Genomic DNA, 57,671 nt, shown 5'->3' with positions numbered 1-57,671 from the left:
ATAAGGCTGGTTTGCAGGATGGCCGTCTACAGTGAACTTTATTCGCTCGCTGACCTTGCGACAGTTGCAGATATTCGTGATCGCTTGCCGGTATCCGAGCTTTGCGCGTGCCGCGGAGGAATTGCACCTGACGCAGCCGGCGATCTCCATGCAGATCCGGCAACTGGAGGAAGCTGTCGGGCTGCCGCTGTTCGAGCGCGTTGCCCGCAAGCTCACATTGACCGAAGCCGGCGAACGATTGTCGCACCATGCGAGCCGGATTCTCGGAGAAATCAAGGACGCCGAGGACGCCATGTCTTCGCTGTCGATGGCCGACAGTGGTTCGATCTCAGTGAGTATCGTAAGTTCTGCGACCTATTTCGCACCGAAACTACTTGCTGCCTATTCGCGGCAGTATCCGCGCGTGGACGTGCGCTTTTCGGTGGGAAATCGCGAGGTCCTGCTGCGCCAGCTACAGGATAATGCCACCGACCTCGCCATCATGGGCCGCCCGCCGCCCGAGCTCGGCACGACGGCGGAGCCATTGGCTTATCATCCCCACGTATTGATCGGGCCTGTCGATCATCCGCTGCGGGACGCGCGCCGGTTCGACCTGCAGGAGCTGGCGGGCGATACGTTCCTGCTGCGCGAACCGGGGTCGGGAACGCGGGCGGTGTCCGAGCAAATGTTCAAGCAACACTTGTTCACGCCGGCGCGCAGCGTGACGCTGGGCAGCAACGAATCGATCAAGCAGGCTGTGATGGCCGGCATGGGCGTGAGCCTGATCTCGTTGCATACGCTCGCGCTCGAGTTGCGTTCGCAGGAGCTTGCGTTGCTCGACGTCAATGGCACGCCAGTCGACCGCACGTGGCAAATCGTTCACCTTCGTTCGAAGCGGTTGTCGCCGACTTGCATCGCGTTCCGGCGCTTCCTGCTCGAACATGCCGCGCCGTTTCTCGAGCGCGAATACGCAGGATTCGCGTTGCGGGCGGGAGAGACGGCGGTCGGGGCGCGGCCGGAAAAATAATCTTGGGCCGCGCGTCAAAACGCGGTGGCTGACATGAAGCCCTCACTTGCCGGAATACGCTCTGTGGCCCGTACCGGCGCAGATAGATGCACAGAACAGCAGATCGGATGAAGGCCGTGAAGTGCGTGCGGTGAAGCGCGTGCTGTCAGCCGCGCCTGTGCAACATGTCGATTGCTTCATCCTTCAGCTTCAGGATATGCGCGCATGCGTATGTCGAGAACGTTTCGATCAGTGCGAACGGGCGCGCCGTCTTCGAGCGAATCAACCAGATGTCGAATTCCATCTTCGGCTCAAATGCGCATACCGCGAACTTGCCGCCGGCATTGTTGTACACGCTGATCGGGTCGACCACCGCCACGCCCACGCCGTTGGCGACGAAGGCGCAGGCGGTCTCTGACTGTCCGACCTCGATCTGGATACGGCGCTCCACGTCCGCCTCCTCGAAAATCTTGTCGATCAGGAAACGCGAATGGTCCTGCGGTCCGAGGGCGACGAATGCTTCGCCATCCAGATCTTTTGCGCGAATCAGCCGCCGCTTGGCAAGGCGGTGACCGGTCGGCAGAATGCACACGCCGCGCATGGTGCAGAGGTAGGTGCTTTCCACTTCCGGCCGGTCCCCTGGCAGCACGCTGAATCCCAAATCGACTTGTTGTGTTGCCACGGCGTCGACAAGCGAGCGGGAGCGCATGCTCTCGATGCTGAATTTCACGTCCGGCCGCTCCGCGCAAAAACGCGTGACCACGTCCGGCAGCACGCGCCGCGTCAGTACCGGAAACGAGGCGACACTCAGCGCGCCCCAGGTTTGATCGCGCAAGGCCTTGGCGATATTCGCGACGCGTCCCACTCCAATGAACATGCGCTGCACTTCAGCAAACAGCACGTCCGCTTCGCGCGTGGGCCGCATCTTCGTGCCGGCCCGGGTGAACAAGGAAAATCCGCAACTTCGCTCGAGCTGCGCGATCAGTTGACTGATTGCCGGCTGCGAAACGCTCAGCATGCCGGCAGCCGCGGTGAGGCTTCCAGCGGTCATCACGGCCTGAAACGACTCCAGTTGACGGACATTCACGGCGCCTTCTCCGGATAAGGTCAGCTTATAAGAAGTGAATTTTGTCCTATTTGACGCTGATAGTCACGCGATGAAAAATAGCAGCACGCTACATGCCGCCTGCCGCATGGGACGCCGAATACACCTCATCTGTCCGGGAGAAGTTAATGTCGAAGCCGTCGTGGTGGGTCCGTCTCGTGATGTTCGCGGTCATGTGCAGTTGCCTGGCGGGGGCGGCGCACGCCGACCAACTGGCGACGGTCAAGGCGCGCGGCAAGCTGATCGTCGGCATCCGTAACGATTACGTCCCGTTCGGCTATCTCGACAACAAGGGTCAGGAGATCGGCTTCGAGGTGGACCTCGCCAAATACGTCGCGAAGGATCTGTTCGGCTCGGACACCGCGATCGAATTCGTGCCGGTGGTGGCATCGAACCGGATCGAACTGCTGAACGCGGGGCGCATCGACGTGATCTTCGCGACGCTCGGGAAAAACCCCGACCGCGCGAAGGTGATCGACTTCACCGACCCGTACTACATGATGGCGGGCATGGTGCTGCTTGCGCCGAAGAACACCACCATCGCGAAGTGGGATGACCTGAAGGGCCGCAAGGTGTGCGGCAGTCAGGGCAACATGTACAACCGCGCGCTGCAGGAAAAGCTCGGTGCGGACACCGTGCTCTTCACGGGCACGGCGCAAATGTACAAGGCCTTCGAGGATGACCGCTGCGAGGCGATCGCTTACGACGGCCCGAACCTGACGCTGAAAGTGTCCGAACCGGGCTGGAAAGACAAGGACAAGATCGCGCTGGACGCTTACGACTTTGTGCCCATCGTCGGTGGTGTACGCAAGAATGAACCGGCCTTCCTCGCGGCGCTCAATGGCGCCATCAAGAAAGCGGAGGCCGCCGGTGTCCTCGTCAACGCCGAGAAGAGCTACAACATGGGCACGAGTAAATTCGTGGTCGAACAGCAGACGCAGGCATCGGCCAAATAAGCCGGTGAGCCCGATCAGAAGGCGTGCGACGGTAAATCCATGACGCTCGATTTAAGCTGGCTCGCAGATCCGCTCTACCAGACGTGGTTGTTGCGCGGCATCGGCACGACGGTGGCCATGTGCGTGTGCGCGATCGCGTTGATGTATGTCATTGGCATTGTGGGCGCGGCGATGATCTTCTTCCGCGTGCCGGTGCTGGAAACGCTAACGACGGTCGTCGTGGAGCTGTTGCGAAACACGCCGCCGCTCGTGCAGCTCTTCGTACTGTACTTCACGCTCTCCGAACTGGGACTCTCGGTGCACAACCTCGCGACCGGACAACAGATCCCGGTGTTCAGCGGCTTCACGTGCATGGTGCTGTCGCTTGCGCTCTATAACGGCGGCATTGCGGTCGAGATCGTGCGTTCGGGTCTGCACTCGGTGCCGCACGCGACCGTGGAAGCCGCACGCAGTCTCGGCTACACGCGCCTGCGGACCTTCTGGCATATCCAGTTGCCAATGGCGATGCGCCTGTCCACCGTCCCGATGACGAATAATATCGTCAGTCTCATCAAGACCTCATCGCAGGCGGCGTTCGTCGCGGTGGCCGACGTGATGTACTACGCAACACAGATCTCGCTCGAGAACTTCCGCAATCTCGAAGTGATGCTGACGGTATGGGTCATCTATCTGCTTCTGGCGTCGTTTGCGTCGATTGTGGCGGGGCGCATCGGCAACGCGCTGCGCATTCCGGGGTACGGAATATGAACACGATGAAGCCCGAGACCCGCGCGTTCGTCTACGGCATGGTCGGCGTGCCGTTATTGCTGCTGGCTGCGCTCGTCGCCTCGTACGGCCGGACGACAGGCGAAGCATTCGGCTTGCTGGCCGCGCGCAGCGGCATGCTGCTCACCGGCGCGCCCGGCTTTCATGGCTTCGGCGGCGGCTTCAGCGCCAACGTCCTGATGAGCGTGGCGGCGATCATGGTGTCTCTCATGACGGGGGTGCTTCTGTGCGCGGGCACGATCGCCAATGCGCGGTTCATGCGGGCGCTGTCGGTCGGCGTCGTCAATCTGCTACGCAATACGCCGTGGCTGATCGCACTCTACGCGATGCTGTATCTGCTGCCGTTCTACATACCGGTGTTCGGCATCGTCATTCCATTCTCGCCGTTCGTGAAAGCAGTGGTTGGCCTCTCCTTGCCAGTCACGGCGAACGTGGCCGAAGTGCTGAGGGGCGGTATCGACGCCATTCCGAGCGGGCAATGGGAGTCGGCGCGCGCCCTGGGTTACCGCAAGAACCAGATCCTGCGGTACGTGGTGGTGCCGCAGGCGATTCCGCTGATCCTGCCGAACATGATGACGGTGTTCGCGATGCTTTTCATCGGCAGCAGTCTCGCGGTCGTCACGGGTACGTCGGACGTGCTCTCGGTGGCCAATACCATCACGGCGAGCGACGGTTCGCGCTATGCCACGGCGGTACAACTGTATGTACTGCTACTGTTCTTCCTGTTCGCCTTTCCGATTGCGACACTGAGCCGCCGCCTCGAACGCCAGATGCGAGAAAAGTCATGAACGTGATCCAGCAGAAGGCCCCGTTGATCGAACTCGTGGATGTGCACAAGTCGTTCGGCGGCACCGAGGTGCTCAAAGGGGTTTCGATGTCGATCCGCCAGGGCGAGACCGCTTGCATCATCGGCCCGTCGGGTTCCGGAAAATCGACGCTGCTACGCTGCCTGAACGGCCTGATACCGGTCGATCGCGGCACCATTCGCGTCGGCTCATTCGCCGTCGAGCAGCTACGCCGCGAGCGCGACCTCGTTCCCTTGCGCCACCAGGTGTCGATGGTGTTCCAGCAATACAACCTGTTCCCGCATCGCACGGTACTGGAAAACATCGTGATGGCGCCGGTTCAGGTGTTGCGCGAGTCACGCGAGGAGGTCACGAAGCGCGCTCTCGAACTATTGGCGCGGGTGCATCTGACGGGCAAGGAAAGCGCCTATCCCGCGCAGCTTTCCGGCGGCCAGCAGCAGCGCGTCGCGATCGCGCGGGCGCTCGCGATGCAACCGGCCATCATTCTCTTCGACGAGGTGACCGCCGCGCTCGATCCGGAAATGGTCAGCGAAGTGCTGGCGGTGATCCGCGATCTGAGCCGCGATGGCATGACCTGCGTGCTCGTTACGCACGAGATGCGCTTCGCCGAAGAAGTCGCGGACGTGGTGTTCTTTACCGACCGCGGCACGATCGTGGAGTCGGGGCCGCCAGCCGATATCTTTCATGCGCCAGGCGATCTGCGTCTCAGGAGCTTTCTCGGGAAAGTCCTGTCGCGCACCGCGGCGTAATTCAACCGGAGGACATGTGTCGCCACTCAAGGTACTGGTACCCGACGCGCATCTGCGCGATCTCGACGTCGAACGAAGCGTGACGGGCGCGCTCATCGATTATCAGGTGTACGACGAAACCGATCCGGCCAGCATCCCGGACAACGCCTGGGCATCATGCGACGCGATTCTCGTGTGGCACCGCATGAAGATCACACGCGATCTGGTCGGCCGGCTCGCGCGCTGCCGGATGATCGTGCGGGTGGGCGTGGGTTTTGACAACGTCGATGTCGAGGCTTGCCGCGAGCGCGGCATCCCGGTGTCGAACGTCCCGAACTACGGCACGACGGAAGTGGCCGATCACGCGATCGCCATGATGCTGTTCCTCGCACGCGGCCTCGGCACCTACGAGGCGCGCCTGAAGGCCGATCTCGAGCGTGGCTTCCTGGCGGAGAACGTGCCGGTGGTGCGGCGTCTGCGGGGCAGTACGTTCGGTGCAATCGGCATGGGCCGCATCGGCACCGCGATCGCCCGCCGGGTCGCGTCGCACGACATGCACGTGGTCTATTTCGATCCCCACGTGCCGGAAGGGCATGAGCTCGGGCTTGGCTACGAACGCGTCAAGTCGCTGGACACGCTGCTCGCGCGCGCCGACGTCTTGAGCCTGCACGTCCCGCTGAGCGACGAGACGCGCAACATGATCGGCGATGCGCAACTGCAGGCGATGAAGCCCGGCGGCATCCTCATCAACATCGCGCGCGGCAAGCTGGTGGATGTCGACGCGGTGTATCGCGCGCTGCGCGCGGGACACCTCGCGGCAGCGGGCCTCGACGTCCTGCCGCAAGAACCGCCGGTGCCGGCGCCACCGCTGCTCGACGCCTGGCGCGCGAATGAACCGTGGATCGCGGGCCGGCTGGTGATCACGCCGCATGCCGCGTTCTATTCGGAAGCCGGCTACCTCGACATGCGCACGTTTTCCGCCGAGATGCTCGTCGACTATCTGGTACACGGCCGACTGCGCAACAACGTCAATCCGGGCTGGCAAGACGCCGCGTCCTCAACCCCTCGATAAAGCGACCTCCATGGCTTATCACCAGATCGAAATCAGTTTCCCCTTGCTGGCTCCCGAAGTATTGGCGCACTGGCGCCAGATCCCGGCGGCGGTGGCCTCCGACTGCATGAACCGCACGCAGGTCATGGTCTCGCCGATCAAGCCGATTTTTCTGGGCGCGCGGCTGTGCGGCCAGGCGCGCACCGTCGTGACGATGGTCGGCGACTGCGGTCCGATCTGCAATCTGATCGGTAGCGCGCGGCCCGGCGAGGTGCTGGTCGTCGACGCGGGCGGTGCTGAAGACGTCGCCGTGTGGGGCGGCGTGATGACCGAGGAATCGATGCAGCGAGGTCTTGGCGGCGCGGTGATCGACGGCGCGATCCGCGATGTGGCCGACATGCGGCGCCTGCAATTTCCGATGTTCTGCCGCTCGATCGTGCCGCGGGGTCCGCATCACGGCTTTGGCGGCAACGTGGACACCACGATCGCGGTGGCGGGCGTCCCCGTCAATCCGGGCGACATCGTGCTCGGCGACGACGACGGCGTCGTGATCGTGCCGCTTGCGATCGCCGGCGAAGTGCTCAAGGCGGCGCAAGCGCATTTGCTCAAGGAGGCGCAATGGATCGATGGAATTCGCAGGGGCGTGTCGATCAGCAAGATGTTCTCGCTGCCTCAGGCGCAGGCGCTGGCGCCGGTGGACGACCCGCTGTAGCGACGCATGCGCGTGTGGCCGAGGCGACGAAGCTGCCCGCGCGCCTGCGCGACGTACTGTGTCTGAACGATTTCGCGAGCGTGGCGAAACGCAGGCTGCCTGCCGCGATGTATGCGTACGTGTCCGGCTGGTCTGAGGATGGCGCCGCGCACCGACGCAATCTGCGTGGTTTCGAGACGCGCGCGTTCCTGCCGCGCGTGCTGGTCGATATCGAACGGCGTGACTTGCGCACGACCCTTTTCGGCGTCGAGTATGCGAGCCCGTTCGGCATCGCGCCGATGGGCTTCAGCCGAATGGCGGCGGCGCACGCGGACGAGGTGCTGGCACGCGCCGCCGCGCACGCGGGCGTGCCGTTCATCCTGAGCGGCGCGTCGCTGACGCCGCTCGAAGTGGTGCGCGCGGCGGGACCCGCGAGCTGGTTTCAGGCGTATCTCCCCGGCGATCAGGCGCGTATCGATCCCATGCTCGACCGCGTTGCGAAGGCCGGTTTCGACACGCTGGTGATCAACGTCGATACAGCCGTACACGGTCAGCACGAACACGCGGAGAAGCAGGGTTTCCGCTCGCCAGTCAAACCGAGCGCGCAACTCGCATGGCAGGCGCTGAGCCGGCCATCGTGGTGCTGGCGCGTGCTGGGTGCGAGCCTGCTCACGAACCGGCCGCTGCGTTTCGAGAACATGGACGCCGTGGCGGGGCCGCCGGTGTTCTCGCGCACGCTGGTGCGTGACATCGGACGACGCGGTGCGCTCAGCTGGGCCCATATCGATCACATCCGGCGGCGCTGGGCGGGGCGGCTGGTGTTGAAGGGCGTGCTGTCGGCCGAGGACGCGGTGGTGGCCGAGCGCGCGGGTGTCGACGGCATCATCGTGTCGAATCACGGCGGCCGTCAGGTGGATTGCGCGATCGGTTCGCTCGACGCGCTCGACGCGATCGCTGCACGCGTCGACACGCTCGTGCTGATGTACGACGGTGGTGTGCGGCGCGGCTCGGACGTACTGAAAGCGATCCGCTGCGGTGCCCGTTTCGTGTTCGTGGGGCGCCCGTTTCTGATGGCGTGCGCGGCGGCGGACGCGGCGGGCGTTGCGCACGCACTCGCGATGCTCAAACGCGAAGTCAGCACGAACATGGGGTTGCTTGGCATTAACCGGATCGACGAAGTCCGGAACCTGGAACTGTTGCGCGACTGATTCGCCGCGCGCGCCGGCGAGGCGAGGCGGCGCAGCGCTCCTGCTGGTTCACTTACGAAGAGGCAACGCATGAACAAGCCAATCAGGGTGCTTACGCCCACTTGCACGCTCGGTTATGGATTCGCCGACGATGCGTTCGAACGCGCGATGTCGATGCAGCCCGATGTCATTGCCGTCGACGCGGGATCGACCGATCCGGGACCGCATTATCTTGGCTCCGGCGAGGCTTTGGTGTCGGAGATCAGCATCCGCCGCGAACTCACGCAGATGATCCTGGCGGGGCGCAAGGCGGGCATTCCGGTGATCGTCGGCAGCGCGGGCGGTGCGGGCACGCGCACTCACGTGGATGAAGTGGTGCGGATCGTGCGCGAGATCGTCGCAGAGCATGCGCTGAGCGTGCGGCTTGCATGGATCTATGCGGACATCCCGACGAGCGTGGTCGCGGATTCCATTGACTGCGGCGAGGTGCGTGACTTCGAGGCCGGCTGGGAACTGAGCGCCGACGAGGCGCGCTCAAGCGATGCGATCGTCGCACAGATGGGACACGAGCCGATCGTCGATGCGCTCGAACATGGCGCGGATGTGATCATCGCCGGGCGCGCCTGCGACGATTCCGTGATTGCCGCGTTTCCGATCTGGAAAGGCGCTGATCCGGGGCTCGCCATTCACATGGGGAAAATCCTCGAATGCGGCGCCTTCTCCGCCGAGCCTCACGGCACGGACGTGATGATGGGTACCATCGACGCCGAGGGCTTCACGCTCGAACCGGGGAGCCTCAGGCGTCGTGCATCGCTGACCTCGGTGGCGGCCCATACCCTGTACGAGCGCGAAAATCCGTTCCTGCAGGCGGGTCCCGGCCATGAACTCGATCTGTCGGCGTGCGACTTCACGCAGATCAGCGAGCGCGAAGTGCGCGTCACCGGCTCGCGCTTCATCGGCTCGGACGACTACTGGGTCAAGCTCGAAGGTGCGCGCCGGCGGGGCTATCGCACGGTCACGGTGGCGGGCGTACGCTGCCCGACGATGATTGCGCGCATCGACACGCTGCTTGCCGATGCGAAGTCCGCGGCGCTCGCCTACTTCGACGCACCGGACCTCGATGTCCAGTTTCACGTCTACGGGCGAGATGGGGTGATGCGTGGCCTCGAGACCGTGCGCAAGCCGGCGAGCCATGAACTCGGGCTCGTCATAGACGCGGTCGCGCACGAGCAGTCGCTCGCGCATGCCGCGGCGCACTTCATCAGCGGTACGCTCCTGCATGTGAGCTATCCGGGGCAATACAACACGGCAGGAAACCTCGCGTTTCCGCACTCGCCGTCGGAAATCGACGCGGGGCCGGTGTATGAGTTTTCTGCCTACCATCTGTTGAAAGCGGCATCTCCAACAGCGCTGTTTCCAATCCAACACGAGGTACTCACCCCATGACGTCCGTTCCGCTTTCGTCACTCGCAACGGTGATACGCAGCAAGAACGCCGGTCCCTTTCTGCTCACGTTTGACGTAATGTTCGAGGATGCGGCCCATTTCGACACCGCCTGGAAGTCGGGGCGCTTCAACAAGGCCACAATGGCCGAATTATTCGGCGTGACAGAAAGCGCGATCACGTCGATCTTCGCGGTGCCGCGTGGGCAGGCGATCAAGGTGACGATGCGCCGGCAACTGCCCCAGGGACGTCTCGGCGAATCCGACATGTACGGCTGCCAGCAACACGCGCCGCTGCTCGACCTCGCGATTCCGTTGTCTCGGTAATTAACGCCTGGCGGACCGACACTACAGCTTTATGCGTGCAACACCACGCTCTGAAGTGTACGCACGCTTCTTAGCTCTGTTGTCTGTGCGTTGCAATCAGCGCGGTCACGGCTAAAATGCGGTTTTAGCCCGGAATACGTGAATGTCTTTTGCCTCGCTTGGCCTGATCGATCCCTTGCTGCGTAATCTGCAGGACCTCAATTACCAGACACCTACGCCAGTGCAGGCCAAGGCGATTCCTGCTGTGCTCAGTGGCAAGGACGTCATGGCCGAGGCACAGACCGGTACTGGCAAAACGGCGGGTTTTGCGCTGCCGCTATTGCAACGGCTGGTGCAACACGGCCCGGCGGTGTCCAGCAACCGCGCGCGCGTTTTGGTGCTGGTGCCCACGCGCGAACTGGCCGAACAAGTGCTGCAAAGCTTTATCGATTACGGCAAAGGCCTCGACTTACGATTTCTGGCCGCCTACGGTGGTGTGAGTATCAACCCCCAGATGATGACGTTGCGCAAAGGCGTGGATGTGCTTGTTGCCACGCCGGGCCGTTTGCTGGATCTCAACCGCCAGAACGCAGTGCAGTTTGATCAACTGCAAACGCTCGTGCTGGATGAAGCCGATCGCATGCTGGATCTGGGCTTTGAGCGCGAACTCAACGCCGTCTTTGCTGCCTTGCCGGCTCAGCGCCAGACCCTGCTGTTCTCTGCCACGTTTACCGATGATATCCGCGCCATGGCGGCGGCCGTTCTCCGCGGCCCGGTCAACATCAGTGTCGGCTTGCCCAATGCCACGGCCAGCAAGATCAAGCAGTGGGTGGTGCTGGTGGATAAAAAGAACAAGCCTGACCTCTTCATGCATCTTGTGGCTGAGAACAACTGGGAGCACGCGCTGGTGTTCGTCAAAACCCGCAATGGCGTGGATTACCTGGCGGCCATGCTGGACGAAGCGGGCTATGCGGTCGATACCATCCACGGCGACAAACCGCAACCCGCGCGCCTGCGTGCGCTGGAGCGCTTCAAGACGGGCGAAGTACGCATGCTGGTAGCCACCGATGTGGCTGCGCGCGGGCTGGATATCGACGACCTGCCGCTGGTCATCAACGTTGATCTGCCGATCGTGGCGCAAGACTATGTGCATCGTATTGGCCGCACCGGCCGCGCGGGCGCCAGCGGTGTAGCAGTGTCCCTTGTATGTGCCGATGAAGCGCCGCAACTGGCCGCGATTGAAGCGCTGATCCGGCAAACGCTGCCCCGTGAAGAAGAGCCGGGTTTTGAAGCCGAACACCGCGTGCCGCAAACCAGCGCGACGGGACAGATAATCAAGAAACCCAAGAAGCCTAAGAAGCCCAAAATGCCGCAAGCTGCGCCGGGCGCTATGCAGGTGCTCAGCAAACAACCGCGCCCGCAAAGTGGCGAGAACAAACGCAAGCCTGCGGTGCAACGCGCTGTGGCTGCGGGTAAAGGCACAAGCGTGTCCCCGTCCCGTCCACGAATTCGACCTTCACGTGGGTAGCGAGGTGGTCGCGCTGGCGAAGGCGACCCAAGCCTCAATCGCGCGGGTTTGATAATCGGGGAATCGGGGAATCGGGAAGGAGTGAAACCGGCAGGGAGAGCGCGACAATCCCAGCTTGTAGCTCCTCCCGGCCTGCGGCCGCATGCTTGCGTCACATGGTTTGCTGAGATCGCAGCAGTGTGGCAACAGCAGGTTGCGCCGATTGCAGCAAGCAGGTGGGAGTCACGCTCACCACGCATGATATGTGTGCCGACCACGGATGAGGCTGCGTCGGCGCCACAGAAGCATTGGCGCTCCTCCGCACTGGCGGCACGCCATTGGTCGCGGATGGCATGGGGTTTGTGTAACGTTCTCAATACTCCATTCAGGCGTCGCGGGTCGCAAGTACGACACGCTGCCTGCCATACACCCTGCGTCCGTTCGCGGCACGACTCAACCGTTCACCGACATGTCTGAACAGAAAGCTTTTTATCCGGACCGCTTCAACAATGCGGCGCGGTACTACACGACAGGCCGGTCCAGCTATCCGGCGCTGCTTAGCCGGCGGGTGGCCGACCTGATCGGTCTCGACCGCAATGCCGACGTTCTCGATCTCGGCACCGGTCCAGGTTTCCTCGCGATCGATTTGGCGCCGTATGCGCGCGCGGTGACCGCGCTCGACCCGTCAGCGGAAATGCTCCGGGTCGCGGCCGAAAACGCCGCGCGCGCCGGCGTTGTCATTCAATTCGTTCGAGGCAGTTCCTACGACCTGGATCGTCGTCTTGGCCATTTCAGGCTCACGACGTTCGGCCGTTCGTTCCACTGGACTGATCGTGTCGAGACGCTCCGCGTGCTGGACGGGCTGATCGAGAGCGGGGGGGCGGTGGCCCTTTATCACACCAGCGTTCCGACAGTCCCTCAGAACGTCTGGTACCCGGTTTTCGAGCGCATTCTTGATCGCTATGGCAATGATGACCCTGCGCGGGCCGAACGAAAGTCGGCCGCTTCCGACGAAACGGTCTTGCTGGATTCGGCGTTCGATCACCTGGAGCGTATTGCGGTGATAGAGCAGCGAATCACGCCACTGGAGCATTTCGTCGATCGAGCGCTTTCGTTCGGGAAAGCCTGGCATGGCGGGATACAGGCGCAGCAGGAACTGGCCGCGGAGATTCGCGCGGAGCTGGCCAGGTACGCGCGTGAGGACGGCGCGATAGAGGAAATCGTCGAGGGACATGCCTTGATCGCGCGGCGTTCGCGGGAGGTGTCGGGACGGTCGGACAGTTCGGCGTAAGCGTCGCCACGCGTGGCGAACCTGCGCCGGCTCGAACGTAGCCGGCGCCGATAGCCACCAACCGACCAACACGCGAGCGCGAGCGGCACATGCGCGGCTTTCGCGACCCGAAACGCACGCAGAAATTTCTGTCGCGCTTCGGGCAGATCCGGTAACATTTTGCGCTCAAGCGGCATATGCTGCGCACTTCACTTTGTCACAAACAACTCGCCGCCATGGTTCGTTGCATAGCGTGAATTCGCCGAACTCGGCCAAAATCCATCGACCGTTTTCTGACCAGCAGTCGTATCTACCGCCGTGCCGTCTCACTCTCGGCAAGTTGACAAAGCCAGTCGCGCCTATTCCTTGCAACCCTCACGTGTGAGGCCCGAACCCGCGATGCATTCCATCGAACCTGTTCCATTACCGCATGACGGCCCGCCCGATGTTTCGTTGTGGCGGGTCGATTTCGCTTTTGACGCGTCGCTGGAGGATGCCGCCTTTGCAGCGCTCAGCGACGACGAACATGTGAGAGCGGGCAACTTTCGCCACCACGAAGATGCGCTTCGGTTCGCATCCGTGCGCGTGGCGCTGCGCGAGCAACTTGCGCGGTATCTCGGCATGGCGGCACACGCCGTCCGGTTCTCGTTAGATGCAAACCGTCGCCCGTATCTAGCCGATTCCAACATGCTTGACTTCAACGTATCGCATGCGGGTGCACATGGGCTCATCGCGATATCGCTCAGGCGGCGTGTCGGGGTCGATATCGAGCATCACAGCGATAGATTCGACTGGCGTTCGATCGCGGCATTGACGCTCGACGCACGCGAAGCGGCATGGATCGAGCGCCTCGATACCGCAGCGCAGAGCGCCGCGTTTTACGACGCGTGGGTCGCCAAGGAAGCGCTCGTCAAAACGACGGGCGTGGGCATCACACGCGGCTTACAGCATCTGGTGGTGCTACCGCGCGACAGCACGCTGGTGACGCTACGCAATGCGATTCCGGATGACATGCGCGAGATTGCTGCGCGCTGGATCGCCGCGCCAGAAGCTTATTCCGCATGCGTGGCGTGGTCGGCGAAAACCCTCGCATGATAGAAGGAAGGCGTGGCGCCCAGGCGTTCGGGTTACTCGTCGCCTGCGAGTAGATGTATCGGATAACTAATTAAATAGGGGTTATTGGTGTGCTGCCGAGAGTTGAGGGTCATTGGTAAAGGAGTCGTGGCGGCCGGTCAGCGGCGAATGTCGCGGCCGCTGCCAGACCCCGGACTATCGGGCGTCAGCGGCCTGTGCCTTGGTCCAGCGCGTAGTGGCACGACGCGCCCGGGGGAGCAGTTCGGCTCGGCGTGGAGCCGATATTTTCGCTCTTTCTATTCACGATGTGCCATCACCGTGAACGCGGATCTCGCGAAATTTCAGTCATTTCACTCGCGATGCACGCCCGAGTCTGATCACCTCGCGTGGACGCGCCCAATCCGCGTGGCCCGGCAATTCCCACGCAGCGCGCAGCAGGCGAAGAAATCCGGCTTCTCCCTCTGAGATATGCTTGTCCGCATGAATGGCTTCCTTGCATAGCCAGATGATTTCATGCCGCATTTTCCCGTCCTGCACGTCGGCCGCGAGCTGCGCGACGATGACGGGATCGAGCCTGCACGTGTCGCCCCAATTCAGGTAGGCGGCGCAAGTCAGGTCTTCGCACAGCGTCTGCACGACGGCCAGGAACTGACGCGGGCGCAACGACAATCGTTGTTCGATGCCGTGGCGATCGAGCGCTTCGATCTCGTCCGCGCCTACGTGTCCGTCTGACAGTAAGCAGGCCGCGACGATGCGTGCTGCGGCTTCAGGGCTGTCGCATTGATAGTGACGCATGTCTGTTCTCCTTGTCGGTTGATCGTTCACCGTTCGTTGTCGCGCGGCATGACGTTCGAATGCAGATTGAACGGATAGCCTCCGCGTTCGAGATGACGCATGCGGCGTTCGAGGTCCACGAGATCGGACGATGACCCCAGATACTTTTCGCACTTCTCGTAGTGAGAAGGCGCGAACAACGACCCCAGTTTTGCGGAAAGTGCAGAAAACATGATGCGCTCCTTGAGTGGCGCGACGCATGTCGGGCCGGCGGTCCGCATCGTCGCTTCAGTCCTATGCGTGCCAAACGCGTTTTTTCGCGTCTGACTGGCGGTTCGAACTTGAACCTGTGCATCGACGAACGAATCGTAGGCGCCATGAATTAGGAAAAAATGAGCTGCATGCTCAGCACTCCGAGAATGAATCACGTTGTAATCCACCGCCTGTTTCATACAACCGCCGTCGCACTTTCCCTGATCTCGGCTGTGCTGTCGCCGGTGACGGCTATTTCGTGGGCCTTCATCCGACCCGCTGACTCCCGTTCAAACGGTTGCTCATTCTTCGCTAATTCTTCTTCTTTAAAGTGAAGTCCATGGCAGAGAACACCTGACTCACCGAATGAGCAAAAAACACATCTGGAGGGAAATATCATGAAATCGCTGATCCGAACCGTTGCCGTTGCCGTTTCTCTTGCATTCCCGATTGCTTCGTTCGCCCAGTCGAATGAGCCGATGACTCGCGCGCAAGTGCAGGCTCAACTCGCGCCATTCGAACAGGCCAGCTACAACACCGCCGGCGACCATACGCATTGCACCGCGGGAATTCAGGCTGCCGAAACAGGCGCCGGCCAGCAAGACGACGCATCCGCCGGTTATGGCGGTGTCGCCGACGGCGCATCGCAAAGCGATACCGGGATTTATTTGTTGAACAACGTCGGCTTGAAGTCGATCTATATCAAGCACTGAGCGATTGCCAAACCAGGGCAGTTCTCTATCGCTCGTTGCAAACGGTGGGCGCGCAGCAAAGGCTGCGCGCCTTTGCCGTCGTTCGACGCCAGAAAGCGCCCGGTCGCGGGGGTAGAATCGCTTTTACAAAAAAAGCCCGTCTCTTGCACTGAGTGTCCCGGTGTCCATGCATCACCCGTTGTACGAAACACTTTTTCTGCGTCTCCATGATCAAGTCTCTAAGAAACCAGCTTGTCCTCGCACTTTGCGTGCTGGCTAGCATCGTCGGCGTGGTGCAGGGCGTCAGTTCGTATCAGTTGTCGAAAGCGGGCATGAGCGCGTTGCTCGACCTTCGGCTCGAACAGGTCGCCGTGCGCATGCGCAGTGGCTTCGCGGATTCGCTGCCGGCCATTCCGGCGCGCGGCTCGCAACCGGAAGGCGACATTTTCATAATGATCTGGAAGGGCGATCAGGCCACGCCTTACCGGTCGACCGAACCGTCCCTTGCGCTGCCGCGCGAGGCGCCGCCGGGTTTCGTGACCACAGCCGTTGGCGGCGAGGAGTGGCGCATCTACACGCTGCGTGATCCGTCGATGGTGATTCAGGTCGCACAACGCTCGGCTGTGCGGCGCGAGCTTGCCCAGGAACGTGCATTCAATACGCTCTGGCCGATGATCGTACTCGTGCCGCTGGTGTGGATTGCCGTGCTGCTTGTCGTGCGTCGCTCGTTGCGCAAGTTGAATCGTTTGGGTGCGCAAGTGCAGGAGATCGACGTCAGTCATTTTCAGCACTTGTCGACGTCGGGCGTGCCGATCGAAATACGTCCTTTCATCGACTCGATCAATCTGATGTTCGATCGGCTCGCACAATCGATCGAGTCGGAACGAAAGTTCATTTCCGACGCCGCGCATGAACTGCGCACACCGCTCACCGCGCTTCAATTGCAGGCGGACAATCTGCAGCCGCTTATCGTTGCCGATAACCGGGAGCGCTTTCGCGAGCTGCGCAGCGGCATCGCACGCAGTGGTGGTCTGATCGCGCAACTGCTCAGGCTTGCGCGTGCCGATGCGGTCCTGCAAGCCGATGCGCTGACGCGCGTGGACGTGGCCGCCGTGGTCGTCAACGCAGTGGCCGAAGTATTGCCAATCGCGATGAAGCGCGACATCGACATTGGCGCTGACGAAATGGACCATGCGTTTGTGTGCGCGGTCGAAGCCGATGTGGGCATCGCCGTGCGCAACCTGGTCGGCAATGCGGTCCGCTACACGCAGGATGGCGGCAAGGTCGATCTGAGCGTGCAGGTACGCGAGGACATGGTGTGGATCGAGGTGACCGACACAGGGCCCGGGATTGCGGAAGAACTGCTGCCACGGGTGTTCGACCGCTTCTTTCGAGCGAATACGCAAATCGAGGGCAGCGGCCTTGGACTGTCGATCGTCAAGGCGATCACGAATAAATATGGCGGCGCGGCGAGTCTTCGGAATCGCCATGACGGGCCGTCGGGAATCGTCGCGTCGATCGGATTTCCGTCAGCATCGTCGGCCTCGTGAACGACTTCATTCGCTTCTGATTTTCTTCTGCCTCGGCGACGATTCCCTCAATCTCGATCTCGACAGGCGCACGCTATGCTGCAATGGCGTGACGTCGATGCTATCGGCGTGGGAATTAGCGTTGATGCTGGCGTTTCTCGAGCGCCCCGCAATGATCCTGCCGGGCGATCAACTGGAAGACCGCTTATACGGCTGGGGTAAGGAAGTGGACCGCAATGCGGTCGACTAGTGGCGCGTCAGTACGCCCACCAGCCGGGACCCCACATGCTCCAGTTCCATGCCGCATTCTCATTCATCTCCGCGTTCATGCGCTCCTGGCTAATCAAGTTTTGCTGGAGCTGTTCCCGCTTGTAGCTATCCCACGCATTCTCGTCGCCAATATAAAGGCAGCCGCATGCATACGGGTCCGCGTAGAGAAAGATGACCTTTCCGTTCTTCGTCTTCTGGACGACGCGATTCGGTGGCAACGTCTCCAACTGCAAGCGTTGTTGATCGGTCGTCACGGGGACGATATGAAAGCCCGCCGCCGCGAGCAGGTCATTTTTCTCGTTGGCTCGTTCAACAGGCGTGGCGCATCCGGACATCAAAATGCTCGTGCTTATTGCGATCACCATAGTGGTCCATCTGAGTTTCATCGCTATCCCCTTTTTGGCAGGCAGAACATATCGAACGTTCAGGCATGGTGCGCAGAATGCCAGTCGAAAATTAGATGGAAATTACGGATACGCAATACGTTGATTATTTGACTCCCGATCAGAGCGTGAAGTCAACCTGACCGGCAAGCGATCACACGCGGCTGAGGCTGGCGCTTACTACGGGCCGAAGGGGCCCCCGTCTTTGGCGAAGATCGCAGCGCAAGCGCTGGACGCCGGGGCGGCGGTTCGATTATGCGACTGTTCGAACGAGCTTGCGAGTGTGAGCTGGGAGCTACCGTCAGGTTAGCCAGGCCTCATTCAGGCAGCATGGCCGGTGGTTATCCCGCCGCCGCGGAGTGCCTTGCGTGGCGGCTCACGATCTTTGGCAAAGGCCACAACGAGCCCATCGTCCCCGTCTGGCCGAAGCAGGACGGCGAGCTTGCTCGTACCCTCGGACGCGACTACTTCACGCGGCTCGGCGCGCTGCGGCGCACGACGTTCTGCAACGGTACCGACCAGTCGTGGATGCACCGGAAAATCCGTTTCATGCACTGCGAAACGTTTGAGCAGTTCCCAATATCCCCCTCGGATCACGAAGCCGCCGTTCTTCGTCGCGTAAGCATCGCGCCGAATCCGATACGCATGAGGCAGGTGATACCACGGCAGATGCGGCAGATCATGATGCACGAGGTGGTAGTTGTTGTTCAGATACAGGAGCCGCATCAGCAGTCCTGCTTCGTTGATGACCGTCCGGTGCTTGGGGTCGCGAACCGCACGATGCTCGTACAGCGATCGAATCATCGCCAGAGAGAGCGCAGGCCATGTCACCGCCAGCAGGTAGTACCACCACGCTATGCCAGCGAAGAGCTGCAACCACGCAAGCAACACGGTTACGAGCGCTGCGTGGATGATCCACGTAGAGGCATAACGCTGGTCGCCGCGTCGCCATTCATTAACAGCCCCCGCGAGCAATGTCACGACGCTCAGCGGCGGACCGGCAATCAGGCGGCCAGCGAAACTCTTGCGCATGCGCCATAACGCACGTTGCCATGCCGGTGCATTCATCCATTGTTCGGGGAGCACGTAGTTGCTCTCCGGATCAACGTTCGGCTCGGTGAGACTCTCATCGCGATGATGCGCGATGTGCGTGTCGCGATAGATCGCGTACGGATACCAGATCGCAAGCGGGATACTGCCGAGCAACTTGTTGACGAGGGCGGACCGCGTCGGATGACCGTGGAGCAGTTCGTGCTGAAGCGACATGTGCCACGTGCACAACACGATGAGTAACGGCGTCGCGGCCATCATCGACAGCAGCCCGCTATGCACGCACAGCACGGCCGCGAGCCACCCGCCATGAATCAGCACGATCAACAGCCACGTAGGCCATTCCGTACGCGCTGCGAAGGTTGCGTCCAGCGATGCGATTTCCCACGCATGCGCTTCGTCAAAGTATTCGGCCATTTTCTCGAACAGGGGCTGTTGATCACGGAGGCAATTTAGGCCGTCTCTATGAGCAGGGAATTAGGCCGGTCCTGTTGATGAGAAGATAATTCGACGCTAATTGTTGCGGGGGAAAATTCAGCATGTCGCCGCGCCGCTGACGCTGACGGCAGGTCATTACGCCGGTCGGCTGATCGATGCGATTTCAGATGGCAGCAGCGCTATAGGTAGCGAGCGGGTGTGCGCGGCATTGAGGAGTACGTCGGCACTGACACGCTCCTGTCATCAACAGCAGTCCTTTCGTTTCCGTCTTGATAGACTTACGCTTTCAAAAAAGAAACCGGGGGAAACGCGTGAGCCTCGAAGAATATTACAGGCGACTGGAACTACCGGACACTGCGTCGCCGACGGACATCACGCGTGCATACCGACGGCTGAGGGCAAAATACCATCCGGACCGTAACAAGGGGCACGAATCAATCGTTGAGCCGATGTTCAAGCGCGTTCAGGAGGCGTTCGAGGTTCTGATCGGCAAGCGTGAGCCGCGGGCATCCAGCCCGATGGCGGCGTCGGCCGGGAGCCGCGGCAAAGCCGCTCCGTCACGCGAATACCGCGGTCCGCCGGCGCGCGGCGCGAACTGTCTGGTCAGGCTCTTTGTGCCGCTCGAAGCGGCGATCCATGGGGGCGAAGTCGAAGTGAGCTACCCGGTAGACGGGCCGTGTCCCCAATGTCAGGAAAGAGTCTCGCAGTGCGCGCGCTGCGGCGGCAGCGGCCAGTCGGTCTCGGGAACGCGCTGCACCGCCTGTATGGGGACCGGGCGCCCGCTGGCGAGCGAAGGGTGTCCAACGTGTCTCGGCAGGGCTGCCACGACCTTCCGGAAGTCCGAGACAGTCAGGATTCCCTCGGGCGCGTGGGACGGTCAGCGTCTCGTCGTCGAAGGCGCGGGCCATCCCGGGCCCAATGGCGGTTCGCCGGGCGACGCTACCTTCTCGGTCGTGATTGCGTGCGGCTCGGCCTTTCGTCGCAACGGGCTGAATCTCGCTTGCGAGGTTCAGGTTGATTTCGTGACGGCCACGCTCGGCGGCAGCATCGAAGCGCAAATCCTGGGCCGCGCGCTGCGGCTGACGATTCCGCCGAACGCGCACCCGGGCAGCACGATCCGTCTGCTCAGGCATGGGCTCACGGACCGCAACGGCTCGCGTGGCGACCTGACACTGCAACTGGCGCTCACGATGCCGGCCGCGGTTTCACATCTGACCGACAACGAGCGGCAAAGGCTACGCGAGATCTTTGCGGACGCAGAGCGTCGGGCGACGCAAGCCATTCCGCCACGCGCGTAAGACAATCATCTTCTCGGGTCGCGAGTAGCGGATTGACACACGTTGGTGGAGTGGAAGGCCGTCCAAAAAAATGGATCTTGTTGTTTGCGCCCGGGCTGAATGGATGCATCAGCCCGCGAATAAACACAGCAAAACGACGGACCTAGTGCGCAGGCAACTGGAACACCCCCACCACATCGCTCATGCGCGTGGCCTGTTCCTCGAGCGAGACGGCTGCGGCCGCGGCCTGTTCGACAAGCGCTGCGTTGCGCTGCGTGACTTCATCCATCTGCGAGACGGCCTTGTTGACCTGCTCTATCCCGTCGCTCTGTTCTTCGGACGCGGCCGCAATCCCGGCCATGATGTCGGTCACCCGGCGCACCGCGTCGTTGATCTCCGTCATGGTCGTTCCCGCTCGACCGACCAGCTCGGTTCCGTTACCCACCCGGTTGACCGATTCGCTGATCAGCGTCTTGATTTCCTTGGCCGCCGAGGCACTGCGTTGGGCCAGCGTGCGCACTTCTGCCGCCACCACCGCAAAACCGCGGCCTTGTTCGCCCGCTCGCGCCGCTTCAACGGCCGCGTTCAACGCGAGGATATTTGTCTGGAACGCGATGCCCTCGATCACGCCGATGATGTCGGCAATTTGCCTCGAACTCGCGTTGATTTCGCCCATCGTCGTGACGACCTTCGAGACAACGTCGCTGCCTTCATGCGCAACGCCTGCTGCGACCCGCGCGAGCTCGCTCGCCTGACGCGCGTTGTCGGCGTTTTGGCGCACGGTCGACGTGAGCTCCGCCATGCTCGAGGCGGTTTCTTCGAGCGAAGCGGCTTGTTCTTCGGTTCGCTGCGACAGATCGGTGTTGCCTGCCGAGATCTGCGAGGTTGCGGTGGAAATGGATTGCGCGCCATCGCGCACGGCGACCATCGCGTCCCGAAGGCGGGACTGCATCATGCGCAGGTCTTCCATCATCTGGCCCATTTCGTCGCGCGAACGTACCTCGATATGCCGGCTGAGGTCGCCATCGGCAATGGCGCGGAAGTGGCGCGTGGCCTCATCCAGTGGGCCGGCAATCGACTTGCGCAGTGCATGCCACGCGAATGCGGCCATCGACAGCCCGATCAGAAGACCGAGTGCGGCGATGGCGAGAATCGTGTGGAAACGGTCCTGCGCTGTTTCATATCGGCTGCGCGCCTGATCCGCCTGCATCCTTTCGAGTTCCCCCGAACGGTCCGTGATCTCGTTGAATGGCGCCGTCATCTGGTTCGAGATCAGATCGGCGAGTTGCGTGGTGTCACGCCGGTCGATCGCGGCGAACACCGCGGCGACCGGTCCGTTCATCGCAAGCGCCCGCTTGGCTTCGACCGCTTCGGCCAGCTGCTCCTCTTGCGGTTCGGCGGACAGCGCACGGTAGCTCTGCCAAGCCTTGTCGCCGATCGCGAATTGCTCGCGTGCATGCCCTTCAAGGGTCGCAATGTCCGGGCGATCAGGCTGAGCCGCGACCCGGTCAAGCACCAGCCGACCGCGAGCATAGAAGAAATTGAACTTGCCGATCGCAATCGCCGACGCGAGTTCGTTGGAGTACAGCTCCTTCTGATCAGCATTGCTCAAGGCAATGCCAGCCACGCCGAGCACGGCGCCAATCGTCATGAGCAAGCCGAGGAAGCCCATCGCAAGGGCGAGGCGGGCGCGGATCGTGATGGTCGAGAACATAGATGCCTCAAAGGCACAACAAGTAGAACGGGAAAAATGTCGCACCAGGAAAGTACGCGCGGTCGATAGGGTTTACGGCAGTCGAGCGGAAATATGAAGGGGGAAATTTGAACTTGAGCCGTTAGACGGAGCGAGACAGCGTGGAGGCGTATTACAGGCCGTTGCAGGGCCCATTATTGGGCCTGCAACATTGGGCCTGCAACGGGTGGCCGGATTGCTTGGCACCGCACGACGCGGGATGGTCCTGCCGGCGCCTTCGGGTCAATGCTTGTTGGCCGTGTCGTTCAGCAACTGTGCCAGGTACGGCTTCCACACGTCAGGGTGAGCGAGGGTCTGATGCCCGTACGAGTGCGCAGTCTCCGGCATTTCGACGAAGCCTCCGTTGGGTACAGCCTTCATCTCCCGCTGCATCACACCGAGGTCCGCGGCGTTGATCAGGTCGTCGGCAAAATTGACGGCAAACAGCCGTGCGCGAATCTTTGACAACTCAGGCGCGGGGTTGTAGTCCCATGACGATTCGAACCAGTACAGCACGTCGTTGGCGTCGGTCTTCCCGGCGGTGCCGACCAGGTTTTCATACATCTGCGTGGCGGCGTCGCGATTGGGGGCCTCGCTTTGCATGCGTGCCGGGTTGTTGGTGATGATCGTGAAGACTGGCATCACGCGGGTCCACTGGGTCGGCGGCACGCTATAGTCGCCACCCTGCCAGCCCGGGTCGTTGCGAATAGCGCCGACGATCATCTGCCGCCAGAGCCAATTGCGGCCGGCCATCGCGATCGGTTGGCTGGCAATCGGCATCAACGCATCCGCCATCTCGGGGTACCGCTCGCCCCACATCCAGGTCTGCATGCCTCCCATCGACGTACCGAGCACCAGGCGCAGATGATGGATGTTCAAACCCTCGACGAGCAGACGATGGTTTGCCTCGACGACGTCGCCATAGCCGTAATGCGGGAATCTTGCGTGCATGCCGTCGCTCGGCTTGCTCGAACCGCCCCGGCCCAGGCCGTCGGGGATCACGATAAAGTACCGGCTCGTGTCGAGCGGCTCGCCCGGGGCGAAGAGTTCCCGGCGCATTGCCGGCGCGAGGAATGCCCGGCCGGTGCCGGTGGTGCCGTGCATCAGCAACACTGCATTATTGATCTCGCCGTGCGCGTTGCGCCGCGGCGTGCCCAAGGTTGCGTAGTGGATATGAATATCCGGCAACGTAGCGCCATCGGAGAAATGGAAGTCGTGCTCAGTGAAATCGGCTGCCTGCTCGGAAGCAGGTTCAGTTGTCGCAGCGCGGGCCGGCACGAGGCCGGTCAGTACGCACATTCCTGCTGTGGCCAGCAGGGATGCGAATCGGATCATGGCGGGGTCCTGTCGATTGTATGGAAAGAATATCGTAAGCATGCAAGGCAGCGACGACGAAGATAGCTCAACGGCGACGAGGCGCAATGGTACGCGGAAAGAAAACGCGGCGTTATTGGAACCCGGCGTGGAACGAGCGGTATTGATCAATCCGATGGGCCGTTCGGGGTTGGCATCAGTCAAATCAGTCAATCGTGATTGACGCTTCCATGAACAGCCGCGTCACTGCGGCGTATCCCGCCCCCAAGTCGGCCTGATCTTGTAGAATTCCCGCGGCAGCGCATCGCTCACGTTCACCACAACCTCCGACCACATACCCATGCGCACTCTCGTTGCATCGGCTTTCTTATGCTTGCCCCTTCTCGCACACGCGGACTGCAAAGAACGCTTTACTGAGTGGGCTCACACGCTGCAACCCGGTCGCGCTGTCGACGCCGACAATGCCGCTTGCAAGGTTTGGCCCGCAAATCCGGCACAAACGCTTGCCGTGTTGCCGTTGCCCCAGAAAGGCGGGACAACCGATGAGACGGTCTATGATCTCGAGGTGCTGGTGGCGGACAGCAAGACGGGAGCGGTCATCGCTCACAGTTACGAACCCGCCGCCATTACGTCCGACGCGATGGGCTTGCAAAGCATTGCTCTCGATACCGCGCCTTGGCGGCTTACGCCTCAGGAACTTGCCTTTGGCGTAAGGAAGAGCTTTCAAAACTCGTCGCGAGTAAATCCCTTCGAGGATACGACGCTCAGTCTTTATGTCATTGACGAGGGCAAGCTTAGGCGGGTGCTCACCAATCTAACGACGCGACAAAGCAAGGGAGATTGGGACGGCAACTGCGCCGGCCAGTTCTCCGATACGTCCCGCGCAATATCGGTCGGCCCAGCCGGCCAGGGCGGTTATGCAACGCTGCTTGTCAGCGAAAAGACAGTCGATACGACCAAGACGGTGGCCGGGGAACAATGTGCAAGCAAGGACAAGGCCGCCAGACGGGCCAGCTTTACAGTGGAATACGATGGTTCGCACTATGGCGTTCCGAGTGGTCTGAGCGACGATCAATAGTCCTGCCGTGCCGACATCGCCAACGCGTGTCAATAACCCGGAGGCGCACAACTTTGCCGGCCGCCGCATCACTCTATCCACCTTCGGCCGACCATTATGCTGCAGATGTCGCGCGTTGAGTGTCCACATTCCAGCCCTTACTGTTCAGTGCAGCGATGGGTCCATCGGCGCTTGATTGCCACTCGACAAACATTAATAGGTCGCTTCGCAAACCAGCGACACCAGGCCCGGCAGGGACGTTACTTAATGATCGTCAGCCTGTCCGTTGCCTGTTTGGCGCCATCGATCGCGGCGGCAGCAAGCTTTGACTGCGGCAACGCCAGAATCCGTTTCGAGAAAACGGTTTGCGCCGATCCGAAGCTATCGGCTCAAGACGAAGCGATGGCGCAGCGCTACGATGCGGCCCTGCCATTACTTTCCGACCCGGGAAAAATGATCCTGCGCACCGGGCAGCAACAGTGGCTCAAGGTCGCGAAAGTCCTGTGTCTTGATAACAAGAGGGATGAAAGCCCCACTTCCTGTCTGCGACGGCAATACGCTGACCGGCTCGATGACCTGCGCGGCGCCGCCATTTCCATTGGTCCCTTCGTGTTCAGCCGAATTGACCATTACACGTCAATCGGGAAACAAGAAGACACCGGCAAGCCTTTGGAACAGCACACGGGCCTGCCAAGAATCGATCATCCGATTTCCCCGATAGCAGAACAATGGAATGCTGCGATAGTCCGATCGGCGGCGACAGCGCGAGCAAATTGGTGTTTCGGAGACACCGAGACTTCCAGCGATCAGTTCGTGGGTTTCAGGGTTCAGTCGGCGACGCCGGATTTCATTAACGTCGAGATGTTCCACACTGAGCAATGCGCTGCGGGAGCGGCTTCCGTGACCATGAGCAACATTTCCTACTTGCTCAAGCCAGCCCTGCATCGCCTCAAGACGGAGGACTTGTTCACACCGGATAGCGGATGGGAGGCATTCTTACGTGATCGTGCCTCGCGGGAATTGAACGTCACCCCCTTCTTTGCTGACGGAATCAGCAAGGACGTGCGAGATCCGACGGCGTGGTCCTTCACCAAGGAGGGCCTTCTTATTTCGTTCAACCCAGGTGAGGCAGATGCAATGGCATCCGGCATTCTCGAAGTGACCGTGCCCTGGACCGATTTGCATCGGTTGCTTGCGCCAGGAGCGCCGATACCGCGATGATGCTCTAAGTGCGGCCGGCAGGATCTCGCTGGCCGATGCGCTCGCTCATGAACTTCACGAACGGTCTGGAATGACCCGATGCGGCATATCAAAGCAATTTCGACGGAAGTCCGTTGTCGGCCTCCGAGGGGGCTCTCGCGACATCTGCCCGAGTGACTCTACTTGGCCGATAGCGCCAGTTCAACCAAGGCGTCTAACGCCGACATTCGCGAAGGCCGCGACAAGCTCGCCAACGACCGCAAAGGCCGATGACCAGCCGAGCAAGCCGTACCTATCTCTACGAGTTTGGACGTCCCATGCTCGTCTTTCGCTTGAAGAGGGTGGGAGAGAGCACGGAAGTTAATTGGTTAACTTTCGGCCGAGATCTGCCGGCAATCGGAGCCTTGATGGCGTCAAAACGGAATCCCGTCTATAAGCGTCCAGCGGGTAATAATGCTCTTACCCGATTCCATCGCTACCCCCAGAACCCACCATCAAACAGGGCTAGAAACGGGGGTAGAACCGACGCCGATACATCCAGAATACGCGACTACACAATCAGATGCGGCGGGAACATTCCCGATGCCTCATGCCGTAACAGTCATCCGCACGTGTCAGGATCGCGGCTTGCTGACCCGTCGTCAGGTTGCATGAAGCGACCGGCGCGTCGCCGATGCCAACACCAGTGCGCGAAGCGTGGACCGCGCAGATCTGGCTGCGTGTCATCGGGAGTACGTCGTGACTTCAACTCCACCTTCCGCTTCGAAAACAGGCCGCGTGACGACCGAGCGAGACGAGCACGACTCGCAAGACCTCCACCGGAGCGCCACCGGCGAGCGACCGCAGTCCCCGCAACGCCGCGCGATGCTGCGCGCGGCTGCCGCGGGTGGCGCCGGCCTGCTCGCCGCCAGGGCCGTCGCGGCACAGACGACGGCATCTCCCGCAGGGCAGCCCGCGACACTCGGGCGACAACCGTCGTTTCAGCCGGGCAGCGACGCAACAACGGCCGACGTGATCGTCGAAACTTTGCTGGCATGGGATGTCGATCATGTCTTCGGCATGGTCGGCGACGGCATCAATCCGATTATCGAAGCGCTGCGCAAGCGCCAGGACAAAATCCGTTTTATCGGCGTGCGGCACGAAGAAGCTGCCGCGTTCATGGCATCGGGATGGGCCAAGTCAACGGGGCGTCTGGGCGTCTGCGTCGCGACGACCGGACCCGGCGCGGTACACCTGATGAACGGGCTCTACGACGCTCACTTCGACGGCGCGCCGGTTCTCGCCCTCACTGGCCTGACCTTCCACGACCTCCTCGGAACGCGCTTTCAGCAGAGCGTCGATACCTCTGCGCTGATGCAGGACGTCGCGCTCTATAACACCGTGGTGACCGGTCCCCGCCATGCCCTGACGGTGACCGACATCGCCTGCCGCACCGCGCTCGGCTCGCGTGGCGTCGCGCATCTGACGGTATCGAAAGACGTGCAGGACATGCATTTCTCCGAAGACAAGGCATCCACCGAAAATCACGGCCTACGGACCTCGACCGCATGGAGCCGCCCGACGCCCACGCCGTCGCGCCATGAGTTGCAGGCCGCAGCCGACCTGATCAACGCCGGCAGCCGTGTGGCGATCATGGCAGGCCAGGGTGCGCTTGGCGCAACTGCCGAACTGGAACAGGTCGCGAGCCGGCTCAACGCGCCCGTCGCCAAAGCGCTGCTCGGGCGAACCGCGCTGCCGGACGATTCACCGTTCTCCACAGGTGGCATCGGGCACCTCGGCACGGTGCCGTCGGAGGAAGCGATGCATGGGTGCGATACCGTGCTGATTATCGGCACGACGATGCCATGGGTGGATTCGTATCCGAAGCCGGGTGCCGCACGCGGTGTGCAACTGGACATCAAGGCCGAGCGCATAGGACTGCGTTTCCCGGTGGAAGTGGGTCTCGTCGGCGACACGAAGGAGACGCTGCGCGCGCTGCTTCCACTGCTGCGTCAGAAAGACGATGCCTTTCTACGCGAGACGCAAGGCCGCGTCGTGCAATGGAATGCTTTGCTGGATCGCGTGGCCGCCACTGAACGGACACCGCTGAGGCCGCAAAGCGTCGTTCGCGCCATCAGTGATGCCTTGGCGCCCGACGCAATCATCTGTCTGGATTGCGGGGCGAACACGCACTTCTCCGCGCGGTTCCTGACCTTGCGTCGCAATCAGCAACTTGTCGCGACCGGTATGCTCGCCACGATGGCGCCAGGGCTTCCGTTTGCGATCGCGGCTCAGCTTGCGAATCCCGCTCGCCAGGTGGTGGCGATTGTCGGCGACGGCGGATTTGCAATGCTCATGGCGGAAATGTCGACGGCCGTAAAGAACGGCCTGCCGGTCAAGGTGATCGTCCTGCGCAACGACATGCTGGCGGAGGTGGTGTTCGAACAAAAGGAACTGGGTAACGCTCCCTATGGATGTGAGCTCGGTGCTATCGACTACGCGCAGATTGCGAATGCCTGCGGCGCGGAAGGTACGCGCTGTACAAGCCCCGCCGGGCTGAGACCTGCGATCGATGCGATGCTGCGCTCGCCGCGCGCTGCGCTGCTCGAAGTCCATGTCGATCCTGCGGAACCTATTACCACGCCGAGCCATCTGGCGGTTTGACGCTGCGCGCGAAGCGCAGGCGTGCGTGGCCGGCATCCAACGTCCCTACCGCGAAGCAGGTAGCGCAGTGTAAAAAGTGGTCAGCCTCGAAGCCTCGAAGCCTGGAAGGAAAGGGTTGTATGAGACCCGATCGGAGGCGCGTGCCCCCTCGTCACATCGACGTGCTTGCGCCTTAACCTCCTGTCTTTGTCACGCGCCAGACGGTATTGCCCACATCGTCGGCAATGATCAACGCGCCGTCCTGGTCCTGGGCCAGCCCGACCGGTGCACCACGCAGTTCCTTTTCGTCGTCCGATGCGAAGCCGGTGACAACAGGCTTTGGCGTTCCTACAGGCTTGCCATTCTCGAACGCGACGTACGCGACCGCATAACCGCTCAGCGGCGAACGATCCCAACTGCCATGCTCGCCGATAAAGGCCCCGCCTTGATACTGCGCCGGCAGGTTGCTGCCGGTATAGAACAGCAGTCCGAGCGGAGCGACGTGGGAGCCAATTGCATAATCCGGCTTGATCGCTTTCGCGACCAGGTCGGGGCGTTGCGGCTGGACTCGCCGGTCGACATGCTGGCCGTAGTAGCTGTACGGCCAGCCATAAAATCCGTCATCCTTCACCGAGGTCAGATAATCGGGCACGAGATCCGCGCCGATTTCATCGCGCTCATTCGCAACCGCCCACAGTTGTCCCGTTTTCGGTTCCCATTGCAGCCCGGTCGGGTTGCGTATCCCCGCCGCATAGATGCGGCTCGCGCCCGTCGCCACATCGACTTCCAGTACATTTGCGCGCCGGTATTCGACATCGAGACCGTTCTCGCTGGCATTGCTGTTCGAGCCGACGCCGACATACAGCTTCTTGCCGTCGGGGCTCGCGAGCAACGCCTTGGTCCAGTGATGGTTGACCTTGTCCGGAAGGTCGGCGAGTTCGATGCCTTGAGCCGGCATGCTTGTCTCGCCGGATTTGTACGGATACTTCAGGATTGCGTCCGTGTCGGCGACATAGAGTGTGTCGCCAATCAGTTGCATGCCGAACGGCGAATGCAGGTGATCGATGAACACATATTTGTCCCATTCCCCGCTGCCGTCGGTACGCTTTCGCAGCAATGTAATGCGGTTGCCGCCTTTGCCTTTTTTACCCGAGCGACCCGTCACCATGCCGGCGATCAGTTGCTTGGGCGAGGTAACGGGTTCCGCATTCGGGCTATTCGATTCAGCCACCAGAATGTCACCATTCGGGAGGCAATAGACCTGGCGCGGATGTTCAAGTCCGGAGGCAATTCCCTGGATTGTCAGGCCTTGCGCCACCTTCGGCGTTTCGCCCTTCTGCCAGCCCACGTACTTCGGTACCTGCATCGGAGGCGTGAAGAAACTTTGCGCGCTTGGCAACGGCGGATTGGCTCCGGCCTGATCCGAGGGGTCATACCTGGCCCGCTCGCTGCATCCGGCAATCAGGGTCGCGCTAGTAATTACAACAACGCTACTCAAGATGGATTTATTCACGAGTCGTCTCCCTGAAACCGAACTTGTCGAACGCGAGCGCGATTTGTCCGACGCTAAGCAATGCCACGGTGATGACCGAGAGAATCACGTTCTCCGGAACAATTCCGTACGCATCGCGGCTATGGACGAACGCGTTGACTATTGCCGCGACTATGCCCAGCAGGTTCAACCAGAAGTCGAGTTTCTCGGCACGCGTTACCGTGTCACGCGACGCAAGCCATACATGGCCGAGATTGATCAGGCGCGGAATAATTGCAAAAAACAGTCCCGCCGTGACAAGCCACGCAGCCCCTTTTGCCCAGAAAACATTGGCGGTGATGACGTAGATGATGTCGAAGATCAATGTGCCGACGAAGAGGCCATAGGGGATCGGATTGAACAAATCGAAGACCGCCGTGGCCCATCTTGACCGATATATCGGGCTAGCTGGAGTCATGGAATAAGTCCCTTTCTAAAGGTAATGTTCGATAAACGGCGCATGGTAGCGGCCGGTCGGACCTGGACTCACGCGGCATGCAGTCCTGAACGATTCGATAAGCCCGCCGTGAAAGTATTTCGCAAGCCTCGGCATTCGAAGCACGAGCTAACTGCCCTACGCATAGGACATGCCCGATTCCGGGATGCGCCCCGCAGCGGCGTCGTAGGCCATACAGAACGAATGCCATTTGTGGCAGGGCCGTCATCGGAACGCCACCGGCTTGTCAGGTAGCGCGGACTATAGTGTGCTTGACGGTGTGTTTGACACAAGGTCCTTATAGCGTCCCGGGGTCGGACCGTTTTTTGCAACGTACGTCGTTCGCTGCCGGACGGTCTCGCGCCTGTTCGGCCTACAAGCATCGACACCGGGCCTCTAGTTCGAACGCAATGGAGTTGCTCGTGTTGCCTGCGTTGTTTGCCTGCTCCGGCACCGGTGCGTTGGTGTCGTGCATCGCCGGTCTGTTTGGATCGGCGGCGCAGAGATCGACTGGCTGGGCGTGGCTGCTGTTCGCCGGATGCGGCGTGCTGCAGGTCGCCCTCAGCTATCTGTTCTGTACCCCGCTCGAACGGCGCTGGCCGCTGCTGCGCTGGCCGGTCCGTCAACCGATGACGACCGACATCGTCTATACGTTCATCGTCCGGATCGTCCTGTTCCCGCTCGCCGCTTACTTCGAGTACGGGCTCGTGAAGGCGCTAGTTGATGGCTGGCTGCTCGCGCACCGGTGGCCGGTGCCGTCTTTGCTCACGCGCATCGCCGATGCCGCGGGAATGCCACTCGCCGGGTTCCTGGTCGGCTTCGTGATACTCGACTGTGCCGATTACTGGCGCCATCGGATCTCGCATCGTTTCGGCTGGTGGTACGGGTTGCACACTCTGCATCATGCCGAGTTGCAGATGACATTCTGGTCCGACGATCGCTCGCACCTGCTCGAGGACATCATCACGTACGTGTGGCTTTTCGTCGTCGCGATAGCGATCGGGATACCGGCGTTGCAGTTTCCGTTCGTGATTCTCGGCTTTCGTTTCGTTGGCAGCTTTGCGCACGCGAATACGCGCGCTCGCTACGGATGGCTGGGCGAGAGACTACTGATCTCGCCGCAATTCCACCGCGCGCATCACTGCCCGGAGATTGCCCGGCACAAGAGCTGCAATTTCGGCACGGTCTTCCCATGGTGGGACATGCTGTTCGGCACCGCGAATTTTACCCACGACGCCCGCGAGACCGGAGACCCGACTGCGGATCCGATCATCGCAACCGGCAACTGGTGGCAGCAGCATGCGGCCGGCGTGCATCGAATGATCCAGCTCGCGCGCAAGCGGCGTCGGCCAGCCCAATGAGCGCGCGGCCCGGCTGTGCGACGGTCCGGCAGCTGCCGACCTTCCGGCGCACGTCATGCGGACGTGCACGATCTTGCCAGCACACCTAACTTCGTCCGGAGCAAGCCTATGGCGATGTCACCCGCAGTTGAACAATCGAAAGCGGCGTCCACCCAGTGGACCGCACGCATCCTGAACATCGAAGCGTCGAATTCCGGCGCTCTGCCCGCGTGGTGGCGCGATGCGTATCACAGCTACCGCAAGACGCTCGAGCAGCCGGATTACCCGTGCTTCTTCGGCCAGGCGGCCGAGCGGCGCGGTGAGATGTTCTACGCGTTCGACGGCGAGCGTCCTGAGATTGCGCGCGCGACAATGCAGCGTTTTGTCGAACTCGGACACGATGCGGCGCTCACGCGGCATAGTCTCGCCATGTTCTGCGCGCCGGACCCCGCGCTCACGTCGCACGCCGAATTCCTGCGGCGCTTCTGGACCCTGCTGCAGCAGTTGCACGAGGCCGACGACGTGCCAATGCGGCCCACCGATCCGGATGATCCGTTGTGGGAGTTCTCGTTCGGTGGCCGCAAGATGTTCGTTGTCGGTACCGCTCCGACCTATCACCGGCGGCGCAGCCGTGTGGTCGGTAGCGGGATCGTGCTGCTGTTCCAGCCGCGCGAGCTGTTTACCGACTTGACGACCGGCAAGCCGATCGGCGCTGAAGTCCGCCGCCAGATCCATGCGCGGATGCTGGAGTACGACGCGATGCCGATACATCCGGACATCGGCTTTTACGGCGATCCACGTAATCGGGAGTGGAAGCAGTATTGTCTGCCCGACGACAACGCGCCAGTGACCGGACGTTGCCCATTCGCTGGCCGCTGACGCGGGCTGCAGTCGGCTCTTCACGGTAAAGCCGACGTTCGAGTGTCCGCGGGAGGTAAAGGCGTTTCACTCGGTCATATAGTCAGTCGGCCTAAACCGTCGACAATCGGAACAGAACCGTGTTCCGTAGGCGTCACCGCGGCCCCGAGCCCGTTGAGAAGACGACGGATCAGAGACTACGCGGCAAGCTGTTCTTTATGGCGCGCGACCAATTCGGCTTCGTCCCTCATTGCCTTCTGCACGGATGGGCGCGCACCGATTCGGGCAATGTACGCCATCAGATGTTTCAGATGATCAAGCTTCACGCCAGAGCGCTCGTTCCACATCGTTGCCCATACGTATGCGTCTGCAACAGTGAACTGTTCACCCGTGAGGTATGCGCGGCCGTCGGCCAGACGTGCGTCCAGGACGCCGTAGGCCGCGAGTAGTTTGTTGGTTGTAAACTCGATGCCTTCCGCCGTCATCAGTTTGCGCATTAGCGGAATATGCTTCTGCGCAATCTCGGTCGCGATAAAGGTCAGCAATTGGTCCATCTTGACGCGCTCCAGTGTGCCGTGAGCAGGAATCAGCCCTGACTCGGGATGCTGGTCGGCCAGATACGACGAGATGACCGTGGTTTCTGTCAGCTGGTCACGCTGCTCGTTGTCGAGCACAAGGACCGGGACGTAGAGAAGCGAGTTGACGTCCGAGAAGCGGGTGTCATCCGTCGTGGACTTGCCGAAAACGTCGAAGTGAACGAGTTCAGGTGATAGGCCCAACTCGTTGGCGACAGTTTGAACGGCCAGGGAGCAGGTTGCTTCAGCGATGTAGAGTTTCATTTGATAAGCCTTCCTTATAAAAAAGTGATCAGATAGAGCCGGATTGGCCGGTGCGTTTGTGATGCGCCGTTAGGACAAAGTATGTCGGGATTGCTGGCTGCAATAAACACCGGCTGGGTAGTCGCTCTGTCGCTTTCAAAGCGATAATCGTGGCTACGCCTATAGCCCCGGACAGCCATGTCGCGCATACGTTTAGCGGGGTCGTTCTGCGATATATCTTCGGCAAACCGCGCCGCGTTGGACCGGGCGAGGAGCATGTGGCATGGGGGTTTTCGCGCTTTCCGTGCTCGCGCCGGGTTGCTTACTGATCGCGAACCTGGACGACGAGCTTGCCGAACGTGCCATGCTTCAAGTGAGCACAGGCTTCCGGAACTTTGGCGAAGGAGTAGGGGCGTCGATGACCGGCTTGAGTACGCGCACGTCCGCCGCGTGTACCCAATCTTGCAGTGCGCGGCGTGGATCCACGGCAATTGCAACAGAACGCCGGCTACGGCGACCCAGGTATAGAAGGCCTCCACGGGCCGAACTGGAACGCTGACTTGCGACGCGGCATGACCAGCGATCGGCGCCGCGCAAACATCTCCAGGCCACATCGTGTGCCACAGCCCGCGTGATGCGAAACGAGGGCACCCGGCAGCATCCTCAAAACCTTTCTTGCGGTTGCCCGATCGTTTTCTTTCGAATAAGGGTTAACGCTTAAATTAGCAATGAGTCATTGTGTCATACACATTTAATAAATCACGTGATGCCCACTACACTTGTCTTCACGGCAGACACACGTCTGCGAAAAAATCTGGAGGTTTATTATGAAGTCGCTCATTCAAGCTGTTTGCGTCACCGCGGTATTCGCGTTCCCGGCTTTCTCATTCGCTCAGTCGAGCCAACCGGTCACTCGTGCAGACGTGAGCGGACAATTGGTGCAGTTCGAACAAGCGACCCCATCACACGCCGCGTTCCCCGATTCGAATGCGTCATATCCGGTCGCTACGCTAACCGCAGAGCAAAAAGTGTCTGCGCAAAACGGCGCCGCTTCTGCCGGCTTCGGTGGTGTTGCCGAGAGCACTTCAGGATCGGGGGCTGGGATTGCGCCGGTGTCGCCGGCCGCTTGGCGTTCGATGTATGACCATCCCTGATCTATCTGCTCGATATGCATGTTTTGAGGCGTGCAGCCGGGCTGTGCGTCTTGCATACAACAGCAGGCCGTTATACCCACCTGCCGGATTGAATCCGGCGGGTTAACAGTTCTGCACACCTACAACGGCTATCGGTTCGGGGCCGTTATCGTAGATCGCCGTAGGTCGCCATACGCACCGCGGGTTCCTTCTCCCAGCCGTTGTCGAGGCCCCTTGAGCGTGTGATCAAAGAACCGCCCGCGTGTTGCCGTGGCTTCTTGACCATAGAACGCACACCATTTTCCGTCGGAGTGCGTATAGAGCGATTTGAGCGCGGAATCCATACGGCGGAAGGCCTCGATCGACCCTTGTGTGTGCAGCGAATGATCAGAAAAACTGCCGCAAACAAGGATGGAAACTTCGATACGCGCCAGGTCAGCGACAGTCGACTTGTACCATCCATCGCGTTCCGGCGATTGGCAATTTCCTTGCGAAATTCGGTGTTGATCCGGACTCCTCCCTTCTTGAACCCGTTGTCCCAGATGATGGTGAAGCCGTCCTCGCGAACTCCGCCAGGGCGAGCGAAGTCGCGATACAGATCGCTGAACTCCTCCCGCCGACAGATAACCGCGAGATGCGGCGACGATACGCCAGGGTCACCAGTCCAACGCTTTGTCGCGCATCAGGCACAGTCGTGATGGTCACCGCTGTTGGAATGCTGGTGCATGAACCGGCTTCAAAGAATAATCCAGCTCGCACGCCCCCCATATTCGGAAGGTACGCAGGTTAGCGTGCCATAGGTTCGGATTCGCGTGGATCACGAGCGATCCGGAAGTAGCCGTTCCTTGCCTGCCAAGGCGTTCACAAACGAAGGTTATCGTAAGCCGGTGCTCGGGTAATATGCGTGCTTCGTTTAGCCAAGCCGTCAGTGACGCGCTTGGGGGTCATGCTGCCATTGCCCGATCCCGCGTGCCCAATGTTGTCGAACGCTGCCATTTGAAACCACGACTTTCAGCAATGGCTCGAACAGCCGCTATGGGTGAGCAGACGGCGGTCGGCTCGTCAGCATGAACGACCTGTGCACCTCGGAAGCGGAGTGCTTTTGCCGCCAACCGGCAGGTACTCAAAATTATCAAAATTACAAAGATCAAACATGAATAGAATGCTTGCGCTCGGCGCATTTCTGCTTTTATCGTCGGCCTCGGCGATTGCATCGAACTGGGTCCAGGTCTTCGCGAACTCGGGGGAGCTCGTTAGCGTCGACAAAGACTCTGTTGCTCGCAGTGGTGACACCGTCAACGCCTGGACTCAGACGGTCCTGGCGGTAGAGACGGACGTGCAACTCGGACGTCCCGCCAAGGCGATCAAGACGCAATACGTTGCGGACTGTCAGGCTAGAACACTCCTCGTGAACGCACTGATTTTTTACGATGCGCAAGGTAATGTCCTCGCTTCTCTGCCTCCGGAGCACGATGCTCCAGCGGTTGTCGTCCCGGGCACGGGCGGAGATTTCATATTGCGTGCGGTGTGCAGTAAGGGCTGAGGGTTCGATGACCCTAGGGTGCAACCGGCTAATGACCGTTCTACCCCGGTCAACGGTCAATTGGCTCTTACGAACTCGATAGCCGCCACCGTATTCACGTGTGAGCGTGGGCAATCCGTGTTCAGCTCGTTCCCGAGCGACCGCAAACGGGCGTGCATACGGCTGGTGGCTGCCGCTTCACAGCGGCACTCTTTGCCGACATACCGTTAGCACCAGTTGCCGGAGCCAGCGATGAACAGGGTCGACCTCTAAACGAGGATGCCACATCTGAGAAACCGTAATTTTTTCGGTCGTCACGGGAAGCTCGAAAGCGTAGATGCTGCCGGACAGGGCCGACTCTTGATGTTCAGGTTGATTGCCCAGAAAAGACCCAGGCACGAGAGCGATCAAATCCGAGGCTCGCGCCACCGCCAGCGCGGCGTGAAAGCTGGGAACCATGGCGACGATCGTTCTTTCCAACCCTAAAGCAGCCAACGCCTCATCGACCGGTCCACTGGCGCGCCCGTGGCGCGAAGCAACAACGTGGCCGAAGGAGGCATACCGTTCTGCTGTCACCTCACGCTCTAATTCGAGCGGATGGCCCTTTCTGACAACAGCGAGAAAGCGATCCCGGAATAGGGCCTGCACGCGGACTTCCGGCCCCATTTCGCCCAGGACACCGATCTCAAGGTCGGCTGAACCCTCTCGCAAATGCGCTGCCGTCTTCTCAGATTTGGGCGCGAAGCGCAAACGCACGAGCGGCGCGATTGCCGTGGCCGCAGCGATAAGCGGAGCGCCGAAGGCTTCCACAAAGCCATCGTTGGCGCGAATGGTAAAGGTTCGCTGCAACGTTGGGAAATCCGGCTCGGTCGTTGAAGGACTCAGTACGGAACGTGCCTCATGAACCGCGTTTTGTGTGCGTTGACGAAGTGCCTCTGCATGGGGCGTCAACACCATACCGCGCCCCGCGCGGACCAGTAATGGGTCACCGATCGCCTCGCGCAGCCGGGTCAACGTTCGACTCATTGCCGAGGCACTCAATCCCAGCCGACGCGCAGCGCCAACCACGCTGCCATCGGCAAGCAACACGTCGAGCGCAATGAGTAGATTCAAGTCGGGTTCGGGCATGCCCGATCGTAGCACGCACCGTTCAGGCATGGCGTTTGATGCAGGTCATATGTGCAATCGTTGCGTCTTCCGCCATGCCTCCCGCATCGATATATTCCCCGGACTGACTCACGTCCAAGGGTGTGGTTCGTCAATGCCACGCAATGTCACGTTCAGTCAGGTTTTACTTACAGGGAGCTATCAATGCAAGACTTATCACCGCAGAAAACCGTCCTCCTCATCGGTGCATCCCGTGGCCTCGGATTCGCAATGGTCGAGGAATACCTCACGCGCAGCTGGCGAGTAATAGCCACCGGAAGGCAGGGCTCCACAGAAAAACTTCGTCAAATCGCAAAAGCTTCGGACGGAGCACTCGAAGTTGAAACCGTCGACATCACGATTCCGGAGCAGGTCGCCGCGTTACGCGGTCGTCTTGAGGGGCGACGACTCGATGTGCTTTTCGTGAATGCCGGTGTCAAAAACGACGATCGTGAAACGATTGCAGATGTCTCGACAGAGGAATTTGTGCGCGTCATGGTGACCAACTCGTTGAGTCCGATGAGAGTGATCGAGGCGTTTCAGGACCTGGTGCAGCCGACCGGAACGATTGGCGTCATGTCGTCGGGGCAGGGCAGCCTCACAAACAACGACAACGGAAATTATGAGGTCTACCGGAGCAGCAAGGCCGCACTCAACATGTTGATGCGCAGCTTTGCCGCGCGCCACCGAAGCGACGCGAGAACCTTGTTACTGATGGCGCCCGGATGGGTACGAACGGACATGGGCGGTACTGAAGCGCGTCTTGGTATCGAAGAAAGCATCCCGAACTTGGTGAGCACGATCGAGGCTTACCAAGGGCGTTCCGGATTGCATTACCTGGACTACCTCGGAAGAGTCGTTCCCTGGTGAACGGCGGCGTATTTCCAAAGTCGCACACTCCCACGCCAATTTACCTGGGGCCTGGATGCTCGCAGCAATGCTGGAAAAATTTCGCTTGAGAAGAGCATTCCAGACGATCGCTATCCAGTCAGCCGATCACCCCTGAAATCATCTATGGACCACTGTTCGTGCGCCGACCGGGCGTTGCTGGTCCCGTCGTAGCACAAATCCGTGTCCGCGAAATGATGATCTTCAATATCGATCGTGATCTTGGAAACTGGTCTTACTTCGCAAAAATTGCGCACTTACGATCCTTCGCAATCCTGCTGATAGGACCTGGTTTTCACGTTGGTTTATTTATTTCACGACATCTTTGGGGTGGGGCGATGAAGAAACAAATCCTGGGAATTGCCGCATGCATGTCCGTGTACGGCGTTGCACACGCTCAAAGTTCGGTGACTCTCTATGGGCTCCTCGACAATGGCTTCGTGTTCAATTCGAATTCAAAAGGTAGCCGCCAGTATGAGTTGGGTTCCGGCAATCTGCAGGGCGATCGTTGGGGCTTGATCGGCTCGGAAGACCTGGGCGGCGGGTTGAAGGCGATCTTTCGCCTGGAAGGCGGCTTCAACGTGGATAACGGCACGCTGGGCCAGGGCGGTGCGGAGTTCGGCCGCAAGGCTTACGTGGGTTTGAAGGGTTCCATGGGCACGGTGACGCTTGGCCGCCAGTACGACCTGCTCGGCGACTATGTCGGCAGCTTCGAGTCGGGCAACGCCGAAAAGCTGGTGACACTCAAAGAGTGGGGCAGCATATACGGCGCGCATCCGGGCGACATGGACAACCTCGACAACACCAACCGGATCAATAACTCGGTCAAGTACGCCAGTCCCAGCTATAACGGCCTGACCTTCGGCGGCTTCTACAGCTTCGGCGGCAAGGCGGGCGAATTCACGCAGGACCAGATATATGCGTTGGGCGCGGGCTACGACAACGGCCCGCTGGCTCTCGGCGTGTCATACGAAAACGCGCGCGACCCGAACTTCTCGGTCTTTGGTTCGAATCCCAACGCGAACTCGCCGACGTCGACCTCAGCGACCAATATGTCCAGCCCGGTGTACAGCGGGTTTGCGTCGGCGCATACATGGCAGGTCGTCTCGGCGGGCGCTGCGTACAAGATCGGCAATGCGACCATTGGGGGCGTGTACAGCAATGTCCAGTTCAAGGACATCGGCGCAGAGGCAGGCGCCGGGCTCAACCCGCAGAAGCTGACGGGCACCGCGACCTTCAACCTCGGGGAAATCAACCTGGCCTATCTGGTGACACCGGCCTTGCAGTTGGGCGCCGCCTATACCTATACGCGCGGCAGCTCGATCAGCAGCATTTCCGGGGCCGCCTACAGCCAGGTCAATCTCGCGGCGAACTATGCGCTCTCCGTGCGTACGGATCTGTATCTGGTCGGCATCTACCAGCACGCGAGCGGCAAGGATTCGACCGGGAAAACGGCAGTCGCGGCAATCGCCAACCTGAGCAATTCGTCGAGCGACGTGCAGACGGCGTTGATCGTCGGTATCCGTCACAAGTTCTGATCGTGCGGTAAATGTGCGCGAAAATGTGCGCGATGCGCCGCACACGAGCCGGTCATGCGGCGAATTCCAGGTCTGGACCGGTTCGCGACATGATCGGCTCGATCATTGAGCAAGCTCGCCCTCGCGGTGCGACGGGCGGTGCATTTCCAGTGTAAAGTTGGGCACCGTCGACTTGAGTTTTGCCCATGTCCGAACCCACGCCCTATCAAGCCTGTCAGGAGACCGCTCGTCTCGTGCTTCGTATGGATGCAGCCATTTCGGCATTCAGGGCCGGGCAGAGGTCGGGGGTGCAAGCACTCGATGCGGAGAGCCAGATTGTCGCCCGTGTCTCGCCTTCTAGCGGCGGCATGCCAGCAAGTGGGACGCGTCCGGCAGAGCGTCGTGTGCCCCGCCGGCCGAACAAGGTGGAGCTCGCCATCCTCACCGCGCTTGCCGACACATACGGCGCCGAAATGCTGACCAATTCCTCCCTTGGCTATGTTTTGCGCCTCTTTGCGAGGTACGGCGGCGTCGCGCTCGTGCAGCGCCTGCTGTTCGGCGAGTCGGCATCCGATCAGCAACTTTCGATGATGCTCACAGCGGCCCGCGTCGCGCTTGCCCAAATCTCGACGATCTTCCCGGATGTGTTCTTCGAGGATGCCAACGCTGTGATCGTGGGGTTTCGACCGCGGCCGCCGACGGGATTTTCCGCGTAGGGCGGAAGTAAATGAGCGAGCGCATGGGTGTATGGCGACACGGTTGTACATCCCACACGTTTGCGCCATTGGCGAGCTGAATCACACAAACAGTGAAGCCGTTCAGCCGGCGCTAAAATAACCGCCTTCGAAATGCGTGGCCTCTCCAACGCTGAACCCTATGATTCGGTCGTTCATATTGCAGGACGGCCAAGGCGTGTCTCATTCTCACTGCGGTCATTCTCACGGCGGTCCAAATTAATCTCACCGACGGCGTTCTCGGCGCTAGCCTTCATGCGCTCAATATGCCCGAAATACTCGGGGTTGTTGTCGCGCTCTTGCTTGGCGGCATGGTCAAAGGGATCGTCAGTATCGGCGTGCCGCTTGTCGCAATGCCAATATTGAGTCAATTCTTGCCGATCAAGCAGGCAGTACTTCTTCTGTCGATGCCGATCATTCTCGGCAATATCCCGCAAGCGCTGGAAGGCGGCGAGATGCTACCAACGGTTCGCCGAATTGCGGCGCCGCTCATTGGCACGGTGCTGGGAAATATCGTTGGCGTGACGGTCCTGATTTCACTCGCACCGCATCGCGCGCAAGCCGCCGCCGGTAGTCTGCTGATGCTTGCCGCGCTGTTGCTGCTCGCGGCGCCGAAGCTCACGCTTTCGCCTGGGTTGGCCAGGCCCGCTGGTTTTGTGTTTGGGTTTGGCGCGGCCGTGATGGAAAGTATCGCGTCGGTGCCCGGCCCTTTGCTTGCGATGTATCTGATCGCGACAGGGGCAACAGGCAAGGCATTTACGAAACAGATCGCGATCATTCTCGTTGTGTCGATCCTTACCCTGATCCTCACTTTTAGCGGAGGCGCTCATACGAGCTTGACCGACATCGCTATTTCGACTGCGGCAAGTGTTCCTGTCATTATCGGCATCATGCTTGTGCGCCCGCTTCGAGACAAACTGCCGCCTGGCGCATTCCGGATGTTGGTGCTGCTTTTTGTACTTGCCGCTGCGTTTCAAATGATCTGGAAATCAGGCATTTTGTAAGGTCCGGGTCCGGAGACTGTCTACCCTGCGAAGCCAATGTCTCAGTGCCGGCCATTGCAGTCGTTCTGCCTGCCTGGAGATCGATCTGCCAAGCGCCGTCGGCGCGTTGGTCGCTCCCGATGATTCCTTGTATCGGTCGAGATGGTATTTTGACTTCTACAAATTTCTACTATCCTAACCTCAAGCTGGCAGCAAACGCGCGGTCGCACGATAGTAAGGCGTCTGGAGGCAAGCCACGGGGGAGTCTTGTGCGAAGACACGTGATGGCCTATACCGCTTGATTTAATCGTCGGCACCATGAACGGACAGTCCGCGAGCCTGGCCCATGACGCCCGCGTTCCGTTGACTTGCCGAATCGCACGCCCGCCATAGCGCTCCGCATGAACGGTACATTGTCTTCATCGATATTGATAGCCGGCTCGCAGCCTCCGATATGCCCACGCAGCCGGTCACTTGCGGGACGCCCTTGGTGGCATTTTGCCAATACTTATCATCGGAAAAACCAATGTTCCCTTATTCACGATCAATCCATAGAATCCAACGATGTATCTGGGATTTCGTTATGCCGATCATGCTCAGGTTCGGTTTGCATTGGAGTGGGTCATGTACGCATTCCGTCGCTAGTTTCCCCGGCTGAAGCGCACCGCGACGCCTCGCTGAATATTGGTTCTCTCAAAGGACTCTCGCAACGTGAATAACCTGCGCCGCGAGTTCGCCCCAATCTCCCGTGCCGCCTGGTCGCAGATCGAAGAGGAAGTGGCGCGCACCTTCAGGCCCGCAGGCGGCAGCGTAAGCCTTACGCCGTGATGCGGCGTAACCCCGAAGCAAGACAGCCTCCAGGTCTCCTGGGGCTGTTCATGGAGTCTCATATGACCACGCGACGCGAAGTTCCGGGAATCCGGCCGTATGACGGACCCGCCGGAGGCTGGGGAGCGCTCCGGGCGACGGCTCAAGCCGTACGGCTGCAAATGGAAAGCATAAAGGCGCCCATTACGCTGCTGCGGACCAATCAGCCTGACGGCTTCGATTGCCCGGGGTGCGCCTGGCCTGACAAGGAACACAAATCCACGTTCCAGTTCTGCGAAAACGGCGCCAAGGCCGTCACATGGGAAGCGACGACCAAGCGGGTGGGTCCGGAGTTTTTCGAAAACAACACGGTGTCGTCGCTGCTACAACGATCCGATTTCGAACTGGAGGATCTCGGCCGACTGACGCATCCTCTCGTCTACGACCGCACCACGGACAAGTTCCGGGCGGTCGCCTGGGACGACGCGTTCGCTCGCATCGGTGAAGTCCTTCGCGGGTTGTCCTCTCCCGACGAGGCCGAGTTCTATACGTCAGGCAGGGCGTCGAACGAGGCAGCCTACCTCTTTCAGTTGTTCGCGCGCGAATATGGGACGAACAATTTCCCCGACTGCTCGAACATGTGTCACGAGCCGACCAGCGTCGGATTGCCCCGGTCGATCGGGATCGGCAAAGGCACGGTATCGCTGGATGACTTCGACGCGACCGAACTGATCCTCTCGATCGGCCACAATCCCGGGACGAATCACCCGCGGATGATGGGAACACTCCACGAATGCTCGCGGCGCAACGTCCCGATCATCGTGTTCAATCCTCTGCGCGAGCGCGCGCTTGAGCGCTTCGCTGATCCACAGAGCATGATCGAAATGGCGACCTTCGGATCGACCCGGATTGCGTCGACCTATTTTCAGGTCGACGCCGGAGGAGATGCGGCCGCCCTCAAGGGCATCATGAAAGCGCTCCTGGCGATGGACGCAGAACAGGGCAACACTGTCCTGGACCACGAGTTTATCGCCACGCATACGCAAGGTTTCGAAGCGTTAGCTGCCGATCTGGAAGCGACGTCATGGGAGGATATTGAAAAGGCAAGCGGACTCAGCCGTGAAGATCTGGAGCAGGTTGCCATTGCCTATGCAAAATCGAATGCGACAATTGTCACCTACGGAATGGGCGTAACCCAGCATAACAAAGGGACCGCGACCGTCCGTCTGATTGCTGATCTGTTGTTATTGCGCGGCAACATCGGCAAACCCGGCGCAGGCATTTGTCCTTTGCGCGGACATTCCAACGTGCAGGGGAATCGCACGGTCGGGATCACGGAAAAACCGTCCGCCACCTTCCTCAAGCAGATTGAAGAGGTATTCGGGTTCGAGCCGCCCGCAGCGCACGGGCACGACGCCGTCCAGGCGATGCAGGCGATGATCGCCGGCACGGCCAAGGCCCTGATTTGCCTGGGCGGAAACTTCGCTGTCGCGTTACCCGATTCCGGGCAGTCCTTTCCCGCCATGGGCAAGCTCGATCTGAGCGTCCACCTCGGTACCAAGCTCAATCGTTCGCATCTGCTAGTGGCCAAAGAAACCTACGTGCTGCCTGTTCTGGGCCGCACGGAACTGGATATCCAGGCGAGCGGCCAGCAATCCATTACGGTCGAGGATTCCATGTCGATGGTCCACGCCTCTTCGGGCAAGCTGACGCCTGCGTCCGAACACTTGCGTTCCGAGCCGGCGATCGTCGCCGGCATTGCCACGGCCACGTTGCCGGACAGCAAGGTGGCATGGAAGGAATTGATCGCCGACTACGACAAGGTTCGGGACCTGATCGAACAAACCGTGCCGGGATTCGAGGCCTTCAATGAACGGATCAGAACGCCAGGGGGATTCCGTATGCCACTTCCTCCGACCGAACGCGTGTGGCCCACGCCGTCAGGAAAAGCGATATTCTCAGTGTACGGCGGAGTGCAGGAAGACGCCGACGTCCTCGGCGCTGAAAACGTGCTCCGTCTCATCACGCTGCGCAGCCATGACCAGTACAACACCACCATCTACGCTTTGGACGATCGTTACCGGGGCGTGTTCGGCCGGCGTGACGTGTTGTTCATGAACGAAGACGATCTTGCCGAGCAAGGACTCGAACACGGTGATCTGGTCGACATCGAAACGATTACGTCGTCGGGCAGACAGCTTCGCCTGGAGAACATCACCGCGATCGCCTACAACATCGCGAAGGGCTCGGTCGGCGCGTACTACCCGGAAGCCAACGTGCTGGTGCCACTCGACTACCTTGACAAAGAGAGTGGCACGCCTTCGTACAAGTCTGTGCCGGTGCATGTTTTGCGCTCAGCAGAAACGTGACTTTAGGCGCAGGATGCCGGGTGAATGTTGTCTTTGGACGTTGCCTTTGCCAGAGGCATCCGGCGGTAATGTCGCGCCCGGCATTGACGCACATCATTGACGCACATACTTGCGATTCCCGTTCAATCCATTTTCAGCAGACGTTAAGTGATCGCGTTGGGTGAACCGCGTAGTGAGCCTGCCGCCACAGGGCGCCCGTTTTACGCAAATACCGTTATCACCTGGAGCCCTTGATCAATCATGGAAATTTTCGATGCATTCCACCTTGCCAGGTTGCAGTTTGCGTTCACGGTCTCGTTTCATATTATTTTCCCCGCTATCAGCATCGGTTTGGCCAGTTTCCTGGCCGTGCTGGAATGGCGCTGGTTGCTGACCGGCGACACGGCCTACAAGGACATGTTTCTGTTCTGGTCGAAGATCTTCGCGGTCGGCTTCGGAATGGGGGTGGTCTCCGGTGTGGTGATGGCCTATGAGTTCGGCACCAACTGGAGCGGATTCTCCACGATAGCCGGCAACATCACCGGGCCGCTGCTGACCTATGAAGTGCTGACGGCGTTCTTTCTTGAGGCCGGGTTTCTCGGCGTCATGCTGTTCGGCTGGCAACGCGTCAGTCCCCGCGCGCACTTCTTCGCCACGCTGATGGTTGCGGTGGGTACGCTCATTTCCACTTTCTGGATTCTCGCGTCGAACAGCTTCATGCAGACGCCGCAAGGATTCGCCATCGAGAATGGTCGTATCGTACCGGTCGACTGGATGAAAGTTATTTTCAACCCGTCGTTTCCGTATCGACTCGCGCATATGACGATCGCCGCATTCATCGTCGCGGCCTTCATTGTCGCCGCTTGCGGTGCGTGGCATCTGTTGCATGGCCGGCGCGACAAACCCGTCAAGCGTAGTTTTTCGATGGCGCTGTGGATCCTGCTTTTGCTGACGCCCATACAGATTTTTGTTGGCGATGCACACGGACTCAACACGCGAAAATACCAGCCGGCCAAGATCGCGGCAATCGAAGGCCTGTGGGAAACCGAGCACGGCGGCACCGCACTCAATCTGGTCGGCCTGCCCGACATGAACGCGGAAGTGACGCGATACACGATCCAGATACCCCATCTGGGCAGCCTGATCCTGACCCACAGTTGGGATGGCGAGATTCGCGGCCTGAAAGAGTTTCCGCCGGGGGATCGCCCGTACTCGCCGATCGTGTTCTGGACGTTTCGCATCATGGCGGGTCTCGGCATGTTGATGCTATTGACTGCGCTGCTCGGGCTACTGCTCAGAGTGCGCGGCCGTCTCTACGAAACGCGGTGGTATCAGCGTTTCGTGCTGTGCATGGGGCCTTCTGGAATCGTGGCGCTATTGGCCGGGTGGATAACGACGGAAGTCGGCCGCCAGCCCTGGACGGTCTACGGCGTTCTGCGTACCGCGGACTCCCTCTCGCCAATCAGTGCCCAGCAAGCAGGCGTTTCATTGCTGATCTTCGTGCTGGTGTATTTCCTCGTGTTTGGCATGGGCGTCTACTACATGTTGAAGATGATGAAGCGCGGGCCGGAGGAGCATATTGACGGCCGCAAGGCCGGCAAGCATCCGATATTGCTCAATCGAGCGCTCGAAGCACTCGAAGGAGAGTAACGCCATGCAAATCGATCTTCCTGTCGTGTGGGCCGCGATCATCGGACTGGGCGTTTTCATCTATGTGATGCTCGACGGATTCGATCTCGGCATCGGCCTGCTGTTTCCGTTCTTCGAGGAGAAAGGCGATCGTCAAGTAATGCTTAATACCATCGCACCGGTCTGGGACGGTAACGAGACGTTCCTCGTGCTCGGCGGCGCCGGGCTTTACGGGGCGTTCCCGGTGGTCTATTCGACGCTCCTGCCGGCGAACTATCTCCCGCTCATCCTGATGGTCGTGGGCCTGATCTTCCGCGGCGCGGCCTTCGAGTTGCGTACCAAGGCCGTCAGGACCCAGCACGCGTGGGATCTCGCTTTCATGGGTGGTTCCGCGCTCGCGGCGCTCTGCCAGGGAATCGTGCTGGGCTCGCTGCTGCAAGGCATCAAGATTGTCGATAGCCGTTTCGCCGGCGGTCCGTTCGACTGGCTCTCGCCGTTCAGCCTGTTCTGCGGAATCGGCGTGCTCTTCACCTATGCGACGCTCGGCTGCGGCTGGCTCATCCTGAAGACGGACGGTGAACTGCAGCGCAAAATGCGGCAGGTCATGAGGCCGCTCGTGAGCGTGCTGCTCGGAGCGATTGTCATCGTGAGTCTCTGGACGGTGATCGGATTGCCTGCGGTTGCGCTTCGCTGGTTTGGAAGCGGCAATCTCGGCTGGTTCCTGCCGGTGCCAATCCTTGTCATAGCTTGTGTATGGGGCATCTTCCGCTCGCTTCGGTTGCAGCACGAAGCGACCCCGTTCATTCTCACCCTCGCGCTCTGTTTTCTCGGCTTCAGCGGCTTGCTCATCAGCATCTGGCCGAACATCGTTCCGCCATCCCTGACAATCTGGCAGGCGTCGTCGAGCCACTCGAGCCAGCTATTTACGCTGGTCGGCACTGTGATCGTGCTGCCGGTCATCCTTGTCTACAACGTCATGCAGTACCGCGTATTCCGGGGCAAGGTGAGGGAAGGGGACGCAGGTTATCACTGATGGTGACGGCGCAGTCAGCACACTACAAGAGCACATCATGATCGTGAGGCCAGGGGAAAATTGGTTCCGGTTGCTATTTGTCTGGAACGGTTCCGTATTGCAGTCGATCATTCCACAACTGGTGTTCATGGGGGCTGTCAGCAGCCTCGCCGTGCTGACGCAAGGCCGAATTTTCGGCGAGAAAATTCCGCTCAATACAGCACCCTTCACGCTATTCGGTCTTGCTCTCGCCATCTTCCTTGCGTTCCGGAATAACGCGAGCTACGAGCGCTTCAACGAGGCGCGGCATCTGTGGGGCAACCTGTTGATCTCCACGCGCGCGCTGACGTCGCAGATGCTGTGTTACGTCCCGTGCGGCGCTGACAAGCTTCAGATGGCCCATACGCTGATTGCGTGCGTCTATGCGTTGAAACATCAACTGCGCGGGACCGACCCGACTCCGGATCTCCTTCGCTTTGTCGGCCGCACGCGAACCCGGGCATTGCAGCACACTTGCTACAAGCCGATTGCGCTTCTCAATGACATCCGTCGCGACTTCGCCGATCTGCAGGATCAAGCATTGGCAACGGACACGAAGCTCTGGATGTTCGACGCGCAGATCAATGAATTGGGACGCGCGATTGGAAGCTGCGAACGGATTGCATCCACGCCTATTCCGTTTGCCTACAGTGTGTTGCTTCACCGCACCGTCTATGCCTATTGCGTGTTGCTGCCGTTCGGTCTCGTCGATTCGACGGAGTTCTTTACGCCGCTTCTCTGCGTTTTCATTTCTTATACGCTTATTGCGCTCGAAGCGATTGCCAGTGAAGTTGCCGAGCCGTTCACCGTCGCGCCTAATGCGCTGGCACTGGACGCAATGACTCGCACCATCGAACGATCGATTCTCGAGCTGTGTGGATGTGAAATTCCCGATGAGGTCGTACCGGTGCGCCCGTATCAACTGACGTAAGGTTTCTGCCTGGACGTATCCGGCGAGATCCGCCACAAAGCCGCCGCAGCGCTTACGGCGACAGGAACACACGAATGAAACTCACCATCAGGTATTTCGCCGGCGCTCGCGAACAATTCGGCGTCTCGCAGGAGATTGTGGACATCGATGCTTCGGAACTACGCATTGACTGCCTGCGCCGCAGGCTCGCGTCGAGAGACGAACGGATGGCCGAGTCACTGCGCGTAGACCGGCCGCTCCGTACAGCCGTCAACCATGAGATGGTCAACGAGACGTTTGTCGTGCGCGAGGACAGCGAAATCGCGTTCTTTCCGCCCGTCACGGGAGGCTGAGGTTGCCCTGAAGCACGCGTGTTCATACGGGTTCACACGTCCGCACGCTCGCACCGCTCAGGCAGCGGCGAGCGTGCCGCTAGCGGGCGCACATCGCCACGAGCTTGCCGACGGTAATCACCGCCTGCTCGATTTCGCTCGACCACGGGCTGCTGTAATTGAGGCGGATGAAATTCCGATAGGTCGTCTCCGAGACCGAGAACATGTATCCCGGTCCGATGGTGATGCCTTGCTCGAGCGCAAGCTTATAGAGCCGCATGGCGTCGACTTTAGGCGGCAATTCGACCCACAGCACGTATCCGCCCGCGGGGTTGGACATGCGCGTACCCTCGGGAAAGAAACGCGAAACGATCGCCTTCATGAGATTGGCCTGCAGCGCATACGCCTTGCGTACCCTTCGCAGGTGGTGCTCGAAACCATCGCGTTCGAGGAATTCCGCAATCGCCAACTGCGGAATCGACGGAGAGGTCAACGTGTTCAGGAACTTGAGTTTCTCGACCTGATCGCGATAACGCCCCGGCAACGCCCAGCCAATCCGGTAGGCTGACGTCAGGCTCTTTGAGAACGAAGCGCAGTGAAGTACCAGCCCCTTCGTGTCGAAGGACTTCAGCGTGCTCGGGTGTGTGCCGTCATAGTGCAGCTCATTGTAGACACCGTTCTCGATGACCGGAATGTCCCGCTTCGTCAAGAACTGGACCAGTTCGCGCTTGCGTTCGTCGGGCATCTTGAAGCCCAGCGGATTCTGGAAGTTCGGCATGACCATGCAGGCAGTGACAGTCTGCGACTCCACGATAGCCGCGAGCGCGTCAATATCGATGCCGTGCTCCGGATGAGTCGATACCTCGATGGCCCTCATGCCCATCCGTTCGATCGCATGGAGCATCGCGTAGAACGTTGGTGACTCGACAGCGATCACGTCGCCGGGCTTTGCGACTGCCTGAAGGCAGAGATTGATGGCCTCGGTCGCGCCGACGGTGATGATGATCTCGTTCGGATCAACCGCCATGCCGTTCTCCAGGTAGCGGCGCGCGATCTGGCGCACGAGCTTCGCATTGCCGGGCGGCAGCGCGTCCGTCACGCCCCACAGCGCCTTACCCCGGCCCGCGTCGTAGGCGTAGCGGTTGAGTTTTTCGAATGGAAACAGGCAGGGGTCGGGATAGGGAGAACCGAGCGGCACCGCATCGTCGACACCGATCGAGCGCAGCGTCGAGAGCACCAGGCGGCTGACGTCAACCGGCGACGAAATCGGGATCGGTTTCGACGGCCGGAGCTCGAGCGTCTTCCGCTCGCCCTCGTCGTTGCGGAAGTTGACGAAATAGCCGGATTGGGGCCGGCTCGTCACAAGGCCACGGCTTTCGAGCAGCAAATACGCGTGGATCGCTGTCGTGACGCTGATTCGATGCTGCTGGCTGGTCTGCCTGACCGACGGGAGGCGTTCGCCATGACGGTATACGCCTTGCCGGATCGATCTCTCGATGTCGTCTGCAAGCTTCTCATAGAGATTCATCGGACGATTCCCGTGGCGCTTCGCTTAGGTAAGTGTCGCTTAGGTAAGTGTCGCTTGGGCCAGTGTCGCTTGGGCCAGTGTACCGGCCGCCCGCCCGCCCGGTGCCGGGACCGTAGCAGAACTGTACTGACGCGAGCCGACCCGATCTGTGCACTCTGCGACCGATGCTCCGGTCTTACTCTTTCCTCCATGGAATGCACGGTGCCAAGTCCCAATGCAGGGATGTGGCGAAGCGCAATCATTGGAGCCAAAGCATGCAAGAGGCAAGACCGAAGGGAAGCGCAAGCGTGTACCAGCAGCCGCGTTCGGCGCTCGAATCAGGCGCGTTCGGCGCAAAGGCAGGTTGGGCGCGATGAATCTGCTAGAAGCCATGCGCATTTACGTCAGGGTGGTTGAGCGCGGCAGTATCTCCGGTGCGGCGAGAGACCTCAATATGGGGCAGCCTGCCGCGAGCGAACGCATTGAGCGACTCGAGAAGTACCTCGGCTGCCGGTTGTTGCTCCGTAGTGCACGCGCTTTCAATTGCACACCCGACGGCCTCACCTTCTACGAGCGTAGCAAGGGGATCCTGCACGCCGTGGAACAGGCGCTTGCCGAAGTGTCGAACGACGAGCAGGTCCTCAGGGGCACGATTCGTATCGCGGCGCCCCACTGCTTCGGCGAGACGGTCGTGCCGCAGGCGTTGACGCTTGTGCGCGCAGCCTATCCTCAACTGAATCTGGAACTGGTCCTGAACGACAGGATCGTCGATCTCGTGACGGAGGGTGTAGACGTTTCCTTTCGTCTTGGGCCGCTCGGAGAAGGAGCGTTCATCGCCCGTCAGCTCGGTCAGGTTGGACGTATCCTGGTTGCTGCGCCGGGCTGTCTGAGCCAGCACGGTCCCATCGCCGAGCCGTCCGACCTGGTAAAACACCCGTTCATTCGGGTCCAGGGCATGTTCGGCACGGACCAGTTGCCGCTCCGGCAAGTGGCAACCATCGTGGAGAACGTGCCGATCCATACCGCGGTCAAGACCAGTCATTGGCGGCCCATGTATGAAATGATCCTCTCGGGTGCGGGCATCGGCGTCCTGGAGGAGCCTGCTTGCGTCGACGCGCTCGCAGACGGTCGGTTGGTGCGCATACTGCCGCAATTCGAGGTGCTGCCCTTCGATCTGAATGTGCTGATCCAGGCGCAACGTCCGGTGCCGCCACGGGTACGGATGATCGTGGCGATGTTAAAAAAGTGCACTTCGGAAATCCTGGAGAGAGTGCGCGTCGACTGTGGCGGAGTGACAAGCCGCTTTGATGAAGTACTTCCCGACGATGATGTTTCCGTACTGCTGAAGCCATCGTTGCGGGCCTGAGCCCGTAACGATGGCCGTGGCGCCGGGAGCGTGTCAGGCTTTGTCTTCCCGGCCGTTGAGCCCGCGCTTGAGCAATTGGCCGGCCGCCTCGCGAGCGTCGAGGCCGAACGACGGCGCAACCGCCACTGCGATCGCGCCGGGTACGAGTCCGAACGCGAGCTGGGCAATCTCGTTTGCAATGCCCGTGGGGAAGAGCCAGGCCGTTACCAGGGCATCCGGCTGCTTTCCACTTATTCCGCTTGCGTTACTGACACCGACGCCTCGCTCGTCAGCATTAAAAATGTCAGTGTTTCGCATAGATAGAGGCGCACTACCGTGTCGGTATGGCTCGTGTAGCCTATTGACACGTCTTCGCCAAGATGCAACTCGAAGTCGCCGCCGCGCATGGACAGCACGCTGCCGCCTGCGAGTGCGGGCGCCCAGATGATCTCGCCGTTCACGATCCGCTTGATGTGCTCGATAACCGGATAACCCTGATCGCGTGCCTCCCCGAGCGCGGTGTATGCGTCGGCGCCGAGCAGCACGGAGTAGGGGCCGTCGACGCCGGCAAGCCGCAGCTGTTCGAGCGCGTTGCTGATCGTGTTGGGATAATCGCTGACGTCGGCCGGTAGCGCGAGCGCTGGATTTGACGAACCTTCGCGAATCCCGCCAATACCCGCAGCCTGATACCCGTCGAAGATCGCACGATCCTCTGCATAAGCGAGCTCCTTTGCTGCGTCCTTCGCGGGCTGCCAGTCGGCATCTTTTGCGCCGCGCACGACACTGTCGATCGCATCGCGCTGCAGCTCGAACGGCACGGTCAACTGAACGAGGGCCTTCACCTCGGACAGTTTCGCCACGACACCTTGCTGCGGCGCGCTGATCGCGATCTGATGCCCCGTGCCGACGCCGGAGAGTTCCGTGCCGCCGGGACCCTTGACGTCGACCACACGACGGCCGGCGACGCTGCGCCTGAAAGTGCGGGCCACTTCCTCTTCGATTTGCGACCAGGCGGCACGGGAAATTGGGGCAAGCTCGCGATGCAGGTTATTCATGTTGGGAGATTCCCTTGAGAGAGCCAATATTCAGTGAGCCGTCATGGCGCGGCTCGGCGGAGGAAGACGTATCGGGTTGCTGCTGTTCGGCAACGGCAACGGCAGCGGACTCTGGATCGCGTTCTGCCAGCGCCTCAAGCAGGGTAGCCGACGGGACGAAGAAAAGGCCACCGGTGACCGCGCGGCTATAGTCGAGCAGCCGGTCGTAGTTGCCCGGCGGCCGTCCGACAAACATGTTCTCGAGCATTTGCTCAATCGGCTCGGGCGAACGGGCATAACCGATGAAGTAGGTGCCGAACTCGCCCGCGCCGGGCCGGCCGAAGGGCATGTTGTCGCGAAGGATTTTCACTTCCTCGCCGTTCTCTACGATCGTGGTCAGCGAGCTGTGCGACGACGACGGTTTGACCGCGGCGTCGAGCTCGATATCGGATAATTTCGTGCGGCCGATAATGCGCTCCTGGGTCTCGACCGAAAGCGCGTTCCAGCCGGTCATGTCGTGCAGGTACTTCTGAACGAGGACATAACTGCCGCCCGTGAACCCCGGATCCTCGTCGCGAATCAGCGTGAAATCGACGGCCTCGCGGCCCGTCGGATTTTCGGTACCGTCGACGAAGCCCACCATGCTGCGCATGTCGAAGTAGCGAAAACCGTGCACTTCATCCACGACCGAGACCGCGTCGCCGAGCCGTCCTACCAACTGCGTGGCGAGCTCGAAGCAGAGATCCATCTGGTCTGCGCGGATGTGGAGCAGGATATCCCCGGGCGTACCCACGGCGCGGCGTTCGCCCTCGCCGAATTCGCGAAACGGGTGCAGCCCTGCGGGGCGCGGGGCGCCGAACAGCGTGTCCCAGGCGTCGGAGCCGAAGCCGCACACGCACGACAGGTTGCCGGAAGGGACACGCTTGCCGACCGAGCGCACGAGGGCGGCGATATCCGCGCACCACGCTCGCACTGTGTCTGCCGGGTCGTGGCCACCCGCGAATGTCGCGACGATGAAAATTGCACTACGGGTGACGGCATTACAAACGGTTTGTGGTTCTGGAATGTCTGCCGGAATGTCTGCTGGAATGTCTTTAGGCATCGGATTGAATATTGATAAGCCGTTACGGATTCCGGCAACAGCGGAACGAACCTCTTTCCGCCTCTGCGGTCCCGGCTTAACGCGGGCGCAAAGCTTTTATCCGAATAAATGAAGCCGGTGTGCTGCTGCGTTCACGGATGTTATACCGCGCAGTCACCTTATGGAAAGGGGCCGCCGCTAGAAACTCATCGAGCCTATAGAAGCATACATCCGGTTCGCGGGACAGGGCTGCTTTGGCAGTCAGTCGCCCCGACGACATGCTCGTGTCACGTTCGCGCCGGTCCACAACGTGTCAAACGACACCCTGCGAAAGGGTGAAAGGGTGCATTGCCAGAGCTCCGCCGATACTTTATATCGGGTTTGGCGGCTTTTTATTCTCGTGTCACATCGTTACCATCGGCTTACTCAGCGGGCTCCCTTGATTGGTCACCCTACGATTGGCGGGCTTTCTTTCGCGCGGCGGTGTACTCGGCGGCTCGTGGCATCCGGTCGACCCAAAAATTCTTCGAGCCTATTTATTGGAAGATGAAATGTTTTCAAGTAAATAATTCGCATGCCGAATTGATTTATGAAGGAAATCTGGTTCCCGAAAGAAGGATGATCCCCGACCGATTGCGTTCGCACATCGTTTAAGCTTGCTCTTGCCGCTACCAACACGCTGGTTCGTTTATTTCATGGCGCCCGGATCATGGCGCTCAAAAGGTGCTCAAGCTAGTGATGCATTGCTGCAGCGACCATAAGATGGAACGGGAGCACGAGTAGCGCTGTCCCGGCGAATCCAAGCAGCCACAATGCAACGAACCATAACAGGCCTTTGAAAAACGTTTTACCGGGCTCACTGCTTTTTGGCGACACGGCATCCCTCCTATAGGCTAGTGATACTGGCTCCGGCGTTGATTTTCTTCTTCTGATCGTTCGTCGACAAGCCGCGCGTGTCACCGGAGAAGCGTTTGGCGAAACATCTTGCCGCCATGATCGAGTACGACGTTCTCGACCTCAACCGGTGACGGTTCCCTGAGACAAAGAGTTCGTCTTTCGCCATGGGAGAGGGCGGTATCTCATGGTAGCTCAGTATCTTTCGGTATCCACCGGCATAGGCAGACGACGAACGCACGAGGATTGTCAACGAGTGCATGTCTGAGTCAACTGCCCTGCGAAGGGTGCTCGAGTGATCGACTTTGTCATTGCTCTTATTGTAGCCACAGGTCTTGGAACCGTCTCAGTTCAGCCATCTACCGACATGGGTCCACGCTTGCCAGCGGACATGGCAAGTATCATGCTGGCGTGATGGACCCAGTCACTTGTTCAATCCAGTGCTCGAATTCCTTTGGTGGCAGAGCCGGTGAGAATAGATAGCCTTGAGCAATGCCATATCCTTGCTCCGCCAGAATCCGGGACTGCTCCTCTGTTTCTACGCCTTCGGCTATCAAGGTCAGGTTAAGGCTTTGGCCGATTCCCATGATTGCGGCGCTCAATGCGCTGGCTGCCTTGTCGTGTGCCAGGTCCGCGACAAAACTGCGATCCAGCTTGAGTTCGCTGACGGGGAGACGGCGTAGGTAGCTGAGGCTGGAGTAGCCCGTGCCGAAATCATCCACGGACAACCGTACTCCCAAGGCAGTCACTTCCTTGATGGTTTTGAGCACCCCGGAATTGGCCTCAAGCAGCACGCCCTCGGTCACTTCCAAAGTGAGTTTCTCAGCGGGGAGAGCATGATCCTCGAGGGTTCGTGCAATTGTTTGTGGCAAATCCGGGTCGCGAAAACTGGTCGGGGAGAGGTTGATCGATACCGATGGTACCGTCAGCCCCCGAGATTGCCACTCGCCCAACTGCCGGCAAGCTTCATGCAAGACCCAGCGCCCCAGTTCCGCGGTCAGGCCGCATTCCTCCGCAAGCGGTATAAATTGAGAAGGTGGGATCATGCCCAGTTCGGGGTGAAACCATCGGGCAAGCGCCTCTACGCCGTAGAGGTGCCGATCTTCGAGGCTGACCTGCGGTTGATAGTGCAAGCACAGGCTTCCGGTCCGAATAGCGTCGCGCAGTGCCGCTTCAAGTGAAATTTTCTTCTGAGCAAGCAGACTCATTTGACCATTGAAAAAACCGTATTGACCTCTCCCGGCAGTCTTTGCCTGGTACATTGCCATTTCGGCACACTGAAGAAGAGTTTCCATATTGCGGCCATCGGCTGGGAAGACGGCAATTCCGATCGTGGCAGACGGCATCAGGCATGTCTCGGCCAGCCTGCACGGTTGCGATAGCGTTTCCTGCAATTGCGTTACCGCTGCCAGGAGTATCCCGTCACTGCACCTGGGTAGCACGGCCACGAATTCATCGCCCGAGAGCCTGCTGATGAGATCTGAAGCCGGAAACTGCGTTCGGATTCGATTCGCCATTTCCCGCAGGAGTTCGTCTCCTACAGCGCGTCCCATCGAATCATTGATCTGCTTGAAGCGATCCAGGTCAATGAAGAGGACAGCTAACTGATAAGATTTTCCGATCAGCGTGGTAATTTCGTGGTTGGCTCTTTCTAGCAACATCCGGCGATTGGGCAGGCCGGTCAGGCTGTCGTAAAAGGCCAGTTGCTGAATGCGCTGTCGCGCGCGCTCCCGCTCGAACGCCACCATGCACAGATGAACGCAAGCCGTAATGACTTGCTGCTGGAAGGAATCGGGCTCCACGGCCTTCCGATAGTAGAAAGCGAAGGTGCCCATGACCTGGCGATCGCTCGACAGGATAGGCGTTGACCAGCAGGCCGTGTAGCCCATTGGCAACACCATATGCCGCCACTCGTCCCATAGCGGATCGGTTGCAATGTCGGGGGTCCAGACCGGTTCTCCCCGGTATGCAGCGGTCCCGCAAGATCCCGCTTCGGGTCCTATTTTGCAGTTCTCGAACAGTTGCCAATATTCAGGCGGGAGACTGGGGCTGGCCAACGGCTGCAGATGGCCTTGGTCATCGAGCATCTGAATTGATGCTGTTACGTCCGGCAGAATGCGCTCGATTTCGAGGCACACCATGTTGAGCACCTGCTGCAATGGCTCTTCGCGGGCCATCGCCTCCAGGGCGCGCTGCTGTAATACTTCATACATCTTGACGTGAGTGATGTCGGTAAGAACTGAAATGGTCTTGCTCAGGTTCCCGTCCAGATCCAGGATCGGATTTACCACGACATTTACCCAGGATCGCTGGCCGTTCTTGCCCGTCAGGATCTCCTCGCGGCGTACCGTGGTTCCCGCCATCAGTTCTGCCCGGAATGGCTGGATAAACGCTTCGGAAAGGCGTGATCCCAGCAGAGCAGCCGGTGTACGGCCGGCGATTTCATCCGGGCCCCAGCCGAACATCCTGATGAACCCGGCATTGACGTAGTGGATGCTCCCGTCGTTGTCGACGATGACGACGCCTGAGTCAGTCGTATCGGCGGCCAGGGCGAGTTGCCGCGCATGCTCGTTCTGGCTAAGCCATTGCTGCTGGCGTTCAGTTATGTCGAGTGCGACCTTGACGATGCGATGCACGCGCTGCTGTGAATCGAATATGGGCGTAAATGTCGCGCCGAGCCAGCATGGGCTGCCGTCACGGCGCTGACGCTCGCAAATGGCGCCGATCAGCGGGTGACCGTTCACCAGAGATTGCCAGAATTCGGTGTATGCGTTCGAGGCAGCGTATGACGGGTCACAGAACGAGCGGTGAGTACGCCCGAGTATCGCGTCATCTTCGTATCCAAGGAGCGTCCGATAATTGCCGTTCGCTGCCACCAGGATACCGTCGGGAGAAAACTCGGCCACCGCCAGTGTGCGCGACAGGGCTTCCGTCAATTCCGGCATATTCGATGGTTGTGCTGACATCACTTTGCCCCTCGTTTTGAGTCCATGATCGCTATTGCTTCGCTCACAGATATGCCGGATTAACGCCAATATTATTGGCGATTAAATTGGGGCGCAGGTATGTAGTTGCTTTACATTTCTTGCGATTTGCCTGCATGGCCGGCAGGACGCCTGGACCGGTTCGTACGGGGTATGAAGATTCCTGAACTTTAGTTCAGCATATCGGCAGCAGAAACAAATTTAAATTTTTTAACCGCTGAAGAGCGGGCTTAATAGCAGCCATGAAGGAGACCGGTCAGTCTGTGACTCAGCCTGAGAGGGCCAAGACGAGTTCTCGCAATCGCACGATTGTCGAACGCTCGTTACCGGGAGTCGTCGGAGCGGCGTTCATCGCAGTCCATGCGAACGGCGGCGCTCAG

48 protein-coding genes and 3 pseudogenes are annotated in these 57,671 nt (G+C 60.3%); 36 read left to right on the top strand and 15 right to left on the bottom strand.

Annotated features, from left to right (window positions below):
- The first annotated feature begins 31 nt into the window (after positions 1-31).
- Positions 32-1,006 (top strand): LysR substrate-binding domain-containing protein, encoded by a 975-nt coding sequence (locus HB376_RS20170; RefSeq protein ID WP_213765436.1) that lies wholly within the window; start codon positions 32-34, stop codon positions 1,004-1,006.
- Between the two features lie 145 nt (positions 1,007-1,151).
- On the opposite strand, the gene HB376_RS20165 is transcribed toward HB376_RS20170, so the two are convergent.
- A complete protein-coding gene (locus HB376_RS20165) occupies positions 1,152-2,072 on the bottom strand; it encodes a LysR substrate-binding domain-containing protein (RefSeq protein WP_213765435.1) in 921 nt (306 codons plus the stop codon).
- A gap of 146 nt (positions 2,073-2,218) precedes the next feature.
- Between HB376_RS20165 and HB376_RS20160 the strand changes: the two genes are divergently transcribed.
- The 13 genes and pseudogenes from HB376_RS20160 (at position 2,219) to HB376_RS20105 (ending at position 13,894) form a co-directional block, all read left to right on the top strand.
- Positions 2,219-3,046: a transporter substrate-binding domain-containing protein gene (locus tag HB376_RS20160; RefSeq protein ID WP_213765434.1), complete on the top strand. Its 828-nt coding sequence runs from the start codon at positions 2,219-2,221 to the stop codon at positions 3,044-3,046.
- Between the two features lie 39 nt (positions 3,047-3,085).
- Positions 3,086-3,793 (top strand): amino acid ABC transporter permease, encoded by a 708-nt coding sequence (locus HB376_RS20155; protein WP_213765433.1) that lies wholly within the window; start codon positions 3,086-3,088, stop codon positions 3,791-3,793.
- Positions 3,790-4,599, top strand: coding sequence for an ABC transporter permease subunit (locus tag HB376_RS20150; protein ID WP_213765432.1), 810 nt, complete (start codon positions 3,790-3,792; stop codon positions 4,597-4,599). The genes HB376_RS20155 and HB376_RS20150 overlap by 4 nt, the downstream gene beginning before the upstream one ends.
- The gene (locus HB376_RS20145; RefSeq protein WP_276572814.1) at positions 4,596-5,366 is read left to right on the top strand and encodes an amino acid ABC transporter ATP-binding protein; all 771 of its coding nucleotides are present in this window, start codon (positions 4,596-4,598) and stop codon (positions 5,364-5,366) included. The genes HB376_RS20150 and HB376_RS20145 overlap by 4 nt, the downstream gene beginning before the upstream one ends.
- 16 nt (positions 5,367-5,382) lie before the next feature.
- Complete coding sequence (locus HB376_RS20140) at positions 5,383-6,417, top strand: C-terminal binding protein (RefSeq protein WP_346730533.1); 1,035 nt, start codon at positions 5,383-5,385, stop codon at positions 6,415-6,417.
- Between the two features lie 10 nt (positions 6,418-6,427).
- Positions 6,428-7,108, top strand: a complete 681-nt coding sequence (locus tag HB376_RS20135) for an RraA family protein (RefSeq protein ID WP_213765430.1) — start codon at positions 6,428-6,430, stop codon at positions 7,106-7,108.
- Complete coding sequence (locus HB376_RS20130; protein WP_213765429.1) at positions 7,015-8,295, top strand: alpha-hydroxy acid oxidase; 1,281 nt, start codon at positions 7,015-7,017, stop codon at positions 8,293-8,295. Before HB376_RS20135 ends, HB376_RS20130 begins: the two co-directional genes overlap by 94 nt.
- Before the next feature lie 69 nt (positions 8,296-8,364).
- On the top strand, positions 8,365-9,720 hold the full coding sequence (locus tag HB376_RS20125; RefSeq protein WP_213765428.1) for an acyclic terpene utilization AtuA family protein: 1,356 nt from the start codon (positions 8,365-8,367) through the stop codon (positions 9,718-9,720).
- Positions 9,717-10,043: a DUF4387 domain-containing protein gene (locus HB376_RS20120; RefSeq protein ID WP_213765427.1), complete on the top strand. Its 327-nt coding sequence runs from the start codon at positions 9,717-9,719 to the stop codon at positions 10,041-10,043. Before HB376_RS20125 ends, HB376_RS20120 begins: the two co-directional genes overlap by 4 nt.
- A 142-nt stretch (positions 10,044-10,185) precedes the next feature.
- A complete protein-coding gene (locus tag HB376_RS20115) occupies positions 10,186-11,550 on the top strand; it encodes a DEAD/DEAH box helicase (RefSeq protein WP_213765426.1) in 1,365 nt (454 codons plus the stop codon).
- Positions 11,551-11,998: 448 nt separating this feature from the next.
- Positions 11,999-12,820 carry a class I SAM-dependent methyltransferase gene (locus HB376_RS20110; protein ID WP_213765425.1) on the top strand — a complete coding sequence of 274 codons (822 nt, stop codon included), beginning with the start codon at positions 11,999-12,001 and terminating at the stop codon, positions 12,818-12,820.
- Positions 12,821-12,876: 56 nt separating this feature from the next.
- Positions 12,877-13,051: pseudogene (locus tag HB376_RS41080) on the top strand (IS6 family transposase); the annotation flags it as partial.
- A gap of 147 nt (positions 13,052-13,198) precedes the next feature.
- Positions 13,199-13,894 carry a 4'-phosphopantetheinyl transferase superfamily protein gene (locus tag HB376_RS20105; RefSeq protein ID WP_213765424.1) on the top strand — a complete coding sequence of 232 codons (696 nt, stop codon included), beginning with the start codon at positions 13,199-13,201 and terminating at the stop codon, positions 13,892-13,894.
- Between the two features lie 324 nt (positions 13,895-14,218).
- Here the strand turns inward: HB376_RS20105 and HB376_RS20100 are convergent, their stop codons facing one another.
- Entirely contained in the window at positions 14,219-14,668 is a 450-nt protein-coding gene (locus HB376_RS20100) for a TerB family tellurite resistance protein (RefSeq protein WP_213765423.1), read from the bottom strand.
- A gap of 26 nt (positions 14,669-14,694) precedes the next feature.
- The gene (locus tag HB376_RS20095) at positions 14,695-14,880 is read right to left on the bottom strand and encodes a DUF3563 family protein (RefSeq protein ID WP_213765422.1); all 186 of its coding nucleotides are present in this window, start codon (positions 14,878-14,880) and stop codon (positions 14,695-14,697) included.
- Between the two features lie 417 nt (positions 14,881-15,297).
- Between HB376_RS20095 and HB376_RS20090 the strand changes: the two genes are divergently transcribed.
- The 3 genes and pseudogenes from HB376_RS20090 to HB376_RS20080 form a co-directional block, all read left to right on the top strand.
- Positions 15,298-15,612 carry a DUF4148 domain-containing protein gene (locus HB376_RS20090; protein ID WP_213765421.1) on the top strand — a complete coding sequence of 105 codons (315 nt, stop codon included), beginning with the start codon at positions 15,298-15,300 and terminating at the stop codon, positions 15,610-15,612.
- A 206-nt stretch (positions 15,613-15,818) separates the two neighbouring features.
- On the top strand, positions 15,819-17,141 hold the full coding sequence (locus HB376_RS20085) for an ATP-binding protein (protein WP_213765420.1): 1,323 nt from the start codon (positions 15,819-15,821) through the stop codon (positions 17,139-17,141).
- A 31-nt stretch (positions 17,142-17,172) separates the two neighbouring features.
- Positions 17,173-17,367, top strand: a pseudogene (locus HB376_RS20080) (DNA-binding response regulator); the annotation flags it as partial.
- Between the two features lie 10 nt (positions 17,368-17,377).
- Here the strand turns inward: HB376_RS20080 and HB376_RS20075 are convergent.
- Together HB376_RS20075 and HB376_RS20070 are read right to left on the bottom strand one after the other, a co-directional pair.
- On the bottom strand, positions 17,378-17,776 hold the full coding sequence (locus HB376_RS20075; RefSeq protein ID WP_213765419.1) for a hypothetical protein: 399 nt from the start codon (positions 17,774-17,776) through the stop codon (positions 17,378-17,380).
- Positions 17,777-18,094: 318 nt separating this feature from the next.
- Positions 18,095-19,240, bottom strand: coding sequence for a fatty acid desaturase (locus HB376_RS20070; RefSeq protein WP_213765418.1), 1,146 nt, complete (start codon positions 19,238-19,240; stop codon positions 18,095-18,097).
- A gap of 332 nt (positions 19,241-19,572) precedes the next feature.
- Here HB376_RS20070 and HB376_RS20065 point away from each other — a divergent pair, with 332 nt between their 5' ends.
- Positions 19,573-20,559 carry a DnaJ C-terminal domain-containing protein gene (locus HB376_RS20065; RefSeq protein WP_213765417.1) on the top strand — a complete coding sequence of 329 codons (987 nt, stop codon included), beginning with the start codon at positions 19,573-19,575 and terminating at the stop codon, positions 20,557-20,559.
- Between the two features lie 142 nt (positions 20,560-20,701).
- Here the strand turns inward: HB376_RS20065 and HB376_RS20060 are convergent, their stop codons facing one another.
- Together HB376_RS20060 and HB376_RS20055 are read right to left on the bottom strand one after the other, a co-directional pair.
- Complete coding sequence (locus HB376_RS20060; RefSeq protein WP_213765416.1) at positions 20,702-22,252, bottom strand: methyl-accepting chemotaxis protein; 1,551 nt, start codon at positions 22,250-22,252, stop codon at positions 20,702-20,704.
- 261 nt (positions 22,253-22,513) lie between these two features.
- Entirely contained in the window at positions 22,514-23,605 is a 1,092-nt protein-coding gene (locus HB376_RS20055; protein WP_213765415.1) for an alpha/beta fold hydrolase, read from the bottom strand.
- 319 nt (positions 23,606-23,924) lie between these two features.
- Here HB376_RS20055 and HB376_RS20050 point away from each other — a divergent pair, with 319 nt between their 5' ends.
- The 3 genes from HB376_RS20050 to HB376_RS20040 all read left to right on the top strand — a co-directional run bounded on the left by HB376_RS20050 (position 23,925) and on the right by HB376_RS20040 (position 28,484).
- On the top strand, positions 23,925-24,662 hold the full coding sequence (locus tag HB376_RS20050) for a hypothetical protein (RefSeq protein WP_213765414.1): 738 nt from the start codon (positions 23,925-23,927) through the stop codon (positions 24,660-24,662).
- A gap of 246 nt (positions 24,663-24,908) precedes the next feature.
- Positions 24,909-25,862 carry a DUF3298 domain-containing protein gene (locus HB376_RS20045; RefSeq protein ID WP_213765413.1) on the top strand — a complete coding sequence of 318 codons (954 nt, stop codon included), beginning with the start codon at positions 24,909-24,911 and terminating at the stop codon, positions 25,860-25,862.
- Between the two features lie 717 nt (positions 25,863-26,579).
- On the top strand, positions 26,580-28,484 hold the full coding sequence (locus HB376_RS20040; RefSeq protein ID WP_213765412.1) for a thiamine pyrophosphate-dependent enzyme: 1,905 nt from the start codon (positions 26,580-26,582) through the stop codon (positions 28,482-28,484).
- 172 nt (positions 28,485-28,656) lie between these two features.
- On the opposite strand, the gene HB376_RS20035 is transcribed toward HB376_RS20040, so the two are convergent.
- Positions 28,657-29,976 carry a PQQ-dependent sugar dehydrogenase gene (locus HB376_RS20035; RefSeq protein ID WP_213765411.1) on the bottom strand — a complete coding sequence of 440 codons (1,320 nt, stop codon included), beginning with the start codon at positions 29,974-29,976 and terminating at the stop codon, positions 28,657-28,659.
- Positions 29,969-30,412: a DUF2231 domain-containing protein gene (locus tag HB376_RS20030; protein WP_213765410.1), complete on the bottom strand. Its 444-nt coding sequence runs from the start codon at positions 30,410-30,412 to the stop codon at positions 29,969-29,971. Before HB376_RS20030 ends, HB376_RS20035 begins: the two co-directional genes overlap by 8 nt.
- A 440-nt stretch (positions 30,413-30,852) precedes the next feature.
- Here HB376_RS20030 and HB376_RS20025 point away from each other — a divergent pair, with 440 nt between their 5' ends.
- Both HB376_RS20025 and HB376_RS20020 read left to right on the top strand, forming a co-directional pair.
- Positions 30,853-31,791: a sterol desaturase family protein gene (locus HB376_RS20025; protein ID WP_346730532.1), complete on the top strand. Its 939-nt coding sequence runs from the start codon at positions 30,853-30,855 to the stop codon at positions 31,789-31,791.
- 108 nt (positions 31,792-31,899) lie between these two features.
- Positions 31,900-32,649 (top strand): YqcI/YcgG family protein, encoded by a 750-nt coding sequence (locus HB376_RS20020; RefSeq protein WP_213765409.1) that lies wholly within the window; start codon positions 31,900-31,902, stop codon positions 32,647-32,649.
- A gap of 176 nt (positions 32,650-32,825) precedes the next feature.
- Here the strand turns inward: HB376_RS20020 and HB376_RS20015 are convergent, their stop codons facing one another.
- Positions 32,826-33,467 (bottom strand): glutathione S-transferase C-terminal domain-containing protein, encoded by a 642-nt coding sequence (locus HB376_RS20015; protein WP_213765408.1) that lies wholly within the window; start codon positions 33,465-33,467, stop codon positions 32,826-32,828.
- Positions 33,468-34,273: 806 nt separating this feature from the next.
- Between HB376_RS20015 and HB376_RS41735 the strand changes: the two genes are divergently transcribed.
- Together HB376_RS41735 and HB376_RS20005 are read left to right on the top strand one after the other, a co-directional pair.
- Positions 34,274-34,600, top strand: coding sequence for a DUF4148 domain-containing protein (locus HB376_RS41735; RefSeq protein WP_213765407.1), 327 nt, complete (start codon positions 34,274-34,276; stop codon positions 34,598-34,600).
- Between the two features lie 1,132 nt (positions 34,601-35,732).
- Entirely contained in the window at positions 35,733-36,122 is a 390-nt protein-coding gene (locus HB376_RS20005; RefSeq protein ID WP_213765406.1) for a surface-adhesin E family protein, read from the top strand.
- A 177-nt stretch (positions 36,123-36,299) separates the two neighbouring features.
- Here the strand turns inward: HB376_RS20005 and HB376_RS20000 are convergent, their stop codons facing one another.
- The gene (locus HB376_RS20000; protein WP_213765405.1) at positions 36,300-37,229 is read right to left on the bottom strand and encodes a LysR family transcriptional regulator; all 930 of its coding nucleotides are present in this window, start codon (positions 37,227-37,229) and stop codon (positions 36,300-36,302) included.
- Between the two features lie 183 nt (positions 37,230-37,412).
- On the opposite strand from HB376_RS20000, the gene HB376_RS19995 reads away from it, so the two are divergent.
- The 10 genes and pseudogenes from HB376_RS19995 (at position 37,413) to HB376_RS19950 (ending at position 48,467) form a co-directional block, all read left to right on the top strand.
- The gene (locus HB376_RS19995; RefSeq protein WP_213765404.1) at positions 37,413-38,117 is read left to right on the top strand and encodes an SDR family NAD(P)-dependent oxidoreductase; all 705 of its coding nucleotides are present in this window, start codon (positions 37,413-37,415) and stop codon (positions 38,115-38,117) included.
- 356 nt (positions 38,118-38,473) lie between these two features.
- Positions 38,474-39,673: a porin gene (locus tag HB376_RS19990; RefSeq protein ID WP_213765403.1), complete on the top strand. Its 1,200-nt coding sequence runs from the start codon at positions 38,474-38,476 to the stop codon at positions 39,671-39,673.
- Positions 39,674-39,858: 185 nt separating this feature from the next.
- On the top strand, positions 39,859-40,368 hold the full coding sequence (locus HB376_RS19985; protein ID WP_213765402.1) for a hypothetical protein: 510 nt from the start codon (positions 39,859-39,861) through the stop codon (positions 40,366-40,368).
- A 284-nt stretch (positions 40,369-40,652) separates the two neighbouring features.
- Positions 40,653-41,390, top strand: coding sequence for a TSUP family transporter (locus tag HB376_RS19980; RefSeq protein WP_213765401.1), 738 nt, complete (start codon positions 40,653-40,655; stop codon positions 41,388-41,390).
- A 690-nt stretch (positions 41,391-42,080) separates the two neighbouring features.
- Positions 42,081-42,164 (top strand): annotated as a pseudogene (locus HB376_RS19975) (encapsulin); the annotation flags it as partial.
- A gap of 95 nt (positions 42,165-42,259) precedes the next feature.
- A complete protein-coding gene (locus tag HB376_RS19970; RefSeq protein ID WP_213765400.1) occupies positions 42,260-44,545 on the top strand; it encodes an FdhF/YdeP family oxidoreductase in 2,286 nt (761 codons plus the stop codon).
- Between the two features lie 240 nt (positions 44,546-44,785).
- Entirely contained in the window at positions 44,786-46,174 is a 1,389-nt protein-coding gene (locus HB376_RS19965; protein WP_213765399.1) for a cytochrome ubiquinol oxidase subunit I, read from the top strand.
- 4 nt (positions 46,175-46,178) lie between these two features.
- A complete protein-coding gene (gene cydB / locus HB376_RS19960; RefSeq protein ID WP_213765398.1) occupies positions 46,179-47,186 on the top strand; it encodes a cytochrome d ubiquinol oxidase subunit II in 1,008 nt (335 codons plus the stop codon).
- Positions 47,187-47,223: 37 nt separating this feature from the next.
- Complete coding sequence (locus HB376_RS19955; RefSeq protein ID WP_213765397.1) at positions 47,224-48,135, top strand: bestrophin family protein; 912 nt, start codon at positions 47,224-47,226, stop codon at positions 48,133-48,135.
- Between the two features lie 74 nt (positions 48,136-48,209).
- A complete protein-coding gene (locus HB376_RS19950) occupies positions 48,210-48,467 on the top strand; it encodes a MoaD/ThiS family protein (RefSeq protein WP_213765396.1) in 258 nt (85 codons plus the stop codon).
- A 79-nt stretch (positions 48,468-48,546) separates the two neighbouring features.
- Here HB376_RS19950 and HB376_RS19945 read toward each other — a convergent pair whose 3' ends face one another.
- A complete protein-coding gene (locus HB376_RS19945) occupies positions 48,547-49,974 on the bottom strand; it encodes a PLP-dependent aminotransferase family protein (RefSeq protein ID WP_213765395.1) in 1,428 nt (475 codons plus the stop codon).
- A gap of 352 nt (positions 49,975-50,326) precedes the next feature.
- On the opposite strand from HB376_RS19945, the gene HB376_RS19940 reads away from it, so the two are divergent.
- Positions 50,327-51,319 carry a LysR family transcriptional regulator gene (locus tag HB376_RS19940; RefSeq protein WP_213765394.1) on the top strand — a complete coding sequence of 331 codons (993 nt, stop codon included), beginning with the start codon at positions 50,327-50,329 and terminating at the stop codon, positions 51,317-51,319.
- Between the two features lie 230 nt (positions 51,320-51,549).
- Here HB376_RS19940 and HB376_RS19935 read toward each other — a convergent pair whose 3' ends face one another.
- The 3 genes from HB376_RS19935 to HB376_RS19925 form a co-directional block, all read right to left on the bottom strand.
- Positions 51,550-52,353, bottom strand: a complete 804-nt coding sequence (locus tag HB376_RS19935; protein WP_213765393.1) for a family 1 encapsulin nanocompartment shell protein — start codon at positions 52,351-52,353, stop codon at positions 51,550-51,552.
- Positions 52,346-53,410, bottom strand: coding sequence for a Dyp-type peroxidase (locus HB376_RS19930; protein ID WP_213765459.1), 1,065 nt, complete (start codon positions 53,408-53,410; stop codon positions 52,346-52,348). Before HB376_RS19930 ends, HB376_RS19935 begins: the two co-directional genes overlap by 8 nt.
- Positions 53,411-54,708: 1,298 nt before the next feature.
- On the bottom strand, positions 54,709-57,273 hold the full coding sequence (locus HB376_RS19925) for an EAL domain-containing protein (RefSeq protein WP_213765392.1): 2,565 nt from the start codon (positions 57,271-57,273) through the stop codon (positions 54,709-54,711).
- Positions 57,274-57,671: the final 398 nt, after the last annotated feature.

Source organism: Caballeronia sp. dw_19, from assembly GCF_018449515.1.
Classification (GTDB): domain Bacteria; phylum Pseudomonadota; class Gammaproteobacteria; order Burkholderiales; family Burkholderiaceae; genus Caballeronia.
Note: the sequence above shows the minus strand (reverse complement) of the source record. Positions and strands in the feature narration are given on the sequence as shown.

Coding starts and splice junctions, on each gene's coding strand:
- HB376_RS20115 (WP_213765426.1), top strand. CDS start 10,186: ATGTCTTTTGCCTCGCTTGGCCTGATCGATCCCTTGCTGCGTAATCTG.
- HB376_RS20070 (WP_213765418.1), bottom strand. CDS start 19,240: ATGGCCGAATACTTTGACGAAGCGCATGCGTGGGAAATCGCATCGCTG.
- HB376_RS20120 (WP_213765427.1), top strand. CDS start 9,717: ATGACGTCCGTTCCGCTTTCGTCACTCGCAACGGTGATACGCAGCAAG.
- HB376_RS19940 (WP_213765394.1), top strand. CDS start 50,327: ATGAATCTGCTAGAAGCCATGCGCATTTACGTCAGGGTGGTTGAGCGC.
- HB376_RS20020 (WP_213765409.1), top strand. CDS start 31,900: ATGGCGATGTCACCCGCAGTTGAACAATCGAAAGCGGCGTCCACCCAG.
- HB376_RS20130 (WP_213765429.1), top strand. CDS start 7,015: ATGGATCGATGGAATTCGCAGGGGCGTGTCGATCAGCAAGATGTTCTC.
- HB376_RS20055 (WP_213765415.1), bottom strand. CDS start 23,605: ATGATCCGATTCGCATCCCTGCTGGCCACAGCAGGAATGTGCGTACTG.
- HB376_RS19990 (WP_213765403.1), top strand. CDS start 38,474: ATGAAGAAACAAATCCTGGGAATTGCCGCATGCATGTCCGTGTACGGC.
- HB376_RS20100 (WP_213765423.1), bottom strand. CDS start 14,668: ATGCGTCACTATCAATGCGACAGCCCTGAAGCCGCAGCACGCATCGTC.
- HB376_RS20005 (WP_213765406.1), top strand. CDS start 35,733: ATGAATAGAATGCTTGCGCTCGGCGCATTTCTGCTTTTATCGTCGGCC.
- HB376_RS19980 (WP_213765401.1), top strand. CDS start 40,653: ATGCCCGAAATACTCGGGGTTGTTGTCGCGCTCTTGCTTGGCGGCATG.
- HB376_RS20000 (WP_213765405.1), bottom strand. CDS start 37,229: ATGCCCGAACCCGACTTGAATCTACTCATTGCGCTCGACGTGTTGCTT.
- HB376_RS19945 (WP_213765395.1), bottom strand. CDS start 49,974: ATGAATCTCTATGAGAAGCTTGCAGACGACATCGAGAGATCGATCCGG.
- HB376_RS20135 (WP_213765430.1), top strand. CDS start 6,428: ATGGCTTATCACCAGATCGAAATCAGTTTCCCCTTGCTGGCTCCCGAA.
- HB376_RS19925 (WP_213765392.1), bottom strand. CDS start 57,273: ATGTCAGCACAACCATCGAATATGCCGGAATTGACGGAAGCCCTGTCG.
- HB376_RS20085 (WP_213765420.1), top strand. CDS start 15,819: ATGATCAAGTCTCTAAGAAACCAGCTTGTCCTCGCACTTTGCGTGCTG.
- HB376_RS19950 (WP_213765396.1), top strand. CDS start 48,210: ATGAAACTCACCATCAGGTATTTCGCCGGCGCTCGCGAACAATTCGGC.
- HB376_RS20045 (WP_213765413.1), top strand. CDS start 24,909: ATGATCGTCAGCCTGTCCGTTGCCTGTTTGGCGCCATCGATCGCGGCG.
- HB376_RS20015 (WP_213765408.1), bottom strand. CDS start 33,467: ATGAAACTCTACATCGCTGAAGCAACCTGCTCCCTGGCCGTTCAAACT.
- HB376_RS19965 (WP_213765399.1), top strand. CDS start 44,786: ATGGAAATTTTCGATGCATTCCACCTTGCCAGGTTGCAGTTTGCGTTC.
- HB376_RS20150 (WP_213765432.1), top strand. CDS start 3,790: ATGAACACGATGAAGCCCGAGACCCGCGCGTTCGTCTACGGCATGGTC.
- HB376_RS20050 (WP_213765414.1), top strand. CDS start 23,925: ATGCGCACTCTCGTTGCATCGGCTTTCTTATGCTTGCCCCTTCTCGCA.
- HB376_RS19935 (WP_213765393.1), bottom strand. CDS start 52,353: ATGAATAACCTGCATCGCGAGCTTGCCCCAATTTCCCGTGCCGCCTGG.
- cydB (WP_213765398.1), top strand. CDS start 46,179: ATGCAAATCGATCTTCCTGTCGTGTGGGCCGCGATCATCGGACTGGGC.
- HB376_RS20155 (WP_213765433.1), top strand. CDS start 3,086: ATGACGCTCGATTTAAGCTGGCTCGCAGATCCGCTCTACCAGACGTGG.
- HB376_RS20160 (WP_213765434.1), top strand. CDS start 2,219: ATGTCGAAGCCGTCGTGGTGGGTCCGTCTCGTGATGTTCGCGGTCATG.
- HB376_RS19955 (WP_213765397.1), top strand. CDS start 47,224: ATGATCGTGAGGCCAGGGGAAAATTGGTTCCGGTTGCTATTTGTCTGG.
- HB376_RS20075 (WP_213765419.1), bottom strand. CDS start 17,776: ATGAAACTCAGATGGACCACTATGGTGATCGCAATAAGCACGAGCATT.
- HB376_RS41735 (WP_213765407.1), top strand. CDS start 34,274: ATGAAGTCGCTCATTCAAGCTGTTTGCGTCACCGCGGTATTCGCGTTC.
- HB376_RS20095 (WP_213765422.1), bottom strand. CDS start 14,880: ATGTTTTCTGCACTTTCCGCAAAACTGGGGTCGTTGTTCGCGCCTTCT.
- HB376_RS20030 (WP_213765410.1), bottom strand. CDS start 30,412: ATGACTCCAGCTAGCCCGATATATCGGTCAAGATGGGCCACGGCGGTC.
- HB376_RS20105 (WP_213765424.1), top strand. CDS start 13,199: ATGCATTCCATCGAACCTGTTCCATTACCGCATGACGGCCCGCCCGAT.
- HB376_RS20060 (WP_213765416.1), bottom strand. CDS start 22,252: ATGTTCTCGACCATCACGATCCGCGCCCGCCTCGCCCTTGCGATGGGC.
- HB376_RS20145 (WP_276572814.1), top strand. CDS start 4,596: ATGAACGTGATCCAGCAGAAGGCCCCGTTGATCGAACTCGTGGATGTG.
- HB376_RS19995 (WP_213765404.1), top strand. CDS start 37,413: ATGCAAGACTTATCACCGCAGAAAACCGTCCTCCTCATCGGTGCATCC.
- HB376_RS20125 (WP_213765428.1), top strand. CDS start 8,365: ATGAACAAGCCAATCAGGGTGCTTACGCCCACTTGCACGCTCGGTTAT.
- HB376_RS19970 (WP_213765400.1), top strand. CDS start 42,260: ATGACCACGCGACGCGAAGTTCCGGGAATCCGGCCGTATGACGGACCC.
- HB376_RS19985 (WP_213765402.1), top strand. CDS start 39,859: ATGTCCGAACCCACGCCCTATCAAGCCTGTCAGGAGACCGCTCGTCTC.
- HB376_RS20090 (WP_213765421.1), top strand. CDS start 15,298: ATGAAATCGCTGATCCGAACCGTTGCCGTTGCCGTTTCTCTTGCATTC.
- HB376_RS20110 (WP_213765425.1), top strand. CDS start 11,999: ATGTCTGAACAGAAAGCTTTTTATCCGGACCGCTTCAACAATGCGGCG.